Origin of the sequence: Pseudonocardia sp. EV170527-09 (assembly GCF_008369905.1) — a bacterium.
GTDB lineage: Bacteria > Actinomycetota > Actinomycetes > Mycobacteriales > Pseudonocardiaceae > Pseudonocardia.
In genome coordinates, this window is the sequence record NZ_VRMC01000004.1 from 57,157 (window position 1) to 109,897 (window position 52,741).

Annotated in this window: 51 protein-coding genes and 1 pseudogene (1 of these 52 cut by a window edge); 25 read left to right on the forward strand and 27 right to left on the reverse strand. The window is 73.5% G+C overall.

Annotated features, from left to right (window positions below; all coding sequences use genetic code 11):
* From gyrB to dnaA, 6 genes are all read right to left on the reverse strand, one after another.
* Nucleotides 1–614 carry the beginning of a DNA topoisomerase (ATP-hydrolyzing) subunit B gene (gene gyrB, locus FVA95_RS02035; RefSeq protein WP_149662686.1) on the reverse strand. It extends 1,453 nt beyond the left edge of the window, so the window shows 614 of its 2,067 coding nt (coding positions 1–614); it begins with the start codon at nt 612–614; its stop codon lies beyond the left edge, outside the window.
* Nucleotides 615–1,034: 420 nt separating this feature from the next.
* A complete protein-coding gene (locus FVA95_RS02040) occupies nt 1,035–1,751 on the reverse strand; it encodes a DciA family protein (protein WP_020628485.1) in 717 nt (238 codons plus the stop codon).
* A gap of 57 nt (nt 1,752–1,808) precedes the next feature.
* Entirely contained in the window at nt 1,809–2,996 is a 1,188-nt protein-coding gene (recF, locus tag FVA95_RS02045; protein WP_149662687.1) for a DNA replication/repair protein RecF, read from the reverse strand.
* Between the two features lie 36 nt (nt 2,997–3,032).
* Nucleotides 3,033–3,977, reverse strand: a complete 945-nt coding sequence (gnd, locus tag FVA95_RS02050) for a phosphogluconate dehydrogenase (NAD(+)-dependent, decarboxylating) (RefSeq protein WP_051050530.1) — start codon at nt 3,975–3,977, stop codon at nt 3,033–3,035.
* A 145-nt stretch (nt 3,978–4,122) separates the two neighbouring features.
* Nucleotides 4,123–5,277 (reverse strand): DNA polymerase III subunit beta, encoded by a 1,155-nt coding sequence (gene dnaN, locus FVA95_RS02055; protein WP_020628488.1) that lies wholly within the window; start codon nt 5,275–5,277, stop codon nt 4,123–4,125.
* Nucleotides 5,278–6,316: 1,039 nt separating this feature from the next.
* Complete coding sequence (dnaA, locus tag FVA95_RS02060) at nt 6,317–8,074, reverse strand: chromosomal replication initiator protein DnaA (RefSeq protein ID WP_149662688.1); 1,758 nt, start codon at nt 8,072–8,074, stop codon at nt 6,317–6,319.
* Between the two features lie 503 nt (nt 8,075–8,577).
* On the opposite strand from dnaA, the gene rpmH reads away from it, so the two are divergent.
* The 9 genes from rpmH (at nt 8,578) to FVA95_RS30660 (ending at nt 16,361) form a co-directional block, all read left to right on the forward strand.
* Complete coding sequence (rpmH, locus tag FVA95_RS02065) at nt 8,578–8,715, forward strand: 50S ribosomal protein L34 (protein WP_020622600.1); 138 nt, start codon at nt 8,578–8,580, stop codon at nt 8,713–8,715.
* Between the two features lie 27 nt (nt 8,716–8,742).
* Nucleotides 8,743–9,129, forward strand: coding sequence for a ribonuclease P protein component (gene rnpA, locus FVA95_RS02070; RefSeq protein ID WP_149662689.1), 387 nt, complete (start codon nt 8,743–8,745; stop codon nt 9,127–9,129).
* Between the two features lie 41 nt (nt 9,130–9,170).
* Complete coding sequence (gene yidD / locus FVA95_RS02075) at nt 9,171–9,536, forward strand: membrane protein insertion efficiency factor YidD (protein ID WP_020622602.1); 366 nt, start codon at nt 9,171–9,173, stop codon at nt 9,534–9,536.
* 40 nt (nt 9,537–9,576) lie between these two features.
* Entirely contained in the window at nt 9,577–10,698 is a 1,122-nt protein-coding gene (gene yidC / locus FVA95_RS02080; RefSeq protein WP_149662690.1) for a membrane protein insertase YidC, read from the forward strand.
* A 168-nt stretch (nt 10,699–10,866) separates the two neighbouring features.
* On the forward strand, nt 10,867–11,358 hold the full coding sequence (locus FVA95_RS02085; RefSeq protein ID WP_139319064.1) for a R3H domain-containing nucleic acid-binding protein: 492 nt from the start codon (nt 10,867–10,869) through the stop codon (nt 11,356–11,358).
* Nucleotides 11,355–12,029, forward strand: a complete 675-nt coding sequence (gene rsmG / locus FVA95_RS02090) for a 16S rRNA (guanine(527)-N(7))-methyltransferase RsmG (RefSeq protein WP_060713925.1) — start codon at nt 11,355–11,357, stop codon at nt 12,027–12,029. Before FVA95_RS02085 ends, rsmG begins: the two co-directional genes overlap by 4 nt.
* Before the next feature lie 70 nt (nt 12,030–12,099).
* The gene (locus FVA95_RS02095) at nt 12,100–12,993 is read left to right on the forward strand and encodes a ParA family protein (protein ID WP_149662691.1); all 894 of its coding nucleotides are present in this window, start codon (nt 12,100–12,102) and stop codon (nt 12,991–12,993) included.
* A gap of 1 nt (nt 12,994) precedes the next feature.
* Nucleotides 12,995–13,966 (forward strand): ParB/RepB/Spo0J family partition protein, encoded by a 972-nt coding sequence (locus tag FVA95_RS02100; protein WP_149662692.1) that lies wholly within the window; start codon nt 12,995–12,997, stop codon nt 13,964–13,966.
* A 2,245-nt stretch (nt 13,967–16,211) separates the two neighbouring features.
* Nucleotides 16,212–16,361, forward strand: a complete 150-nt coding sequence (locus FVA95_RS30660) for a hypothetical protein (RefSeq protein WP_161992163.1) — start codon at nt 16,212–16,214, stop codon at nt 16,359–16,361.
* 111 nt (nt 16,362–16,472) lie between these two features.
* Here the strand turns inward: FVA95_RS30660 and FVA95_RS02105 are convergent, their stop codons facing one another.
* A complete protein-coding gene (locus FVA95_RS02105; RefSeq protein WP_149662693.1) occupies nt 16,473–17,423 on the reverse strand; it encodes a D-alanine--D-alanine ligase in 951 nt (316 codons plus the stop codon).
* 89 nt (nt 17,424–17,512) lie between these two features.
* Nucleotides 17,513–18,874 carry a PLP-dependent aminotransferase family protein gene (locus tag FVA95_RS02110; protein WP_149662694.1) on the reverse strand — a complete coding sequence of 454 codons (1,362 nt, stop codon included), beginning with the start codon at nt 18,872–18,874 and terminating at the stop codon, nt 17,513–17,515.
* Between the two features lie 271 nt (nt 18,875–19,145).
* Between FVA95_RS02110 and FVA95_RS02115 the strand changes: the two genes are divergently transcribed.
* Complete coding sequence (locus FVA95_RS02115; RefSeq protein ID WP_020622610.1) at nt 19,146–19,835, forward strand: GNAT family N-acetyltransferase; 690 nt, start codon at nt 19,146–19,148, stop codon at nt 19,833–19,835.
* A gap of 86 nt (nt 19,836–19,921) precedes the next feature.
* On the opposite strand, the gene FVA95_RS02120 is transcribed toward FVA95_RS02115, so the two are convergent.
* The 8 genes from FVA95_RS02120 to FVA95_RS02155 form a co-directional block, all read right to left on the reverse strand.
* A complete protein-coding gene (locus tag FVA95_RS02120; protein ID WP_075309297.1) occupies nt 19,922–21,082 on the reverse strand; it encodes an N-acetylmuramoyl-L-alanine amidase in 1,161 nt (386 codons plus the stop codon).
* A 202-nt stretch (nt 21,083–21,284) separates the two neighbouring features.
* Entirely contained in the window at nt 21,285–21,611 is a 327-nt protein-coding gene (trxA, locus tag FVA95_RS02125) for a thioredoxin (protein WP_020622767.1), read from the reverse strand.
* 50 nt (nt 21,612–21,661) lie between these two features.
* On the reverse strand, nt 21,662–22,675 hold the full coding sequence (gene trxB, locus FVA95_RS02130) for a thioredoxin-disulfide reductase (protein WP_149662695.1): 1,014 nt from the start codon (nt 22,673–22,675) through the stop codon (nt 21,662–21,664).
* Nucleotides 22,676–22,867: 192 nt separating this feature from the next.
* Nucleotides 22,868–23,515: a hypothetical protein gene (locus FVA95_RS02135; protein ID WP_149662696.1), complete on the reverse strand. Its 648-nt coding sequence runs from the start codon at nt 23,513–23,515 to the stop codon at nt 22,868–22,870.
* Nucleotides 23,512–24,024 carry a sigma-70 family RNA polymerase sigma factor gene (locus FVA95_RS02140; RefSeq protein ID WP_020622546.1) on the reverse strand — a complete coding sequence of 171 codons (513 nt, stop codon included), beginning with the start codon at nt 24,022–24,024 and terminating at the stop codon, nt 23,512–23,514. Before FVA95_RS02140 ends, FVA95_RS02135 begins: the two co-directional genes overlap by 4 nt.
* Before the next feature lie 77 nt (nt 24,025–24,101).
* Nucleotides 24,102–25,865 carry a protein kinase family protein gene (locus FVA95_RS02145; RefSeq protein WP_149662697.1) on the reverse strand — a complete coding sequence of 588 codons (1,764 nt, stop codon included), beginning with the start codon at nt 25,863–25,865 and terminating at the stop codon, nt 24,102–24,104.
* A gap of 265 nt (nt 25,866–26,130) precedes the next feature.
* Nucleotides 26,131–28,425 (reverse strand): DUF6049 family protein, encoded by a 2,295-nt coding sequence (locus tag FVA95_RS02150; RefSeq protein WP_149662698.1) that lies wholly within the window; start codon nt 28,423–28,425, stop codon nt 26,131–26,133.
* A complete protein-coding gene (locus FVA95_RS02155; protein ID WP_043276193.1) occupies nt 28,422–28,970 on the reverse strand; it encodes an NUDIX hydrolase in 549 nt (182 codons plus the stop codon). The genes FVA95_RS02150 and FVA95_RS02155 overlap by 4 nt, the downstream gene beginning before the upstream one ends.
* Before the next feature lie 160 nt (nt 28,971–29,130).
* On the opposite strand from FVA95_RS02155, the gene FVA95_RS02160 reads away from it, so the two are divergent.
* Nucleotides 29,131–30,642 carry a CCA tRNA nucleotidyltransferase gene (locus tag FVA95_RS02160; RefSeq protein WP_193564274.1) on the forward strand — a complete coding sequence of 504 codons (1,512 nt, stop codon included), beginning with the start codon at nt 29,131–29,133 and terminating at the stop codon, nt 30,640–30,642.
* A gap of 141 nt (nt 30,643–30,783) precedes the next feature.
* On the forward strand, nt 30,784–31,380 hold the full coding sequence (locus FVA95_RS02165; protein WP_020621932.1) for a YqgE/AlgH family protein: 597 nt from the start codon (nt 30,784–30,786) through the stop codon (nt 31,378–31,380).
* Nucleotides 31,381–31,591: 211 nt separating this feature from the next.
* Here the strand turns inward: FVA95_RS02165 and FVA95_RS02170 are convergent, their stop codons facing one another.
* Nucleotides 31,592–32,077, reverse strand: a complete 486-nt coding sequence (locus FVA95_RS02170) for an SdpI family protein (RefSeq protein ID WP_020621930.1) — start codon at nt 32,075–32,077, stop codon at nt 31,592–31,594.
* 207 nt (nt 32,078–32,284) lie between these two features.
* Between FVA95_RS02170 and leuS the strand changes: the two genes are divergently transcribed.
* Nucleotides 32,285–35,128: a leucine--tRNA ligase gene (gene leuS, locus FVA95_RS02175; protein ID WP_149662699.1), complete on the forward strand. Its 2,844-nt coding sequence runs from the start codon at nt 32,285–32,287 to the stop codon at nt 35,126–35,128.
* A 47-nt stretch (nt 35,129–35,175) separates the two neighbouring features.
* Complete coding sequence (locus FVA95_RS02180; RefSeq protein WP_149662700.1) at nt 35,176–35,952, forward strand: hypothetical protein; 777 nt, start codon at nt 35,176–35,178, stop codon at nt 35,950–35,952.
* A 28-nt stretch (nt 35,953–35,980) separates the two neighbouring features.
* On the opposite strand, the gene FVA95_RS02185 is transcribed toward FVA95_RS02180, so the two are convergent.
* The 5 genes from FVA95_RS02185 to FVA95_RS30665 all read right to left on the reverse strand — a co-directional run bounded on the left by FVA95_RS02185 (nt 35,981) and on the right by FVA95_RS30665 (nt 38,858).
* Nucleotides 35,981–36,436 (reverse strand): HEPN domain-containing protein, encoded by a 456-nt coding sequence (locus FVA95_RS02185; RefSeq protein ID WP_149662701.1) that lies wholly within the window; start codon nt 36,434–36,436, stop codon nt 35,981–35,983.
* Nucleotides 36,433–37,188, reverse strand: coding sequence for a UPF0158 family protein (locus tag FVA95_RS02190; RefSeq protein WP_020621928.1), 756 nt, complete (start codon nt 37,186–37,188; stop codon nt 36,433–36,435). Before FVA95_RS02190 ends, FVA95_RS02185 begins: the two co-directional genes overlap by 4 nt.
* Before the next feature lie 74 nt (nt 37,189–37,262).
* Entirely contained in the window at nt 37,263–37,727 is a 465-nt protein-coding gene (locus FVA95_RS02195; RefSeq protein ID WP_149662702.1) for a DUF1707 domain-containing protein, read from the reverse strand.
* Nucleotides 37,666–38,688, reverse strand: a complete 1,023-nt coding sequence (locus FVA95_RS02200) for a DMT family transporter (RefSeq protein ID WP_149662703.1) — start codon at nt 38,686–38,688, stop codon at nt 37,666–37,668. The genes FVA95_RS02195 and FVA95_RS02200 overlap by 62 nt, the downstream gene beginning before the upstream one ends.
* A complete protein-coding gene (locus tag FVA95_RS30665) occupies nt 38,685–38,858 on the reverse strand; it encodes a hypothetical protein (RefSeq protein WP_161992164.1) in 174 nt (57 codons plus the stop codon). Before FVA95_RS30665 ends, FVA95_RS02200 begins: the two co-directional genes overlap by 4 nt.
* Before the next feature lie 39 nt (nt 38,859–38,897).
* On the opposite strand from FVA95_RS30665, the gene FVA95_RS02205 reads away from it, so the two are divergent.
* Nucleotides 38,898–39,803 carry a LysR family transcriptional regulator gene (locus FVA95_RS02205; RefSeq protein ID WP_149662704.1) on the forward strand — a complete coding sequence of 302 codons (906 nt, stop codon included), beginning with the start codon at nt 38,898–38,900 and terminating at the stop codon, nt 39,801–39,803.
* On the opposite strand, the gene FVA95_RS02210 is transcribed toward FVA95_RS02205, so the two are convergent.
* The 4 genes from FVA95_RS02210 to FVA95_RS02225 all read right to left on the reverse strand — a co-directional run bounded on the left by FVA95_RS02210 (nt 39,781) and on the right by FVA95_RS02225 (nt 43,318).
* Nucleotides 39,781–40,521 carry an SDR family oxidoreductase gene (locus tag FVA95_RS02210; protein WP_149662705.1) on the reverse strand — a complete coding sequence of 247 codons (741 nt, stop codon included), beginning with the start codon at nt 40,519–40,521 and terminating at the stop codon, nt 39,781–39,783. The genes FVA95_RS02205 and FVA95_RS02210 overlap by 23 nt on opposite strands.
* A 102-nt stretch (nt 40,522–40,623) precedes the next feature.
* Nucleotides 40,624–41,226, reverse strand: coding sequence for a C40 family peptidase (locus FVA95_RS32565; protein WP_240051210.1), 603 nt, complete (start codon nt 41,224–41,226; stop codon nt 40,624–40,626).
* Between the two features lie 366 nt (nt 41,227–41,592).
* Nucleotides 41,593–42,672 carry an inositol-3-phosphate synthase gene (locus tag FVA95_RS02220; RefSeq protein WP_149662707.1) on the reverse strand — a complete coding sequence of 360 codons (1,080 nt, stop codon included), beginning with the start codon at nt 42,670–42,672 and terminating at the stop codon, nt 41,593–41,595.
* Nucleotide 42,673: 1 nt separating this feature from the next.
* The gene (locus FVA95_RS02225) at nt 42,674–43,318 is read right to left on the reverse strand and encodes a PadR family transcriptional regulator (RefSeq protein WP_149662708.1); all 645 of its coding nucleotides are present in this window, start codon (nt 43,316–43,318) and stop codon (nt 42,674–42,676) included.
* A gap of 194 nt (nt 43,319–43,512) precedes the next feature.
* On the opposite strand from FVA95_RS02225, the gene FVA95_RS02230 reads away from it, so the two are divergent.
* The 5 genes from FVA95_RS02230 to FVA95_RS02245 all read left to right on the forward strand — a co-directional run bounded on the left by FVA95_RS02230 (nt 43,513) and on the right by FVA95_RS02245 (nt 49,195).
* Nucleotides 43,513–43,908, forward strand: coding sequence for a DUF5318 family protein (locus tag FVA95_RS02230; protein WP_060715022.1), 396 nt, complete (start codon nt 43,513–43,515; stop codon nt 43,906–43,908).
* Entirely contained in the window at nt 43,901–44,053 is a 153-nt protein-coding gene (locus FVA95_RS30670) for a hypothetical protein (RefSeq protein WP_158071549.1), read from the forward strand. Before FVA95_RS02230 ends, FVA95_RS30670 begins: the two co-directional genes overlap by 8 nt.
* 116 nt (nt 44,054–44,169) lie before the next feature.
* Nucleotides 44,170–46,617 carry a transglycosylase domain-containing protein gene (locus FVA95_RS02235; protein WP_205015741.1) on the forward strand — a complete coding sequence of 816 codons (2,448 nt, stop codon included), beginning with the start codon at nt 44,170–44,172 and terminating at the stop codon, nt 46,615–46,617.
* A gap of 95 nt (nt 46,618–46,712) precedes the next feature.
* Nucleotides 46,713–48,332 carry a glycosyltransferase family 87 protein gene (locus tag FVA95_RS02240; protein WP_370460817.1) on the forward strand — a complete coding sequence of 540 codons (1,620 nt, stop codon included), beginning with the start codon at nt 46,713–46,715 and terminating at the stop codon, nt 48,330–48,332.
* A 416-nt stretch (nt 48,333–48,748) separates the two neighbouring features.
* Nucleotides 48,749–49,195, forward strand: a complete 447-nt coding sequence (locus FVA95_RS02245) for a CoA pyrophosphatase (protein WP_368667288.1) — start codon at nt 48,749–48,751, stop codon at nt 49,193–49,195.
* 51 nt (nt 49,196–49,246) lie between these two features.
* Here FVA95_RS02245 and FVA95_RS02250 read toward each other — a convergent pair whose 3' ends face one another.
* On the reverse strand, nt 49,247–50,014 hold the full coding sequence (locus FVA95_RS02250; protein ID WP_149662710.1) for a deoxyribonuclease IV: 768 nt from the start codon (nt 50,012–50,014) through the stop codon (nt 49,247–49,249).
* Between the two features lie 306 nt (nt 50,015–50,320).
* Here FVA95_RS02250 and rpsF point away from each other — a divergent pair, with 306 nt between their 5' ends.
* From rpsF to FVA95_RS32570, 5 genes and pseudogenes are all read left to right on the forward strand, one after another.
* Nucleotides 50,321–50,635, forward strand: coding sequence for a 30S ribosomal protein S6 (rpsF, locus tag FVA95_RS02255; RefSeq protein WP_043277749.1), 315 nt, complete (start codon nt 50,321–50,323; stop codon nt 50,633–50,635).
* Nucleotides 50,636–50,646: 11 nt separating this feature from the next.
* Nucleotides 50,647–51,186, forward strand: coding sequence for a single-stranded DNA-binding protein (locus FVA95_RS02260; protein ID WP_020623470.1), 540 nt, complete (start codon nt 50,647–50,649; stop codon nt 51,184–51,186).
* Between the two features lie 54 nt (nt 51,187–51,240).
* A complete protein-coding gene (rpsR, locus tag FVA95_RS02265; RefSeq protein ID WP_020623471.1) occupies nt 51,241–51,477 on the forward strand; it encodes a 30S ribosomal protein S18 in 237 nt (78 codons plus the stop codon).
* A 14-nt stretch (nt 51,478–51,491) separates the two neighbouring features.
* Complete coding sequence (gene rplI, locus FVA95_RS02270) at nt 51,492–51,938, forward strand: 50S ribosomal protein L9 (protein ID WP_149662711.1); 447 nt, start codon at nt 51,492–51,494, stop codon at nt 51,936–51,938.
* A gap of 642 nt (nt 51,939–52,580) precedes the next feature.
* Nucleotides 52,581–52,741: pseudogene (locus FVA95_RS32570) on the forward strand (replicative DNA helicase); the annotation flags it as partial.

Consider the following 52,741-nt stretch of genomic DNA (forward strand, 5'->3'; position numbering starts at 1 on the left):
CCCTTGTTCAGGAACGTCTGCTCCTGCAGCCGGCGACGGATCGTCTCCAGCGTGTAGGTGGTCGTCTCGAAGATCTTCGGGTCGGCCCAGTAGGTGATCGTGGTGCCGGTGTCGGACTTCTTCGTGGCGCCGGCCTCGACGAGCTCGCCGGGCACGGCGTACTCGTAGTGCTGGCGCCAGATCTTGCCGTCGCGGCGGACCTCGACGTCGAGCGCGGTGGACAGGGCGTTCACGACCGAGACGCCGACGCCGTGCAGACCACCGGACACGGCGTAGGACTTGTCGTCGAACTTGCCGCCCGCGTGCAGGCTGGTGAGGACGACCTCGAGGGTCGGCTTCTTCTCCACCGGGTGCATCTCGACGGGGATGCCACGACCGTCGTCCTCGACGCGGATGCCGCCGTCGGCCTGCAGGGTCACGACGACCTTCGTGGCGTGACCGGCCATCGCCTCGTCGACCGAGTTGTCCACCACCTCCCAGATCAGGTGGTGCAGGCCCCGCTCACCGGTCGAGCCGATGTACATGCCGGGCCGCTTGCGGACCGCCTCCAGGCCCTTGAGGACCGTGATGGACGACGCGCCGTAGGCGTTGTTCGCTGCCTTGTCGGAAGCCACGGGTAGCTGCTTCTCCTCGCCACGTGAACCGCCCGCGCGACGCGCGCACCACCGGTGCGACGACGACGGAGCGGTTCCACCGACCGGGCGCTCTGGTCATGTCATTGGGGAGCCACCCGGGAAACACCTGTCGATCCTACCCGGCGGAACGCCCGGGAAGGCGGATAGGATCCACCCAGAAGCGCCACAGACGGGCGAACGGCGTCCGGTGCGGGGTCGAACGTGCCCCTGCGGGGCCGAACGGACCGGCGGCCGTGTCATCTCGCGCTCACCGCCGACGAGAGCGGCGCGTGCACTCCGGTGCAGCACCCCACCCGATCCGGGCCCCGTACGCGTCCCTGGCGTCATGACGCGTCCGCAACGTGAGCGACCGGGCTCGCACCACCCGGTCGGCGGTCCGTGTGCGGATGGTGCGGGAGATCAGCCGTAGGTGTCGCGGGGGCCGCGACCGCGGACGTGCCGCGGACCGTGCCGCCAGCTCGGGCCGCTCGGCCCGACCACCCGGATCCGGCGCACGACGTCCGGCCCGACCGCGGCCGCGAGCCGGGTCAGCAGCTGACGCTGCAGTGTCCGCAGCTGGGTGGCCCACGCGGTCGACTCGGCCTGCAGGGTCAGCTCGCCGTCGCGCAGCGAGACCGGTGTGCAGTGGTCGGCGACGTCCGGTCCGACCAGCTGCGGCCACCGGCCGAGCACGGTGGCGTCGGTCAGCCGGTTCGACCAGCCGCGGTCCACCGACACCCGCGACACCAGGCGTCCGAACGGCTGCGGGTCCCGGTCGTCGGGCCCCGCCCCCGACCAGCGACGGCGACGCCCCCGCCCGGAGACCACGCGCAGCTTGGGCCGGTCGGCCTGGGCCCGCTCCTCGGCCTTGCGGGCCGACGCCTCACGGGCCGCGCGCAACGCCTCGCGGGCGAGGTCGGCACCGCGCAGGTTCGCGCGGTCGCCGGCGAGCAGGTCCCCCTGCTCCCCCGGGACCCCCGCGCCCGGGACGTCCGCGCCCGTGACCGCGTCGTGACCCGGTCCGGTGTCGCGTCCGTCCCCAGGGGCGGTGCCATCGGTGCCCGTTCCCCGACGCCCTGTCCTCCGGTTTCCGGTTCCGGAACGGCGTCCGTCCCCCGGTTCGCCTGAGTTATCCACAGTATCCACAGCCTTGTCCCCAGAATGCCGTGACACGTTCGAGACCTGTCGGGGCGATCATGCTGGCACCTCGCCGTCGCGGCTCACCCTCCGGTCGCCGACGGCGAACCGGGCCCCGTCGAGCTCCGCGGGCACGTCCTCGGCCACCGCGGCGGTCACCAGTACCTGCTCCGCGTCGGCCACGAGGCCGGCCAGCGCGCGGCGGCGGGCCGAGTCCAGCTCGGCGAAGACGTCGTCCAGCACGAGGACCGGCTCGACGTCGTCGGCGTGCAGCAGGCGGTAGGACGCCAGCCGCAGCGCCAGCGCGAACGCCCAGGACTCGCCGTGGCTGGCGTAGCCCTTCGCCGGTCCCTCGCCCAGTGCGAGGTCCAGCTCGTCGCGGTGCGGGCCGACCAGGCAGACCCCGCGTTCGATCTCCTGGGACCGCACCTCGGCCAGCCGGTCGAGCAGCAGCGTCTCCAGTTCCCCGGTCGAGGACGGCAGCTCCGCCACCCCCGCCGTCCCGAGGCTGGACCGGTAGTCCAGGCCGATCGGGTCCGACGACGGCGCGATCGCCGCGAACGCCTCGCGGGCGTAGGGCGCCAGCGCGACGACGAGCTCGCGCCGCCCGGCGAGCAGTGCCGCGCCGGTACGGGCGAGGTGCCCGTCCCAGACCTCCAGCGTCGCCAGGTCGTCGGGCAGGTCCGGGTCCGCGGCGACCGGCGACCGGGACCGGCCGCGGGCCCCGCGCAGTGCGGGCTTCGCGGACTTCAGCAGGGCCGAGCGCTGGCGCAGGACCTTGTCGTAGTCGGCACGGACGCCGGCGTAGCGCGGGAACCGCGCGACGAGCAGCTCGTCGAGGAAGCGCCTGCGCTCCGACGGGTCGCCCCGCACGAGCGCCAGGTCCTCCGGTGCGAACAGCACGCTGCGCAGGATCCCCAGGACCTCGCGCGGCCGCGAGACCGGAGAGCGGTTGACCCGCGCCCGGTTCTGCTTCCCGTTGTTGATCTCCAGCTCGACGCCGAGCTTCCGGCCGTGGTGTTGTACCTCGCCGCGGACGACGGCCTGCTCGGCCCCGCGCCGGATCAGCGGCGCGTCGGAGGACACCCGGTGCGAGCCGAGGGTGGCGAGGTAGCCGATCCCCTCGACCAGGTTGGTCTTGCCGACGCCGTTGGCCCCGACCAGCACGGTCACACCGGGGTCGAGCTCCAGCTCGGCCTCCGGCCAGGACCGGAAGTCGGTGACCGAGAACCGCCTGAGGTACACCGCCTGGTCACCCTTCCCGTCCGGCTCGGCGCCGGGTCACTGCTGCGTCGAACCGCCGCCGGACGACGGTCCCGCCTTGTCACCCGGGGACCCGGCGGGCCCGGACTTCTTCACCGCGTGCCCGCCGAACTGCTGGCGCAGCGCGGCGACGGCCTTCATCGCCGGCGACTCGGCCTGCCGGGAGGAGAACCGGGCGAACAGGGCCGCGGAGATGACCGGCAGCGGCACCGCGTGCGCGATGGCCTCCTCGATCGTCCAACGACCCTCCCCGGAGTCGTCCACGTACCCCTCGAGCTGCTCGAGGCGCGGGTCGTCCTTGAGCGCGTCGACCAGCAGGTCGAGCAGCCAGGAGCGGACGACCGTGCCGCGCGACCAGGCCTGGATCACCCCGGGTACGTCGGTGATCAGCTCGCTGGCCTCCATGAGCTCGAAGCCCTCGGCGTAGGCCTGCATCAGGCCGTACTCGATCCCGTTGTGGACCATCTTCGCGAAGTGGCCCGCGCCGACCGGACCGGCGTGCGCGAAGCCCTCCTCACGCACGCCCTCCGGACGCAGCGCGTCGAAGATCGGCATGGCACGCGCGATGTGCTCCGGCTCGCCACCGGCCATCAGGCCGTAGCCGTTGTCCTTGCCCCAGATCCCGCCGGAGACGCCGCAGTCGATGTAGCCGATGCCGTGCGCGTCGAGCAGGGCGGCGTTGGGCTGGTCGTCGGTGTAGCGGGAGTTGCCGCCGTCGATGACCAGGTCACCGGCCTCGAGGGTCGTCGCCAGGGTGGCGACGGTGTTCCGGGTCGGCTCGCCGGAGGGAACCATGACCCACACGACGCGCGGTGCGGCCAGCGCACCCGCGAGTTCGGCGAGCGAGGCCACGTCGCTGACCTCCGGGCGGGGGTCGTAGCCGACCACCTCGTGCCCGGCGGCCCGCAGCCGCTCCCGCATGTTGCCGCCCATGCGGCCGAGTCCGATCATGCCGATCTGCACGGCAGAGGCCCCCTTCACGTCCGTGCCGCCGGCATGCCCCACAGGGCACCGGTGGCCCTCGTCGATCACACCGGGGAGGAGTCTTCCCCCTCGCCGGGACGTCCGCCCGGCGGGGGTCGCCCCCGGCGGGCCGACCCGGTCGGGGTCAGCCCGGCAGCCGCACCGGCATCAGCAGGTGCAGGTAGCCCGACTTCTCCGGCGACGGCGCCTCGCCCGCGTCGTCGGTGGCGGGCTTGGGCACCGGGCGGACCAGTGCGGGCCGGTTCGGTGTGGTGAACGTCAGCTGCGCGCGGTCGGTGTGCAGCGCGCCGAGCGCGTCGAGCAGGTAGCCCGGGTTGAACGCGATCGTCAGCGGACTGCCGTCGAGCGCGCAGGGCAGCTCCTCCTCGGCGGACCCGACGTCGTCGCCGCCGGCGGCCAGCCGCAGTCCGTCCTCGCCGAACTCCATCCGGATCTGGGCGACCCGGTCCGCGACGAGCGAGACACGCTTGATCGCCTCGACCAGCAGCGCGACGTCGAGCTCGACGGCGGTGGTGTGCTCGGCCGGGATCAGCTGGCGGAAGCGCGGGAACTCGGCGTCGAGCAGCCGGCTGGTGGAGCGACGGCCGCCTCCGGTGAGGCCGAGCATCCCGTCCCCGGCCGACAGCGCGATCTCCACGGTGCCGGACCCGGCGAGGGTCTTGGCGACCTCGGCGAGGGTCTTGGCCGGGATCAGCACCGCGGTCGAGATCGAGGCGTCCTCCGGGGACCACTCGAGCTCGCGGACGGCGAGCCGGAACCGGTCGGTGGCCGCGAGCGTCAGCTGCGAGCCCTCGATCTCGAGTCGGATGCCGGTCAGCATCGGCAGCGTGTCGTCCCGGCCGGACGCGACGGCGACCTGGGCGACGGCGGCGGCCAGCGCGTCGGCGGCGACCGACCCGGCACGCTGCGGCATGTCGGGCAGCTGCGGGTAGTCCTCGACCGGCATCGTCGGGAGGCTGAACCGGGAGTTGCCGCAGTTGATCGTGGCGCGGGAGCCATCGACGGTCAGGTCGACCGGCTTGGACGGCAGCGCGCGGGTGATGTCGGCCAGCAGCCGGCCGGAGACGAGCGTGCGGCCCGGCTCCCCGACCGTCGCGTCGAGCTCGACGCGGGCCGAGGTCTCGTAGTCGAAGCCGGAGACGGTCAGCTTCTCGCCGGACTCGCCATCGGACTGGATGAGGACCCCGCCGAGCACGGGCACCGGCGGACGAGCCGGGAGGCTGCGCGCCACCCAGGCAGCCGCATCCGCGAGGACGTCGCGTTCGACCCGGAACTTCATCTGGAGACCTTCCCCGGTAGCGCCCGACTCGGACCACGGCGCGGGGCCGGGTCGTCGACGGGACGGCGGTGCTGCGGCGGACCGGTTCGTCCTCCGGTCCGGCCGGCCCCGTGGCCCGGAGGGGCTGCGGAGCGGAATGGCCGGGACGGGATCGGAAGCCGGGGTTCGCCGGGACGCTCACGGTAGAGCCTCGCCCCGACAGTTTCCACGCCACCCCGGTGCCCATCGGGTGTCCCCGTCCGTGTCCCCGTCCGGGGGTCGGTCCACACAGGTGTTCTTGGGAAGAAGAAATAGAGAGAGAACAACCGCAGTAGTACTAAGTCCTGTGCACAGTGTGGATGGAGCGCATCCGTGCTGGTCAGCAGGCCACGTCGGCTGGGGACGCGGGGGTGGGGGCACCCGTTGACAGGTCCGTGGAGCGGTGGACCGACGGCGTCGACGTCCATCCGTCCCCGGTTCATCCCGGGTTCACCACAGAGTTGTCCACGGATCCCGGGCCATCCGTCCACGGGCCGGAGACGATCCATCCACAGAGTTGTCCCCAGATGTGGGTGAAAACGTGGTGGATCGTGGACCCAGGGTGACCGGGGGCACAGACAGTTCAGCACTCCCGCGTTGCGCGAAGAACCCACAGACGTCTCACCCGTCACAGTGTTGTCGACGGAGCGTGACCGGCGGGTGGGCGCAAGCGATCACCGGGGCGAGTGACGAAGCGCCGAGTGCCCACTACCGGACGACGAACGGGAGGAGTGGGACCGACACGCGCGTGGCGCCACGCCGGACCCGATCGGTATCGCGTCGAACGGGCCGGGCGTCCCGGACGTCGGCGGCGGCGGGGGTGCCGATCGCCCCGGGAGGGCGCCGAACGCGCCCCCACGGCGATCTGGGGGGCTGTGGCCCCTGTGGGTTGCACGGGATCGGTCCCGGTGCGCGCGGTGACCGCCGCGAACGCGTCCTGCCAGGTCACGGCGGAGCCCGTCGGGCTGTGGAGAAGCGGTGCGACCGGTGGACAACCCGCCTCGGCGGGCCCCGGCGGAGGTCAGTGCCGAGCGCGCAGCTTGATCCGCGCGGTCAGCTCCTGCACCTGCTCGAAGGTCTTCCGCCGGAGCGAGATCTCGTTGCGGATCTTCTTGTCGGCGTGCATGACGGTGGTGTGGTCCCGTCCGCCGAAGGTCTGCCCGATGCGCGGCAGCGACAGGTCGGTCAGCTCGCGGCACAGGTACATGGCGATCTGACGGGCCTGGGCGAGCGCCTTCGTCTTGCCCGGCCCGGACAGCTCGTCCAGCGTGAGGCCGAAGAACTCGGCGGTGACCGCCATGATCGTCGGGGCGGTGATCTCCGAGGCCGCGGAGTCCGGGATGAGGTCGCGCAGCACGATCTCGGCGAGCTGGGTGTCGACGGCCTGCCGGTTCAGCGACGCGAACGCCGTGACCCGGATCAGCGCGCCCTCGAGCTCGCGGATGTTGCGCTCGATCCGCTCCGCGATGAACTCCAGGACCTCACCGGGGACGGCGAGCCGGTCCTGCGCTGCCTTCTTCCGCAGGATCGCGATCCGCGTCTCCAGCTCGGGCGGCTGGATGTCGGTGATCAGTCCCCACTCGAACCGGGTCCGCATCCGGTCCTCGAGGGTCTCGAGGCGCTTGGGCGGCCGGTCGGAGGAGACGACGATCTGCTTGTTCGCGTTGTGGAGGGTGTTGAAGGTGTGGAAGAACTCCTCCTGCGTCCCCTCCTTGCCCTCCAGGAACTGGATGTCGTCGACCAGCAGCACGTCGACGTCGCGGTAGCGGCGCTGGAAGGCGACCTTGCGGTCGTCGCGCAGGGAGTTGATGAAGTCGTTCGTGAACTCCTCGGTACTGACGTACCGGACCCGCATCCCGGGGAACAGCCGTTGGGCGTAGTGCCCGACGGCGTGCAGCAGATGGGTCTTGCCCAGCCCGGACTCGCCCCAGATGAACAGCGGGTTGTAGGCGCGCGCCGGTGCCTCGGCCACCGCGACCGCGGCGGCGTGGCTGAACCGGTTCGACGCACCGATGACGAAGGTGTCGAAGGTGTAGCGCTCGTTGAGCCGGGTCTGCGACCGCGGCGCGACCGGGTCGCCCGCCTGCGGCGCGGTGTAGGCAGGCCACGAGGTCTGCCCGTCGCGTGAGCCCGGCTCGGGGCGACCGCCGGGCTGCGGCGCCCATCCCCCGGACGACGACGGCGGCTGCTCGGCCGACCAGCCGCGGTCGGTGCCGGAGGGGCCGGCGTCGTCGCGGCGGGACCCGCCGGCGAAGCCGTTGCCGTACCCGCCGTCGACGGCGGGCTGCGGCCCGGTGTCCGAGCCCGTGCCGTCGACGTGCTCGTGCGCGACGTGCTCGTGTACGGGACCGGCGCCGTGGTCCCCGGTGGTCACCGCGGCCGGGGCGTCGCCCGCGCGGTCGCCGGTGCCGGTGTCACGGACGCTGTCCCCGGCGGTGACGCCGCGGTGCATGCCGAACCCGGGCGGGTCGGGGACCTCGGTGCCGCCGGACGCCGCGGAGGCGTCGACGACGACCGCGAGGTTGACCGCCACGCCGAGGTGGCGGCCGAGGGCGTCGCTGATCGGTCTGCGCAGGATCCGCTCGATGGCGTCCTTCGCGAACTCGCTCGGTGCGGCGAGCAACGCCGTGCCGTCGAGCAGGCCGAGGGGGCGGGTCAGGCGCAGGAACGCGCGTTGCTGCGGGGAGAGGGTGGGCGTACCGGACTCGGCCGACGCGCCGGAGAGATCGGCGATGACCCGGTTCCAGACCGCGCCGAGGTCGCCCGGCTGGTCGGTCATCCGCGTTTCCCCCTCCCGATCGGCCGCCGTCGGCGGTCTGCTCCCCCCGGAGCACTGGCGGTGAGCCGTCCGGACGCGCGGACTCGACCTCTGAGGCGATGTATCCCCAGAGTTGTCCACACTTGTGCGTAAAGGTACGCAGCAGGCCTCGGCCGGCGCGCATCGGGGCGTCGGTCGTCGGCCGTGTGGAGGTCTCGGTCGGGGTGCGCGAGGTCGTTGGTCCCGCGCCGGTCCCGGGCGGGGTCGGCGACGCTAGCAGCAGCCGTCGCGGCGGCCGGCCGGCGGGGTCGCGGCGCCCGGTGGGGGTGGTGTGGCCCCTTCGAAACGCGCTGCGTACCCTTGACGACCGGACACCTGGTCGGATGGGCGTGTCACGCCCGTCGAACGCGACGTCCCGCATTCCTGCGGTGTGTCGTGTGGCCGGTGGCCCGCGAACCCGAGCCAGTGACCGTAGACATCTCGGCGTCGCAGGACGCCTGCGAACCGCCGACCAGGAGCCGACCGTGAGCAAGCGTACTTTCCAGCCGAACAACCGCCGCCGGGCCAAGACGCACGGCTTCCGGCTGCGCATGCGCACCCGCGCCGGCCGCGCGATCCTCGCCGCGCGCCGTCGCAAGGGGCGCGGCAACCTCTCGGCCTGACGGCCGGCGCCCCCACCGGCCCGCGCCGTGCTGCCGGCACACGCCCGGTTCACCCGCCGGCCCGAGTTCGCCTCGACGATCAGGCGCGGACGACGCGCCGGCCGGTCGAGGCTGGTGGTGCACCTCGACCTGACCCGCCCCGGCGGCGTGCCCGAGCACGCCTCGCCGAGGGCGGGTTTCGTCGTGAGCAAGGCCGTCGGCAACGCCGTGGTCCGGCACCGGGTCGCCCGGCGCCTGCGGCACCTGGTCGCGGACCGGCTGGAGGCGCTGCCCGCAGGCGCCGCGCTCGTCGTCCGTGCGTTGCCGCCCGCCGGTGACGCCTCGTCCGCCGAGCTGGCGGCCGACCTCGACTCCGCACTGCGGGCGGCGCAGCGACCGCGCCGTCCGCGCCCGGCCGCGGACGACGCGCGATGAGTACGGCACACGACGCGGCTCCGACGGGTGAGGAGGCTCCGATGGACGACGGAGGGCTCCCCGGCGCCCGTCCCGGCGTCGGCGCGCGGGCCGCGATGGCCGCGGTGCGCTGGTACCAGGTGTGGATCTCCCCCAACCTGATGCCGAGCTGCCGGTTCCACCCGAGCTGCAGCGCCTACTCGGTCGAGGCGTTCCGCGAGCACGGCTTCGTGCGCGGTCTCGGCCTCACCGTGTGGCGGTTGCTGAGGTGTGCCCCGTGGCACCCTGGCGGGTGGGACCCGGTCCCGCCGCGCCGGCGGCGCAGCGACGGGGTCCCGCGCAGCGGCACCGAACCCGATCCCGGGCCGGAGCAGACGTCCACCGACCCGCCCCGGACCGAAGGCCTCTCACGCGGTACGGACCGCTGACCCGCGGGCCCCGCCCGAGACCACGAGGAGCAACGCAGCAGTGCTGGACTTCATCTACTACCCCGTCAGCTGGATCATGTGGGTCTGGCACAAGGTCTTCGGCTTCGTCCTCGGTGACGACAACGGGTTCGCCTGGGCGCTGTCGGTCGTCTTCCTCGTCTTCACGCTGCGCGTGCTGCTCTACAAGCCGTTCGTGGTCCAGGTCCGCTCCATGCGCAAGATGCAGGAGATGGCCCCGGAGATGCAGAAGCTCCGGAAGAAGTACGCGAACGACCGCCAGAAGCTCGCCACGGAGATGCAGAAGCTCCAGCAGCAGAACGGCGCCAACCCGTTGATGGGCTGCCTGCCCATCCTGGTGCAGATCCCGGTCTTCATCGGTCTGTTCCACGTGCTGCGCGAGTTCAAGCCGGGCAAGACCGAGAACTACGTCTTCAACGCGGCGGAGAACGCCTCGTTCGTCGACTCCAGCCTGTTCGGCGCGAAGCTGGGCTCGGCCGTGTGGCCGCTGCAGAACACCGCGTCGGTCGCCGAGCTGGGCGGCAACCTCGTCTCGCAGTGGATCGTGATGATCCCGCTGATGATCGCGGCCGGCATCTTCACCCACATCACCGCGCGCCACTCGGTCGCCCGCCAGCAGGCGCAGATCGCCGCCGGCACCGTCGCGGCGAACCCGCAGGCCGAGATCATGCAGAAGCTGATGCTCTACGTGTTCCCGATCGGTGTCGTCGTCGGTGCGCCGTTCCTGCCGCTCGCGGTCCTCTTCTACTGGGTCGCCAACAACCTGTGGACCCTCGGCCAGCAGTACGTCGTCTACCGCAAGATCGACGCCGAGGAGTCGGACAAGGCCGAGAAGGCCACCGAGTCCGCGAAGGCCCGCGCCCCGCGCCCCGGCCAGAAGCCGATCCGCGGCGCCCGTCGTGGCACCGCGGAGGAGGTCCGCGAGATCGCCGACGAGCCGATCGACCCCGCCGAGGAGAAGGCCGCCGAGGCGGCGTCGCAGGCCCGCGCCACCGGATCCGACGGTGCCTCCGCGGACACCGGCACCACCTCCGACGGGCAGCGCAACGGCGCGGGCCGCAACGGGAACGGCCAGAAAAAGCCCGGGGCCAAGCCGGTGCAGAAGCGCCCGGGGGCCAAGGCCCGGCGCGGCAAGCGTCGCTGACGACCCCACCGCACGACCCACACCGCACGACCCCACAGACCCCGGCGCGCCCCGCCGGCCCCGGCGGACCCCACCGCCGCGCGGGCCCGGACGCGACGGACCGCGAACCGTTGACGAGAGGAGTAGCGCGTGCCCACCACCGCCAAGGAGCCCGCCGAGGGTCCGGACGTGCAGGACAAGCCGTCCGGCGAGAGCCTGCTGATCCAGGAGGGCGACGTCGCAGGTGACTACCTGGAGCGCCTGCTGGACATCCTGGACTACGACGGCGACATCGACCTCGACGTCGAGGGCGGCCGCGCCATCGTCAGCATCGAGGGCGCCGAGGACGACCCCGACCTGCAGAAGCTCGTCGGTGACAAGGGCTCGGTGCTGGAGAGCCTGCAGGAGCTGGCCCGCCTCGCCGTCCAGCAGCAGCTGGGCAGCCGCAGCCGGCTGATGCTCGACATCGCGGGCTGGCGACGGCACCGCCGCGACGAGCTGACAGCGCTCGGGCTGGAGACCGCCCAGGAGGTCAAGGCCAGCGGCGAGTCCGCGCGGCTGCGGCCGATGACGCCGTTCGAGCGCAAGGTCGTGCACGACGCCGTCGCCACCGTGAAGGGTGTCGTCTCCGAGAGCGAGGGCGAGGAGCCGCGGCGCCAGGTCGTGGTCCACAAGAAGTGACCACCTCCCCCATCCCGACCCCGGAGGTCGCGGAGAAGGTCTTCGGCGACCGGACCGGGCTGGCCGTCCGCTACGTCGAGCACCTCGCGACCTCCGGGATCGAGCGCGGGCTGATCGGCCCGCGCGAGCGGGACCGGTTGTGGGACCGGCACGTGCTGAACTGCGCGGTCCTCGGTGAGGTCGTGCCCGCCGACGCCCGGGTCGCCGACGTCGGCTCCGGGGCCGGGCTCCCCGGGATCCCGCTCGCCCTGGCCCGGCCGGACCTGCGGATCGTGCTGATCGAGCCGCTCGCCCGACGGGTGGAGTGGCTCGACGAGGTGCTGACCGATCTCGGCCTGGACATCGCCGTCGAACGGGGGCGTGCCGAGGAGCGGCCCGTTCTGCGACGATGGGAGGGGGCCGACGTCGTCACCGCCCGGGCCGTCGGACCGCTGGCCCGGCTCGCGGGCATCTGCCTGCCCCTGCTGCGGCAGGGGGGTGCGATGCTGGTGCTGAAGGGGGCCTCCGCCCCGGACGAGATCGCCCGCGACGCCGCGGCGGTCCGTGCGCTCGGAGGGGGTGAGCCCCGGATCCACGAGACCGGAGCCGGTGTGGTCGATCCGCTGACCACGGTGGTCGAGATCCCGCGGACCGGCGCGCCCCGCCGCATCCCGAGGAAGGAACGGCGATGATGGGTGCCGGAGCGCCGTTTCACGTGAAACACCGACCGGGTACGAACCGTCCAGGAAGCGAGGGTCGCGCATGAGTGCCGGATGGACCCCCATCGCGGACGAGGCCGAGCGGGCCGCACGCGTCCTGCACCCCGACCGGCACGGCATGCCCCGCCCGGCCGCGCGCCGCATCATGAGCGTCGCGAACCAGAAGGGCGGGGTCGGGAAGACGACGAGCACGGTCAACCTGGCCGCGGGGCTGGCCCTGCACGGCATCCGGGTGCTGGTGATCGATCTCGACCCGCAGGGCAACGCGTCCACCGCGCTCGGCGTCGAGCACCGCACCGGCACGCCGTCGGTGTACGAGGTGATGCTCGGCGAGATCCCGCTCGAGGAGGCCGTCGCGGTCAGCACCGCGTCGCCGAACCTGCTCTGCCTGCCCGCCACGATCGATCTGGCCGGCGCCGAGATCGAGCTCGTCAGCATGGTCGCCCGGGAGTCCCGGCTGGCCCAGGCGCTCAACGACGAGACACTGTCCCGGCTCGACGTCGACTACGTGCTCATCGACTGCCCGCCGTCGCTGGGGCTGCTGACGGTCAACGCGCTGGTCGCGGCGTCCGAGGTGCTCATCCCGATCCAGTGCGAGTACTACGCGCTGGAGGGGCTCGGACAGCTGCTGTCCAACATCGACCTCGTCCGCTCGCACCTGAACACCTCGCTGCACGTGTCGACCATCCTGCTGACCATGTACGACGGCCGCACCAAGCTCGCCGACCAGGTGACCTCCGAGGTCCGCCAGCACTTCGGCCCGACGGCCCTGCGGACGGTCATCCCGCGCAGCGTGAAGGTCTCCGAGGCCCCCGGCTACAGCCAGACCGTGCTGGCCTACGACCCCGGCTCGCGCGGCGCGATGAGCTACATCGACGCGGCCCGTGAGATCGCCGAGCACGGGGCGAGCGGCGCCTACCGCCCGGACGGTCGCTGAGATGGCCGAGCGCAAGGGTGGGCTGGGCCGCGGCCTCGCCGCGCTCATCCCCACCGGCCCGTCGGAGGCCGGTGACCGGCCCGGGGGCAACGGACCCGGTGCGCCCCCGCACCGCCCGGGCCCGGCCGTCCGACGCGACGACCACGATCCCGAGACGCCGGTCGTCGACGGCGGGGCGGAGTACCGCGAGATCCCGCTGCGGCGGATCGTCCCCAACCCCAAGCAGCCGCGGACCCAGTTCGACGAGGACCAGCTCGCCGAGCTGGAGCACTCGATCCGTGAGTTCGGGCTGCTGCAGCCGATCGTCGTCCGGCGGGCCGGTGTCGACTACGAGCTGATCATGGGTGAGCGCCGGTGGCGCGCCGCCCAGCGTGCCGGGCTGGAGACCTTGCCCGCGATCGTCCGGCACACCGCCGACGACGTGATGCTCCGCGACGCGCTCCTGGAGAACATCCACCGCGTCCAGCTCAACCCTCTCGAGGAGGCGGCCGCCTACGAGCAGCTGCTCGCCGAGTTCGGCGTGACGCACTCCGAGCTCGCCGACCGGCTCGGTCGCAGCCGGCCCGTCGTCACCAACATGATCCGGCTGCTGAAGCTGCCGGTGTCGGTGCAGCGCCGGGTCGCCGCCGGGGTGCTGTCGGCCGGGCACGCGCGCGCTCTGCTCGGCCTCGAGGACGCCGGGCAGCAGGAGGACCTCGCCACCCGGATCGTCGCCGAGGGCATGTCGGTCCGCGCGACCGAGGAGGCCGTCGTGCTCGCGCGGCAGGAGGGGCCCCCGCGGGAGCGCCGGGCCCGCCGTCGCGGCGAGCAGCGTCCGGAGTTCGTCGAGCGTGCCGACCGGCTGGCCGACATGTTCGACACCCGGGTGAAGGTCGAGATGGGTCAGCGCAAGGGCCGCATCGTCGTCGAGTTCGGGTCGGTCGAGGACCTGGACCGGATCACCGGGCTGATGGGCATCAGCGACCGCGACTGACCGGCACACCAGTCCCCTGCCCGACGGCCGTCGTCCTCGTGGACGGCGGCCGTCGGCGTTTCCGGGTTCCTGGTCGGACGCGAGGTGGTGCTCCGTGGAGCGGATCTGAGGGCGCCCTGAGGCGGCTTCTGGGGTGTCCTTCGGACATCCTGCTCATGGGGAGGCCGAGATGCGCTTCAGGAGACGTAGGGGGCCACTGAGGCGCGGATCATGTCCGATTCATCCGCTGTCCGGCCGTCTCGCTGTCGGCTGGGGACGGAACGGTCGCCATACGACTCGCTCTGTCGTACGTACGTCTACATCCGGTCATGTCGACGGTGGCTGCAGGCGGCTCGGTGCGTCACGGGGCGGCGATGACGGGGTCGGGTGGTGCCGGGACGGGATGGTGGTCGGGGCGGCCCCTGCCGTGAGCCCATGGCGCGAGCGGGGCGGCTCCCGGTGGCGCCGTTGAGCGTCGGTTCGAGGCATGACCCGGACCGCGCGTGGACCGATACGGTCGTTTCACGTGGAGCGTTGGTTTCACGTGGAACATCGACGGGGCATGGCCGCGTGTCGGTCTGCGGTGGGCCAGCGGCCGGGCCCTGCCCGGCGACGCACGGGCTCTCGCTCCTACCTGGAGTCGCGCTGGCGAGTCCGTCGCCGCTGCCGGGCTGATACGCCGTACGTACTCGGCGTCCGAGTGTTCTCTCGTTCGATTCCTACGGTGGCGTGACTGCGGTCCCCTGGTTCGCATGCCGTCTGGGGAGGCGTGGCCCGGAGTCGCTGCGGTCGGGCCTCGTGCGAGTCGTCGGCAGTTCGGTGCTCGGGACGGAGCTCCACGCCACGGGTCCGTCGTCGACTCCGGGCTGTGCGGTGGGCGCAGGCACGGCACCGATGCGTGGCCCTGCGGTTCGGTGTGGCTGTGTCTCGGAGCAGGCGTCTGCTGGGGCGTCGGCACCGCTGCGGCCCCGGGTTCGTGCCGACGATCGGCGGCGGTGTCGGACACGCCTCCCGGTGTCCGTCGACCCGGGGTGTGGTGTTCCGGGGTCGTTCTGCGCTGGGCCCGCATGCAGCTCGACCGCCGGCCTGGCCTAGGGGTGCGGGACTGTTCGACGCGGCATCGACTGCTTCTGGACCGGGTGGCGTTCAGGAGGCAGGTGACGTGTGTGGAGCCGGGTGCTGTGGGAGTGGATGCGGTGGGAGTGGATGCGGTGGGACCGGGCCGCCGTGAGGCGGGGGCTGGGGCTGGGGCTGCGGGGATCGGGGATCGGGTGGCGCTGCGGGATCGAGTGGGGCTGCGGGAGCGGATCCGGCTGGCCCGGGCAGTGCGGGACCTGGCGGTGCCGAACCCCGGGGTGCCGAACCCCGGTGCCGCCGAGCCGCGGGGCGCTGAGCCCCGGGTTGTCGAGCCGCGTAGCGCTGAACCGGGGAGCGCTGAACCCCAGGGCCTCCGAACCCGGGGCCGCCGGAACCAGGGCGCTGAACCGCGGGGCACCGAACCTACGACACCGTGGCCGGCGCCAGCGCGGGCGGCGCTGTCATGCCCGAACCCCGGCGACACCGAACTTGTCAGCGCGGAACGCCGGCGATGCAGAACCCGGCGAGGTAGAACCTCGCGAGGCGGGCCCAGCCTGCGTGTGGACGGGCCCGGCGGGGCAGGACGGGTCCGTGGTGGGAACGAGCCGGTGCGCCGCGGCAGAAGTCCAGCCGCGCCCCCGAGCGAGGCCCGGTCAGATCGACCGGCACCCGGCTCCGCGCACGCGTGTTTCACGTGGAACACCGTGCCGACGGTCGGGTGCCCACCGGCGCCCCACCGACCGCCCGCGACGCGCAGCCGTCGCCCCCGCGGTGTCGGCTGTGCGTGACCTCGGTGACCGCCCGGACGCGCCTGCGTCCCACGAGACCGGTTCTCGGTCGTCGTCCTTCTGGAGCGGAACCGGTCGTGGTGCGCATCTGAACCGGTCCTCCCCCGGTCCCGACGCGCCGGCATAGAGGGAACTGCAGCGGTGTGAGATGGCGGTCTGCCGGTGAGCGTCGGACACCGGCGCTCAGGCGGTGCGCCTCGCGCGTCCGACGTCGCCCGAGACCTGTCCTCCCCCGGGATCGCTCGCCGGTTCTCCGGGGATGCCCTCCCGACACCGGCGCGACGGCCCCTGCGGTAAGCCGGCCTCGGCCGTGGCCGGGTGGGCGGGACGGATGCACCCGCTGGGCGACTCCGTCACGATGATGCGTGCCGCCTGGCAGGTCGACGCCCACGTCTCCCCCGGTGACCGCGATCGAGCCCCGCGGCGAGTGGACGACGATCCTTCCGGTGCACGGCGAGAAGGTGGGCCGTGCTGCTCGGTTCCCGGGTGTGCCCGACCCGGAGCTCGTCGGCGTCGGGCCGGTGGAGCCCCGAGCGTCGACGCGACGGTGACCGACGCCTCCGTCATGCGGGTCCCGCTCCGGGTGACCGGTCCCGTCGCCGGCGTGCTCAGCCGATGTTCCACGTGAAACCACACGGCCGTGGTTCCACGTGGAACATCGCTCAGCCCTGGCGGGCCGCCGCGCGCTCGACGAGCGACAGGTAGACCGTCGCGAGATCGGAACCGTCCGCGGCCACCGCGGTCGGGAGCAGCGAGGTGTCGGTCAGGCCCGGTGACACGTTCATCTCCAGGACGTGCACGTGACCGTCGGCGTCGACGATCGCATCGGTGCGCGACACGTCGCGCATGCCCAGCAGTCGATGTGCGGCCAGGGCAGTGTCGGCCAGCGTGTCGAGGATGTCCGACGGCAGCCGTGCCGGGCAGTGGAACGTGGCCGCACCGGGTGTGTAGCGGGACGTGTAGTCGTAGAACCCGGACCGCACCTCCACCTCCACCGGGGGCAGCGCGCGGGGTTCCTCGCGGTCGTGGACGACCGACACCGCGACCTCGGTCCCGGCGACGAACTGCTCCACGAGCACCGTCTCGGCGTAGGCGAAACAGCTGACCATCGCGGCCGGGAGGTCCGCCGCGTTCCGGACCACCTGTACGCCGAGCGCCGAGCCGCCCTGGTCCGGCTTCAGCACCAGCGGCAGCCCCAGCCGGTCGACGATCGCGCCGAGCACACCCTGGGCGCCCAGCTCGCGGAAGGTCGAGTGCGGCAGCGCGACCCAGTCCGGCGTGGACAGGCCCGCGCGAACGAGCTCGGCCTTCACACTCGGCTTGTCCCACGCCCGCCGGCACGCCCCGGACGGAGTCCCGACGAACGGGATGCCCAGCAGTTCCAGCACCTGCTGCACGGCGCCGTTCTCCCCCTCGCCCCCGTGCAGTGCGACGGCGACCGCGTCCGGCCGGTCGGTCGACAACCGCTCCAGCAGGCGTGCGTCGACGTCCCACTCGCGGACGTCGACACCGTTCGCGCGCAGCGCGCCCGCCAGTCGACGACCGGATCGCAGGGACACCTCACGCTCGTGGGACAGGCCTCCGGCCAGCACGGCCACCGTTCGATCGCTCACGCGGGCATTCTGCGCCATCAACGGGAACGCCCCGGACCGGGAGCCGGTCCGGGGCGTTCCACGTGAAACATCGCCGTCGTGCGACGGCGTCAGGTGGTGTCCGGCGACGGGCTCTGGGTGCCCCGGCTCAGCTCGGGGCGGACCGGCGTCCCGAAGGTCCGCACGACCTCCATCTCGGCCTCCAGCACCGCCGCCAGCCGCCGCACGCCCTCGGTGATGCGCTCGGGCGTCGGGAAGCAGAACGACAGCCGCAGCTGCCGGCTGCCGAACCCATCGGCGTAGAAGCCGGTGCCGGACGCGTACGCGACCCGTGCGGTCACCGCGCGGGGCAGCATCGCCTTCGTGTCGACGCCCTCCGGCACGGTCAGCCACACGAAGAACCCGCCGTCGGGGACGTTCCAGGTGCAGCCCTCGGGCAGGTACGTCTCCAGCGCGGCCAGCATCGCGTCGCGGCGCTCGCGGTAGTTCTCGCTGAACGTCTTGATCTGGCTGCGCCAGTCGTGGTGCGACAGGTAGCGCGACACCAGCATCTGCGTGAACGACGGCGGGCACAGCGTCGCCGACTCCGCGGCCAGCACCAGCCGGTCCCGCACCAGTGGCGGCACCAGCGCCCAGCCGACGCGCAGTCCGGACGCGAACGTCTTCGAGAACGACCCCAGGTACAGCACGTCCGGGTCGTAGGAACGCAGCGCCGGGTGCACCTTGCCGTCGAAGCCGAGCATCCCGTACGGGTTGTCCTCGACGACCATGACGCCGTAGCGGCGGCACAGCTCCAGGATCTGCGGCCGGCGCTCGTGCGCGAGCGTCACGCCGGCCGGGTTGTGGAAGTTCGGGATCGTGTAGAGGAACTTCGGGACGACGCCCTGCCGGGCCAGGGACTCCAGCGCCTCGTGCAGCAGCTCCGGGACCAGTCCGTGCTCGTCCATGGCGACGTGCACGACCCGCGCCTGGTAGGCGGCGACGCTGCCCAGCGCGCCGACGTAGGACGGCCCCTCGGCCAGGACGACGTCACCCGGGTCGACGAAGATCCGGGTCAGCAGGTCGAGGGCCATCTGCGAGCCGACGGTGACGACGACGTCGTTCGGGTCGGCCTCGATGCCCTCCTCGCGCATGACCTCGCAGATCTGCTCGCGCAGCTGCGGGACGCCCTGGGCGGAGCCGTACTGCAGCGCGGACATGCCGTCCACGTCGACCAGCTCGGCCACCTCACGGGCGAGGGACTGCAGGGGCAGCGCCGCCAGGTTCGGCATGCCGCCGGCCAGCGAGACGACCTCCGGGCGGCTCGCGACGGCGAACAGCGCCCGGATCTCCGACGCCGTCATCCCGGCAGTGCGGGTCGCGAAACGCTCGGTGGGGGCGAGCGGGACCACGGCCCCCTCCCCTGCCGCCGCTGCTGCCGCGGCCGCGGGACGGCGGACGTCGGGCTGCTGCGGGCGGTCGGGCAGGGTCATCGCGTGCTCCTCTGCGAAGGGAAGGACTCGCCGAGTGTAACCGCGACGGGTGATCGGCCCGCCCTTCGTCGTGACGTTCGTACCGGTGAGCACTCTCGGGGTGACGGGATCGCGGATATCCACCTAGTCTCGGGCTGCGCGGGTCGCCGGACCCGGGGGTGGCCAGGGGGGACGGCCGCTCCGGCGCCGGGGTCGGGACCACGCCCCGGACGGGCCGGACCGCGCAGCAGCGCGTGCAGCGCGTGACGACGACATCCGGAGGTCGGTTTCCGTGTCCTGGCATGTTGCCGCGCTCAACCTCGACAACCTCGGCGATCTGCCGAAGCGGTGTCGGAACTGCGTCTACTGGGAGCTCTCGCCCCAGCTGGCGGAGCAGGCCGAGGGGTACGGCACGACCGACCTGGAGAAGGAGGCCTGGCTGTCCGAGGTGCTCCTCGAGTGGGGTTCCTGCGGCCGGGTCGTCTACGTCGGCGGTGCCCCGGCGGGGTACGTGCTGTTCGCGCCGCCGGCGTCGGTCCCCCGCGCCACCGAGATGCCGACCGGCCCGGTCAGCGCCGACGCCGTCCTGCTCACCACGATGCAGGTGGCTCCGGAGTTCTCCGGCGAGGGACTGGGCCGGGCGCTCGCCCAGGCCGTCGTGAAGGATCTGACCCGGCGCGGGGTGAAGGCCGTGGAGGCGTTCGGCGACGCCCGCCCCGGCACCGAGTCCGACTGCGTCGTCCCCGCGGACTTCCTGCGCTCGGTCGGTTTCAAGACCGTCCGCCCGCACCACCGCTGGCCGCGGCTGCGGATGGAGCTGCGCTCGGGGCTGGAGTGGAAGTCCGACGTCGAGGCCGCGCTCGAACAGCTGTTCAACACGGTGACCATCCCGATGCAGAGCGCGGCGCCGCGCCCGACGGCGACACCGGCCCGCGCGGGGTCCTGCCGACTGTCGTTCGCGCCGCCCACAGGGACGATCTGAGGGCGCTCTGAGCGGGCCGTGAGCGGCCTGCTGGGCTCGGCCCCGAGTGACGGGGCCGAGCCGGGTTCTGCAGGTCGTGGCGGGCCTCAGACGGCCCGGATCTCGTCCCGGGTGTACTCGCGGGCCAGCACGTCGTTGAAGGTGAACGTGCCGGTGGGCTGGTCGTCCTGCCCGAGCAGGTAGAGCCGCTTGACGGCGACGAGGATGCCCTCGGCGACGACGTCACGGAAGCCGGGGTCGAGCAGCTTGCGGCGGTCCCCGAGATGCGTCAGGTACCCGACCTCGACGCGGACGGCCGGCATCCGGGTCCGGCGCACCAGCTCCCAGGTGCACGTCTGGCTACGGCAGTCGAGCATCGAGGTCCGGGTGAGCAGCTCGCGCTGGATCAGCCCGGCGAGCGCCTCACCGACATTGGACGTGGTGCCCGACCCGTTGCCGAAGTAGTAGGTCGCCAGACCCTGCGCGTGCGGGCTGAAGCTCGCGTCGGTGTGCAGCGACACGACCAGGTCCGCGCCGACGTCGTTGGCGAACTGCGCGCGCTCGCTGTCCGGCGGGTTGCCGTTCTCCGGGCGGGAGAGCAGGGCCTCCATCCCGGTGGCCGACATGCGGCCGACGACCCGGCGGGCGAGGTCCCACATCAGGTCGGCCTCGGTGACCCCGCCGACGTCGACGCCGCGGTCGTGTCCGCCGTGGCCCGGGTCGATGACGATGCGCTTGCCACGCATCCGCGGCCCGGCACGGCGCAGCAGCTCCTGCTCACGCAGCAGGTGCGGACGACCGCCGGTGACCTTGCGGCCGAGCTGGCGCAGTGCACGCAGCGTCTCCGGACCGCAGACACCGTCGGGCGTCATGCCGTAGTCCCGCTGGAAGCGGATCAGGGCCTGCTCGGTCTGCTGGTCGAACAGCCCGCTCGGCCGGCCCGGGTTGTACCCGAGCTCGAGCAGGCGTTCCTGCAGATGGGCGACGTCGTCGCCGGTGGTCGGGGTGGAGAGCGTGAACGACAGCATCCGGTCGCCCAGGCTCCATCCCGCCTCCCGCAGCGCGCGGGCGGTGTCCGGGCCGACGATGCCGTCGGTGATCAGGCCACGGCCCTGCTGGAACATGCGGACGGCGCGGTCCACGCCGTCGTCGAACATGTCCTGGGCGCGCGAGCCCGGCGGCACCGCCGGGAGCAGACCGAGCTGTCCCAGCGTCGTCCGGATCTCGCGTACGGCCGGACCGCAGTCCCCGCGCCGGAGCAGCTGCATGCACCCCTCGCTCGCAGTCGTGAGGCGCCGTGGGACGCCCGTGATGGGTCGGTTTCGCCCGGTGACCGGACGCGTGCCGGACTCATTGTGCCCTGCCCGACCCCCGGAGGAGTGCAGCGGGGCGGATACGCGCGTGTCCCGGTTGTGATCAACCGGGACACGCAGCGTGATGTCTGTGCGCTATACGGCGCACGGAGTGTCATCAGATGTGGTCGGCGAGATCGGCGAGCAGCGCCGCCTTCGGCTTCGCGCCCACGATCTGCTTCACCGGCTTGCCGCCGGAGAACAGGATCATCGTCGGGACCGACATGACCTGGTAGTCGCGAGCGACCTCCGGGTTGGCGTCGATGTCGAGCTTGGCGACGGTCAGCTTCTCGGAGTTCTCGCCGGCGATCTCGTCCAGCACCGGGGCGACCATCTTGCACGGGCCGCACCAGGTGGCCCAGAAGTCGACCAGGACGGGCTTGTCGCTCTTCAGGACGTCCTGGTCGAACGAGCTGCTGGTGACGTCGACGGTGTTGTTGCCCATGGGGTTCTCCTTCGGTCGCGGATGCGGGTCTGGTGGGTGCCGGTGGGCGGTCAGTGCGCTGCGTCGGCGACGGCGGCCGCCGGGGCGGTCTCCTCCGAGCCGTAGCTGCCACCGACCAGCTCGGAGCTGATCTCGTGGCCGGCCAGCCAGCGCTCGGCGTCGATCGCGGCCGAGCAGCCGGAGCCGGCGGCGGTGATCGCCTGGCGGTAGGTGTGGTCGACGAGGTCGCCACAGGCGAAGACGCCCGGGACGTTCGTGTAGGTGGTACGTCCGTCCACCTTCACGTACCCCTCGTCGTCGACGTCGACCTGGCCCGCGACCAGCGCGCTGCGCGGATCGTGGCCGATCGCGACGAACATGCCGGTGACGTCGAGCGTGCTGGTCTCACCGGTCACGGTGTCGCGCAGCTGCAGCTGCTTGACCGAGCCCTCGCCGGTCACCGCGGTGACCTCGGAGTTGGTCCGCCAGCGCATCTTCGGGTCGTTCTTCGCGCGCTCGTACATGATCTTCGAGGCACGGAACTCGTCGCGCCGGTGGATGACCGTGACGGTCTCGGCGAAGCGGGTCAGGAAGGTGGCCTCCTCCATCGCCGAGTCGCCACCGCCGATGACGGCGATGTTCTGGTCGCGGAAGAAGAAGCCGTCGCAGGTGGCACACGAGCTGACACCGCGGCCGAGGAGCTCCTGCTCGCCGGGGACGTGCAGGTAGCGCGGGGCGGCACCCATCGCGAGGATCACCGCACGGGCCCGGAAGGTCTCCTTCCCGACCCGCACCTCCTTGACGTCGCCGTCGAGACGGACCTCGTCGACGTCCTGCGGGCGCAGGTCGGCGCCGAAGCGCTCCGCCTGGCCGCGCATCTGCTGCATGAGCTCGGGGCCCATGATCCCCTCGGTGAAGCCCGGGTAGTTCTCCACCTCGGTCGTGGTCATCAGGGCGCCGCCGAACTGGCTGCCCTCGAACACGAGCGGGGCGAGCTGGGCCCGCGCGGCGTACACCGCGGCGGTGTAGCCGGCCGGCCCGGACCCGATGATGATCAGGTTGTGCACCGTGTCGTCGGTGGTCACCGGTACCGATCCCTCCTGGCACGCCCGGGAGACGGGCGCGATGACGGGGCCTGCGGGGGCCGGCCCTGCTGGCCGGCTCCTGCGTCGTGGCTGCCGTATGGCTCGAACGCGATCCTAGACAGGGGCATTCCCGCCCGTCGGCGCCGCCGAACGTGGCCAGGGTGACGCGGGCGTCGCCGGTGCCCGGCCGGGTCAGCCGGTGGTGGTCCCGGTGGTGGTCTCGGCGAGCACCCGTGCGGAGCCCGGCCCGCAGTCCGGCGGTACGACGACGAGCCGGTAGCGGCCCCGTTCCGGTGCGCCGAGGACCAGCAGGACCGCCGGACGGCCGTCCACGGTGTGCGGGCGGGCCGCCAGGAACGCTGCGTCCGGCCGGGCGGCGCCGGCAGCGGTGAGGCAGGCGCGGACCCGGGCGGGGTCGTCGAGCGCACCGACGGGTGCCGCCGCGCCCGCGGCGGCGGACCGGAGCTCCTCCGGCGAGGTCCCGGCGACCGGGACGACGGTCGGTGCGGTGGGCAGGAGGGCGGCGAGCCCGACCCCGGCGACGACGAGTGCCGCGGCGGCGAGGACGAGCGTGCGCCACGGGGCGCGGCGAGCGCCCGCCGTCGCCTCGGCCCGGGCCGGCACGCGAGCCTCCCGTGACAGCTCCAGGACGAGTCGCGCCCGCATCCGCGCCGCCACGTCGTCCGGCATCGCCACCGGGCCGAGCTCCCGGGCCACCCGGGCTCCGACCTCGGCGAAACCTTCCTCGTCGACATGACATGAAGCAGGTGCGGCGGCGTTGTCGTCGTTCTGACGATTGACACCGCTCTTATTATTGTCGAACCGGTGAGAACTGCTCATCCCTCGTCCTCCCGCAGCACAGGTGCCAGCCGGGCCCGTGCGCGGGCCCGGCGGCTCTTCACCGTCCCGGGCGCCACGGCCAGCATCTCCGCCGCCTCCGCGACGCCGTAGCCGAGGCCGTCCACGAGCACCAGGGCGGCCCGCTGGTCCGCCGGCAGCAGGGCCAGCGCGTCGGAGACGGCGAGCCGCACCACGAGCCCGCCCGCGTGGTCCCGGGCCGCGACGACGGCCTCCAGCGTCCGCAGCCGGTCCCGTCGCCGCCCGGCCGCGCGGAGCCGGTCGACGCAGTCGTTCACGAGGATCCGGTGCAGCCACGTCCCCGTCGCCGCGTCACCGCGGAACCCGGGCGAGCGGAGCGCGGACAGGAACGCCTCCTGGACCGCGTCCTCGGCCTCGGCCCGGTCGCCGAGCATCCGCAGGGCCACCGACCAGAGCCGGTCGGCGTACCTCCGGAACATCTCGTCCAGGTCGGGCTGGGCCCGGTCCGGGATCCGGTCGACGGTCGTCACCCGCGCACGGTAGGCAGCGCGACGGAGTGCCCACGGGCGTTGCCGGGCCGGTCCGTCGCGATCGCGAACGGGTCGGCTCAGGGAGCGGTGCGGCGGAAGGTGATGTCGTCGATCTGGGTCTGGTTGTTCGGACCCAGGTTCGTGATCCACAGCAGCACGTGCTGGGTGGGTCGGCCCGGGTCGAGCCCGACCGTCGTCCGTCCCGCGGACAGGGTGACGGTGTCGAGCAGCGTCGTGTCCGCCAGCGTCGGCGCGGCGGAGGGGGCCGAGCGGACCTGCACGACCGCACCCGCGGTCGGCGAGTCGATGGTGAGCCCGGTGAGCGGTTCGGCGGCGCCGAACGAGGCCAGCACGCCGATCCCGGGCTTGAGCGCCGGGAAGGGCTGGAAGTAGCGGCTCGTGCTCCACACGGTGGAGGGGTCGCCGTCGACGACGTTGCCGACGGTGCCGGCGTTGTCCGCGTCGCCGACCGGGTCGAACACCGTCGCCGACACGCCCTGCACCGCGACGCCGGTCCCCGACGGTGCGGCCGGGTCCTGCGGGGCGGGCACCTGCTGCTGCACCGGTGCGCTCGCCGCGGGCGGGATCACGACCGGCGGGGTGCCACCGCCACCGAACAGCATGCCCAGCTGCACGGCGACCCACCCGAGCAGGGCCAGCACGCCGACGGCGAGCACTCCGAGACCGATCCGCAGGTTGCGGCGGCGCCGGGGGTCGTTGCGGGTGTCGGGCAGCCGGTCGGAGTCCTGCCACACGTCGTCCGGCTCGGCGGGGGCGCCGTCGTGCACCGGCGGGAAGAACGCCTGGTCGGCGTCCTCCGCGACGACGTCCGCCAGCATCCGGTGCATCGCCGCCGCGGTGTGCACCCGGCTGACGCCGTCGCCCTGGCCGAGCGCTCCGCTGCACAACGTGTCCAGCTCCAGCGGCACCCCGGGGCGCAGCTGCGACGCCGGGCGCAGCCGGCCCGCGGGCGTGCGGTCGGCGGCGACGAGACCGGCCCGGGCGGCGTCGGACACCGACAGCGGCCAGCGCCGGGTGAGCAGGCAGTAGAGGATCCCGCCGAGCCCGCGGACGTCGTCGGCGGCGGACACCGACGGGCGCGGGAGCAGGAAGGCCAGCATGGCGCGGCCGTCCGGAGTGATCCGGACCCGCTGCGGGTGGTCGCAGCCGAGGACCAGGCCCTGCTGGTGGGCCTCGGTGGCGGCGGCCGACAGGGTCTCGACGGCCTTCGCGGCCCGCTGCGCGCGGACCGGGCCCTCGGCCACGGTCTCGGCCAGCGATCGCCCGGGCACCCACTCGGCGACGGCGGCGCCCAGGACATCGGCCGGCAGGCCGTGCGTGCCCGGGGCCAGGACGTCGAGCAGCCGGGCACTGCCGGAGTGCTCGAAGCAGCCCGAGCGCAGGGCGCGCACGATCATCTCGCCGGCGCGGGCGGTGCCCTCGGGGTCGTCGGAACGGTCGTCGGCGGGCAGCCTGCGCAGCAGCGTGACGCCGACGGGACGGCGCAGCACGGTGTCCTCGGCGCGCCAGAACTCCGCCCCGGCGGCCGGGTCGGACCCGATCCGCTGGCGGAGCACGTAGCGCTCGGGGAGCGGCGAGCCCGCCGTCGTGCTCGCGGTCTCGCGGACGGCCGGGATGCGCTCGGTGGGCCGGGCCTGGGCCGGAACGGCGGGAACGGCGGCCGTCGGCTGTTGGTCGGCGGGCGCCCCGGCGGTCCCGGGCGCGTCGGCGGTCGCCGCGGCGTCGACGGGGTCGAGCGACGGGTGCGGACGAGGTGCCGCGTCGTCCTCGACGGGGTGGGGGCCGGTCCGGGCAGTGCGCTCGCCGATCTGCCCGCTCAACGGCCTCGCCCTCCCCTGGCGCTCGGTGTCGTGTCCGGCGTCAGCCTACGGCACTCGGTCGGATGCGGACGAGCCGAGAACACGCCCCCGGACCCATCTCCCCTGTCTTCGGCGACGGGCGCCGATCGGTTTGCCTACCAATCCTCGCGATTCGCCCGGAAGCAGCGGTGATGCGACGAGCGGTCAATACCGTACGGCGAACGACGTCGGTGTTCCTTGTCTCCCCCGATGTCTCCCCGATGCCTCCCCGACGTCTGTCCCGGGCTCAGGAGCGGTGGGCGCGTCCGGACGGCGCCGGCCCCGGTGGCACGGGGGCGTCGGGGGGCGGGCCCGGTGCGGGGCCGGGTCCCGGGCCACCGGACGGACCGGGTGCGGCGGCCGGACGCAGCCTGCGCAGCACCCGTCGGACCACCAGGACCACGAGGACGCCGCCCGCGATCGCGGTCAGCCAGACGGTGACCGTCCCGTAGACGGTCGACCGGACCCGCAGCCGGGTGTCCGGCCCGAGCGCGACGCCGTCCGGGGTGAGCAGACCGGCGTCCACGCTGAACACCCCGGAGCGGGTGACCTGGGCGCTGACCCGCACCTGGACGCGGCCGCGCGGCGGTACCGCCTGCACCTCGATCGGGGCGACCCGCAGACCGGTGGTGCTCGACAGCACCACGCGTACGTTCATCGTCACCGGCAGCCCGTTGGCGACGGTGATCAGCAGCGGTGCGTCGCTGGTCCCGAGCGAGTACGGGCTGGGCGGCTCGACCACCCGCACCGATGCGCGGATCTGCGCCACCCGGTCGGCGACGACGGTCTGCTCCTGCTCGGCGCGCGCCGGGTCGCCCCGCCACCACGACGACACCGCCCGCAGGGTGCCGGTCACCAGCGGGTCGAACACGTCGGCGGGGCTCGCCCCGACCCCGGTGCGGGCCTCGGCCGCGGCACGCAGCGCCTCGATCGTCCTGACCTGGTCGGCCACCCCGGACACGACGCTCCCCGGGATCTCCGCGCCGCCGGCCTGCGGTGGGTAGAACAGCTGTGTCCCGCCGGTGCGGATCTCGCCCCCGGTGAGGGTGGGCAGGCCGGTCGGGGCGATCCGGCCGTCCTCGATCAGCGAGGTCAGGGCGGTCAGCACCCCGGCGGCGGCCGGTCCGTCCGCGGCCCAGCGGTGCGGCGGCGCGACGATCAGCGGCCCGTCGGCCTCCCCGGCGCGCAGCGCGAGCGCCCCGGCGAGGTCCTGGCCGGCGAGCCCACCCGCGGCCCCCTGCTGCACCTCGACACCGGAGGGTCCGGTCGCGGCCTCGGTGAGCAGCGGGTCGGTGAGCAGCGCGGACTCGTCGCCGTCCCGGCCGGTGCCGTCGGAGCCGCCCACCCGCACCCGGCCCGACGCCGTCGCGCCGGTCACCCCGTCGGCGGAGAGCAGCAGCCGGGTCCCACCGCCGAGCGCGTCCAGCGTCGCCTCGTCGACGACGCCGTCGACGGGCCACACGACGCCGTCGAGGACCGTGGTCCCGAGGTCGGCGGACAGGGTCCGGCGGCCGCTGTCCAGCGCGGTCCGGGCGAGGTCGGCCTGGCCGCCGCGGACCAGGGCGACCAGGTCGGCGTCCGACGGCGGCAGGGCGATCACGCAGGTCCCGCGCGCGGCCGCGGTCAGCGCCGCGAGCCACTGGCCCGCCGCCTCCGCGCCGCGCCCCGGCTCGGACTCGTCGGGGCCGGTGACGACGTCGTAGCCGTCGCGCATGGCGACCGCGGTGGCGACGAGCTCGGGGTCGATCGCCAGGCAGAGCGCGGACCGGGTCGGGGACCCGGCGGGCGCCGCGGAGCCCAGCGCCTCGACCAGGCCGCGCAGCCGCCCGCCCTCGGCGAAGGAGACCGCGAGGTCGTCGTCGGTCAGCAGCGGCGGTTCGCCGGGCAGCGGCGGGACCCGGCGCGGGGGGTCGGTGATCGGGTACAGCATCGTCACCGGCGCGGCGGCCCCCGGCGCCGGCGGCGACGCGGCCCCCGGGAGCGACGACACCGGCAGCAACGTGCGGACCCCGGCCAGCCGCGACGGCGCGCCGTCGACGGTCCCGTTGAGGTTCACCAGTAGCGGGTAGGTGCCCGGGCCGGGCAGCGCCAGCGTCGACTGCGGGGGCCCGGTGAGCGGGACGGCGTAGCGGAACGGGACCGACGCACCCGACGGGAGCGGGCCGAGGTCGGCGAACGGCGGTGTCGCGTCGTCGACCGCGGCCTCCCCGGCCAGCGCGGTCCGCAGCGCCGCCTCACCGGTGAGCGCCGGCCCGCGCTGCACCCGGACGGCCAGGTCGTCGACGGCACCCGGGCCGGTGTTGGTGACGGTGCCGGTGACCACGAGCTCGCCCGGTCCCGCCGACGTCACCACCCGCGGGGTCATCGTGGCGACGTCGAGCCGGACCGGGGCGGCGGGCTGCTGGGCCGGTTGCCGCACCGGTTGCTGCATCGGACGGTCCCGGGCGGCGGCCTGCGGGGCGCCCGCCGGGAACGCCGCAGGGAGGAACAGCGCCACCACCGCGGTGAGCACGATCGCGACCAGGGCCGCGACCCGGCTCACGCCGTCTCCTCCAGCAGGTCGGCCGCATGCCGGATCAGCCGGCGCTCGTCGGCGTAGGCGAGACGGCCCTCGAGCTCGTCGAGCGGAACCCAGGCCACCTCGGAGACCTCGACGTCCTCGTCGCAGAGCTCGCCACCGAGGGCGCGCATCAGGTAGTGGTGGACCGTCTTGTGGACGCGCCGGTCCTCGGCGACGAACCAGAAGTCGATGGTGCCCAGGGGAGCCAGCACCTCACCGATGATGCCGGTCTCCTCCTGCACCTCGCGCACCGCGGCCTGCTCCGCGGTCTCACCGGCCTCGATGTGGCCCTTGGGCAGCGACCACAGCAACCGGCCCCGGCGGTCCAGCCGGCCGATCAGCGCGGCGGCGCCGGTCTCGGGATGCACGACGAGCCCACCGGCGGACGTCTCGTCCACCGTGCGCAGCCGGCGACGACCGTCCGGGGACCGGTCGGAGCGCCCGGCACGGCCGGCGCGTGCGCTCCGGCTCTCACGGCCGGGTTCCGCGCCGCGCCCTGCCGAGGAGCGGCCGCGGGAGGGGGACATGTGGCGATGGTAACGAGGAGGTGGCCCGAAGGGGGGTCGACGAGCCGCCCTCGGCCGTGGCGTCACCCGGTCGCCCCGTCGTCGATCACCGGTCGAACGGTGCGGGACGACCGGAGGACCCGTGTCCGGCGCCCGGGCGCGTTGCCTAGACTGGCCCGTCGTGTCCTCGTCGTCCCCGTCCTCCACCGCCCGACAGGTGACCCGGCCCCCGGCCGGATCCGCCTCGGACCCGGACGAGTTGCAGCGAGCACAGGAGAACGCCGTGGTCGCACTGCTCGACGTCCCGGCCGTCGCCGACGAGCTGGCCGCCCGGTTCGCCGCCCGTGGGCACCTGCTCTACCTCGTCGGCGGCAGCGTCCGCGACGCCGTGCTGCGCGGCACCGGCGCATCGACCCGGGACTCCGGCGACCTCGACTTCACCACCGACGCCCGCCCCGAGCAGATCCTCGCGATCGTGCGCGGCTGGGCCGAGGCGGTCTGGGACACCGGGATCGCGTTCGGGACCGTCGGACTGCGCCGCGACGGGCAGACCCTCGAGGTGACGACCTTCCGCGCCGACACCTACGACGGCACCTCCCGCAACCCCGAGGTCCGCTTCGGCGACACCGTCGAGGGCGACCTCGTGCGCCGCGACTTCACGGTCAACGCCATGGCGGTCGAGCTGACCGGGCCGCAGCGCCGCTTCGTCGACCCGCACGGCGGGTTCGCCGCGCTCGCGCAGGGCGTCCTGGACACCCCGGACACCCCGGAGCGCTCCTTCTCCGACGACCCGCTGCGGATGCTGCGCGCCGCCCGGTTCGTCTCCCAGCTCGGCTTCTCCCCCGCCGCGCGGGTCACCACCGCGATGACGGCGATGGCCGACGAGCTGACCCGGATCACCGCCGAGCGAGTGCAGGCCGAGTTCACCAAGCTGATGCTCGGCGAGCACCCCCGGCGGGGTCTGGAGCTGCTCTGCGACACCGGTCTGGCCCGGCACGTCGTCCCCGAGGTCCCGGCGATGCAGCTGGAGACCGACGAGCACATGCAGCACAAGGACGTCTACACCCACTCGCTCGTCGTGATGGAGCAGGCGATCGAGCGCGAGACCGACGGGCCGGACCTCACGCTGCGCCTGGCCGCGCTGCTGCACGACATCGGCAAGCCGGCGACCCGGCGCAAGGAGCCGGACGGGCGGGTCTCGTTCCATCACCACGAGGTGGTGGGGGCGAAGATGGCCCGCAAGCGACTGCGGGCGCTCAAGTACCCGAAGGCCCTGGTCGACGACGTGTGTCAGCTCGTCTACCTGCACCTGCGGTTCCACGGCTACGGCAAGGGCGAGTGGACCGACTCGGCCGTGCGCCGCTACGTCGCCGACGCCGGGCCGCTGCTGGAGCGGCTGCACCAGCTGGTCCGCTCGGACTGCACCACGCGGAACCGGCGCCGGGCCGCGGCCCTGCAGCGCAACTACGACGGCCTGGAGAACCGGATCGCCGAGCTGCGCAAGCAGGAGGAACTCGACGCGATCCGCCCCGACCTCGACGGCAACCGGATCATGGAGCTGCTGGGCATCCCGCCGGGGCCTGCCGTCGGGAAGGCCTACCGGCACATGCTGGCGCTCCGGATGGAGCAGGGTCCGATGGACGCCGAGCAGGCCGAGGCCGCGCTGCGGGCGTGGGCGGCCGAGAACCTCTGACCCGGACGTACGTCCTGTACGGACGTGCACATCGGTGGACGTTCGTACTGTACGAACGTATGAATGATCATGTCCGGAGTACGACGCTACGGCGAACGGGTGGCAGAACCGCGTCCGCGTCGTAGGTGCGAACATGGACCCGTGCGGGAACACCGCGCCACGCGAGGCGCCGCTCTTCCCCCGGTCACGCCGGGGAGTCTGCTCGTCGCCGCCCCCGGACTGGGCGATCCGAACTTCTCCCGGACGGTCGTCTACATGATCGAGCACCGTCCGCAGGGCAGCCTCGGGGTCGTGCTCAACCGGCCGGGCCAGGCTGCCGTGCGGGACGTGCTCCCGCGCTGGGCCGGGCTCACCAGCGACCCCGGGACCATGTTCGTCGGCGGGCCGGTGGAGGCGCGCACCGCGCTCTGCCTGGCCGCCCTGCGGACCGGGGAGACCGGCAGCGGGATCGGTGGGCTGATGCCGGTCCGGCCGCCGGTGCAGCTGGTCGACCTCGACTCGGACCCGGCCCCGCTCGCGCGGCGGCTGCGCGGCCTGCGGATCTTCGCCGGCTACTCCGGCTGGGACGCGGGTCAGTTGGGCGGCGAGATCGCCCGAGGTGACTGGTACGTCGTCCCCGGCCTGCCCGACGACCTGCTGACCACCGTCTACGACCAGCTGTGGGAACGGGTGCTGCGCCGCCAGGGCGTCCCGCTGGCGCTGCTCGCCACGTTCCCGCGGGATCCGGCCTGGAACTGACGCGGTCGACGACGTCAGGGCCGCCTCGGACGATCAGGTCGCGCTACCCGGAGCCGACCGACCGCGTCGCGGTCCACGTGGCGCCGTTCGAGCGGATCACCCTCGACGGGGAGACGGTCCGCCCGCAGCCGGCGGGTTCCACGGGGGCCGGGTCACCGGAGGTCGTCGGCCCGTTCACGGGCGGGCGGGCTCGCGCGGCTGGTACGCCCGGTCAGGCCTCGTGGGACAGGCCGGTGCGGGCCCCGGGCTCCGAGCCGGGCTCGGTGCCGGTCGCGTCGCGGCAACCGGCCACCAGGTCGCAGCCGGCGCAGACCCCGCCGCAGCTCGGGGCCGCGGCCTGCGCGGCGATCGCCGCGGCGGCGGCCCGCGCCCCGACCGCGCCACCGAGACCGGCGAGCACGACCGTCCCGACCAGCGCGATCGCGCCGAGCACCCACGGGGCGGCGCCGGGGCGGTCCAGGGCCAGCAGCACCGTCCCGCCGACCAGGGCGATCACCCCGGCGGCCCCGACCGGCGGCGCGGCCACCCGGTTGGCGACCGCGAACGCGTCGGCGGTCCGCAGGCTGTCCGCGGTGCGGACACCGACGAAGCGGTTGCGCGGCAGCCGGCCGGTCGCCCCCAGTACGGCGAGGACGACGAGGACCACCCCGGCCAGCAGGAGCAGGGCGGCGAGGAGCAGGCGGAGCGTCGTGGGCACGTGACCAGGGTAGAACCCGGAGGAACGGGGGCGCCCGCCCCGGCTACCCTGGTCACATGTGCACGGCCCGCCGACTTCCCGGCGCGGCGTCGTAGCCACAACACGGCGCCGCGACGGCCCCTCCTGCGTGATGCGCACGAGGGGCCGCGACGTGTTCCGGGCCCCGAGTCGGGCCGTCACGACAGGCATCCCCGAGGTGAGACGGACATGAGCACCGAGACCACGACCGCGTCCGAGCAGCGTGCGGACCGCCCGGCGTACCGCTACGACGCCGAGATGGCCGCCCGCATCGAGCGGAAGTGGCAGGACTTCTGGGAGACCGAGCAGACCTTCCACGCCCCCGACCCGGGGCAGCCCGGCTCGGAGAAGCCGAAGGTCTACCTGATGGACATGTTCCCCTACCCCTCCGGGGCGGGGCTGCACGTCGGGCACCCGCTGGGCTTCATCGGCACCGACGTGCTGGGCCGCTACCTGCGGATGAACGGCCACAACGTGCTGCACCCGATGGGCTTCGACGCCTTCGGGCTGCCCGCCGAGCAGTACGCCGTGCAGACCGGGACGCACCCGCGGACGACGACCGAGACCAACATCGCCCGCTACCGGCAGCAGCTGCGTCAGCTGGGCCTGGGCCACGACCCGCGTCGCTCGGTGTCCACCACCGACATCGAGTTCTACCGGTGGACCCAGTGGATCTTCCGCGAGATCTTCGAGTCCTGGTACGACACCGACGCCGACCGCGCCCGCCCGATCTCCGAGCTGCGAGCCGAGCTCGAGGCCGGCACCCGCCCGACCCCGGACGGCCGTCCGTGGGCCGAGCTGTCCGAGGGCGAGCGGCGCGCGGCGATCGACGGCCACCGGCTGGCCTACATCTCCGAGGCTCCGGTCAACTGGTGCCCCGGCCTGGGCACCGTGCTGGCGAACGAGGAGGTCACCCCCGACGGCCGTTCCGAGCGCGGCAACTTCCCCGTCTTCCGCCGCAACCTGAAGCAGTGGATGATGCGGATCACCGCCTACGCCGACCGGCTGGCCGACGACCTGGACCGGGTCGACTGGCCGGAGTCGGTCAAGGCGATGCAGCGCAACTGGATCGGCCGCTCGGAGGGGGCCCGCGTCCGGTTCCCCGTCGTCGGTTCCGACGACGCCGTCGAGGTCTTCACGACCCGCCCGGACACCCTGTTCGGCGCCACCTACATGGTGCTGGCGCCCGAGCACCCGCTGGTGTTCTCGCTGGTCCCGGCGCAGTGGCCGGACGGCACCGACCCCCGCTGGACCGGTGGCGCCGCGACGCCCGCCGAGGCCGTCGCCGCGTACCGGGCCGAGGCCGCGCGCAAGTCGGAGCTGGACCGGCAGGAGAACAAGGACAAGACCGGTGTGTTCACCGGCGCGTACGCCACCAACCCGGTGAACGGCGCGGCCGTGCCGGTGTTCGTCGCCGACTACGTGCTGATGGGCTACGGCACCGGCGCGATCATGGCGGTCCCCGCCGAGGACACCCGCGACTGGGACTTCGCCGCCGCGTTCGGGCTGCCGCACGTGCGCACGGTGGCGCCGCCGTCGGACTGGGACGGTGGCGCCTACACCGGCGACGGCCCGACCATCAACTCCGCGAACGACGAGATCAGCCTGAACGGGCTGGGCGTCGACGAGGCCAAGCGCACGATCATCGACTGGCTGGCCGCGAAGGGCGCGGGCGAGGGCGTCGTGCAGTACAAGCTGCGCGACTGGCTGTTCTCCCGGCAGCGCTACTGGGGCGAGCCGTTCCCGGTCATCTGGGACGAGCACGGTCCGATCGCGCTGCCCGAGGACCAGCTGCCCGTCGTCCTGCCCGACGTCGACGACTACTCGCCCAAGACCTACGCCCCGGACGACGCGAACTCCGAGCCGGAGCCGCCGCTGTCCCGGGCGCACGAGTGGGTGGCCGTCGAGCTGGACCTGGGCGACGGCCCGAAGCAGTACCGCCGCGAGACGAACACGATGCCGCAGTGGGCCGGGTCGTGCTGGTACTACCTGCGCTACCTGGATCCGGAGAACACCGAGCGGTTCGTCTCCGCGGAGGCCGAGAAGTACTGGATCGGCAAGAACACGGCGCGGTCGGTCGCCGACCCGGGCGGCGTCGACCTGTACGTCGGCGGGGTCGAGCACGCCGTGCTGCACCTGCTGTACTCGCGGTTCTGGCACAAGGTCCTGTTCGACCTGGGCCACGTGAGCAGCGAGGAGCCGTTCCGGAAGCTGTTCAACCAGGGCTACATCCAGGCCTGGGCCTACACCGACGCCCGCGGCACCTACGTGCCGGCCGAGGAGGTCGTGGAGTCCGACAGCGGTTTCACGTGGAACGGGCAGCCCGTCACCCGGGAGTACGGGAAGATGGGCAAGTCGCTGAAGAACGTCGTGACGCCCGACGACATGTGCGACCGCTACGGCGCGGACACCTTCCGGCTGTACGAGATGTACACCGGTCCGATGGACGCCTCCCGCCCGTGGTCGACGCGTGACGTCGTCGGCCCGCAGCGGTTCCTGCAGCGGGTGTGGCGCAACCTGGTCGACGAGACGACCGGTGAGGTCACCGTCGTCGACACGGCGCCGTCGGAGGAGATCCTGCGGTCCGTGCACAAGGCGATCGCCGGCGTCCGCGCCGACTACCCCGCGCTGCACTACAACACCGCCGCCGCGAAGCTGATCGAGCTGAACAACGCCCTGACCAAGCGGGGCACGCCGGTCGAGCGCGAGGTCGCGGAGGCGCTGGTGCTGATGCTGGCACCGCTGGCCCCGCACATCGCCGAGGAGCTGTGGCAGAAGCTGGGCCACGACGACACGCTGGCCTACGCCCCGTTCCCGGTCGCCGACGAGCGCTACCTGGTCGCGGACACCGTCGAGTACCCGATCCAGGTCAACGGCAAGGTCCGCTCCCGGGTCGTCGTCGCCGCCGACGCAGGCCAGGACGACATCCGGGCGGCCGCGCTGGCCGACGAGAAGGTCGTCGCCGCGCTGGACGGGGCCGAGCCGAAGAAGGTCATCGTCGTCCCGGGGCGCCTGGTCAACGTCGTCCGGTAGGGAACGCAGGCGACCTCCTGCCCGTTGAGGCGGGCAGGAGGTCCGCCATGAGCTCACTGCTGACCCTGATCGTCGTCCTCGCCGTGGTCGCGGCCGTCGTCTGGCTGGTGCGACGGCACAATGCCGACAAGGCAGCGGCGCTCGCCGACGCCCAGGCCGAGTCCCGGCGCTGGGTGGAACGGCTCGGCGGTCAGGTCCTGGCCCTGACCGGGACCGACGAGGCGAGCCGCCAGGCGCTGGCCGACGCGGCCGAGCGCTACACCGCGGCGGGCTCGCAGATGGAGCAGGCGCGGACCCCCGCGCAGTGCCGGCAGGTCACCGAGACCGCCTACGAGGGCCTCTACTACGTCCGGGCCGCACGCACCGCGATGGGCATGGACCCCGGACCCGAGCTGCCGCCGTTGCCCGGCCAGTCCCGCGCCGGTGAGGTCACCGAGGACCGCGAGGTCGAGGTGGAGGGGCGCAGCCTGGGCGCGTCGCCGCGACCGACCGACCGCAACAGCCACTACTACCCCGGCGGGACCGTCGCCGGGCGCCCGGTGCCGCGCGGCTGGTACTCCGAGCCCTGGTGGAAGCCCGCACTCGTCGCCGGGGCCTGGGGCGTCGGCTCGGCGCTGCTGTTCACCTCGCTGTTCAGCGGGATGGCCGGCGCCGACCAGGCCGCCTACGCCGACGGGTTCGCCGACGGCGCCGCGCTCGACGACCCGGGCTTCGACGGCGGGGTCGACGGCGGGGTCGACGGAGCTGCCCCGGGCTTCGACGGCGGCTTCGACGGCGGGGGCCTGTTCGACAACGACTCCGACTTCGGCGGGGACTTCTTCTGACCCGCGCGGTCATCGCCGCTGCGGCCGGTCAGGCCCGGAACCCGCGCCGGACCGGCTTCTCCGGCCGCCGGGTCGCCCCGTTCTCCGGGGCCGGCGGCGTGGAGAGGGCGGGCTCGGCGAGCCAGGCCTCCACGGCGTCGAGGACGAACGCGGCGTCGTCGAGAGCGGCGTGCGCCTCGGCGGCGGGGGCGGTCGCGTCGGAGTGGTCGGCCAGCGCCCGCCGGTTGTAGAGCGACCGCAGCAGTCGACCGGCGCGCGGGTCCAGCGAGCGTTCCCGCACGACCCGGCGCACGAACGCGCTGACCACCTCGGAGTGCTCGGCGCGGGTCTCCCCCAGCACCAGCAGCGCGGTCTCGGCGGCGCGGAACGCGGCGTGGAACGCGCGGGAGACCGCGGCGTCGCCGAAGCCGTTCTCCGCCAGCACCCGGGCCCCGCCCAGCTCGACCCGGGCCCGGGCGAGCCCGCCGTTCACCCGCCGGGTCACCGGACCCGCACCGCCTCGGCGCGGGCCCGCACGACCGTCGGGTCGGCGGCGCGGACGAGCTCGCCCTGCCCGACCGGCAGCACGCTGATCGTCAGCCCGGTCCGCCGGGTGTGCTGCCACAGCACGTCGTCCATCGCGCGGACCTCCTCCCAGGGCAGGATCGGGACCCCGTCGTCGTCGAGCACCACGAGCAGGTCGATCGCGGACTCGACCGAGCCCTCCCCACTGGCCCAGGACCCGAACAGCAGCACCTGGCGCAGCCGGGGGCCGTAGAGCAGGGCCAGGTCGTCGGCGACGGCGGCGGGCACGTCGTCGTTGGACGGGTCCGGATCGGGGTGGCGGGCCTTGATCCGCTCGCCGTCCTCGGCGCCGATCAGGCCGGCCGCCACCAGCCAGTCCGCCGCCCGGCGCCGGGCACGGGCGTCGCGGAAGCGGTACCACTGGTCACGGACCTCGGGGAACTCGAACAGCGTGTTCTTGAACCGGCGGAACGCGCCCCGGCCGTCGATCGCGCGGTCCAGCAGCGCCGCGGCCCGGCGGTGCTGCACGCCCGCGGTGAAGTCGGACATGTCCCGGTAGGACTCCCGGCTGGTCACCGGCCGGATCTCCACCCAGTCCGGATCGGGCCGGGTGCCGCCGGACACGCCGTGCACCTCGGCGTCGGCCGGATCGAGGTACCAGGTGACCTCCGGCGTGCGGTCCTCGAGCGCGTCCGCGAGCGCGGACAGATCGAGGCGGGCGGGGTCGAGCACGGAGCGACTCTATGCCCGGTCCGGGGCGCGTGGCAGCCGTCGCGGGGCCTCGGTCCTCGGGTCGGTCCTCGTCGTCAGTCCTCGTCGTCGTCCTCGTCCTCGGAGCCGAAGAAGAACTGTGCGACGAGGACCGCGGCCCAGATCCCCATCGGCACCATCGGCCAGAAGAACGGGAGCCCCTCCCCGTCGGAGGCCGCGGAGACCGCGGTCACCACCCAGATGCCGGTCAGGATGACCGCGGTGCCGGCCCACGACCGCCACTCGGTGAGGTGCTCACGCCGCGCCTCGGCCTTCTCCACCTCCGCGGTCTCGGCGCGCACCGACGGCAGGGCCGTGCGCTCCACCGCGGGCAGGTCGGCGACCAGCCGGTCGAGATCCGCGCGGACGGTCGCCGCGTAGGCCTGCTGCAACCGCTCGTCGTACTCGGTCAGGGACAGCCGGCCTTCGTCGTGCGCCAGCGTCAGCCGCTCCGCGACCTCATTCCGTTCGGGGTCCGACACCCGCAGCACGGACCGCTCGTCGTCCCTGGACTCCCCCATGCCCGTCGAGCGTAGTGACCGAGCTGGCCACCGGGGTCGGTCGTTCGGAGGATCCCCGCCCCCGGGACCCGGCCGGACGGGTGGCGACGGCGACGCCGACCAGGCAGAGCAGGCCGCCGGCGAGCGCGGCCGGTGCGGGCACCTCCCCGAGCAGCGCCCAGGACGGCCCGACCACCAGCGGCGGGATCGCGTACGTGGTCGCGGCCAGCTTGCCCGCCGTGGTGCGGGTCAGGGCGTACCCCCAGGTCAGGAACGCGATGCCGGTCGGGAACACCCCCAGGTAGACGACGCCGGCGACGGCCGTCGCCGGCGCGGTGCCGAGCTCGGTCACCAGCGACGGCAGGAACGGCAGCAGCGCGACGGCCCCGGCGACGGCGCCGGTCCAGGTCATCGTCAGGGCGTCCACCCGGGGCAGCAGCCGCTTCTGCGCGACGGCCGCGCCCGCGTAGACCAGCGCGGCGAGCAGTCCCAGCAGCACCCCGGACAGGTCGACGCCCCCGGCGGAGGAGGCGGCCGCGATCAGCGCCACCCCGGCGAACGCGACGCCCATCCCGGCCAGCAGCCGCGCGGGGAAGCCCTCCCCGAGCAGCAGCCCGGCCAGCACGGCGACGACCACCGGCGCCACGTTCACCAGCAGCGCGGTGGTGCCGGCGTCGAGGTGCCGCTCGGCCGCGTTCAGCGCGAGGTTGTAGACGCCGAACCAGGCCGCACCCCAGATCGCCACCGCGGCCAGCAGACGTCCGCGGGGCAGGGGTGGGCCGGAGGTGCGTCTCCGGGCGCGGACGACGGTCAGGATCGCGGTCAGGGTCAGGGCCCCGAGCAGCATCCGCCCCAGGGCCAGCGCACCCGGGGACAGGTCGTGGCCGATGGCGCGGATGGCCACGAACGCCGACGCCCAGAGCACGACGGTGGTGGCCGCGGCAGCGAGCGGCAGCAGCCGGGACCGGGTCGCGGCGTTCACAGGGTGGGCCGGCGGGTGTCGTAGCCGGTGCGGACGGGCAACCGTCGCGGTCGGTCCCGGAACGACCGGTACAGCGCGGCGAGGGCGGGCGTGGTGAGGGCGAGCCGCCCCAGGTGCACGGTGGTCATGAGGACATCGTCGGACCGCTCACGGTTCAGCACCAGCGACATGTTCTGTTCCTGGATTCAGTTCTACTGTACGGTCGGGCCGTGCTCGACACCCATCGTCTGATGATCTTCCGGTCGGTCGTGGCCGGTGGGTCGGTGCAGTCCGCCGCCGCCAACCTGGGGTACACGCCGTCGGCGGTGAGCCAGCACGTCACCGCGCTGGCCCGGGAGACCGGTCTGGTGCTGTTCGAGCGGGTGGGCCGCGGGCTGCGGCCGACGGCGGCCGGGCTGCTGCTGGCCGAACAGGCCGACGCGGTGCTGGCCCGGCTCGGGGAGGCCCAGGTGCTCGTCGAGGACCTGCGCACCGGGCGCACCGGGTCGCTGTCGCTGGCCTACTTCGCCTCCGTCGGGTCCGCCTGGATGCCGCGGGTCGTGCGCAGGCTGACCGGCGGCTTCCCGGGTGTCCGGCTCGACCTGGCCCTGCGCGAGTGGCTGCCCGACGACCCGGCGGATCGCTCGGACCTGCAGATCGCCGTCGAACGACCGGATTTCGAGGCCTGGCCCGGGTTCTCGGTGCACCACCTGCTCGACGACCCCTACGTCGTCGTGCTGCCCGACGATCACCCGTTGGCCGGGGCGGAGCAGGTCGACCTGGGGGATCTGGCCGGGCAGCGGTGGGTGGACAACGACTTCGCCCGCGGGTGGTGCCGGCGCAACCTGGTCGAGGCCTGCGCCGCCGCCGGGTTCCGCCCGCCGTTCCACGTCGAGGCCCACGACTACCGCACGGCGCTGGCCTTCGTCGCCGCCGGCATCGGGATCACCGTGCTCCCCCGGCTCGGGGCCGTCGACCTGCCGGCCGGGACCTGCGCGGTGCCGGTCGTGCGCCCCACGCCGGTGCGGACGATCCTCGCGGTGGTCCGGGACGCCGCCGCTGCCGCGCCACCGTTGCTGGCGGCGCTCGACGAGCTGCGCGCGCAGTCCGCCCTCAGCCCTGCGGGCGCACCATGATCTCGGTGAGGTGGGCGTCGCGGGTCGCGGTCAGCGCGGCCAGGATCGCGGCGCCGACCGACTCGGGGCGCAGGAACTTCGAGCCGTCGTACCCGCCGCCCGCCGTCCCGGCTGCGGCGGCCTCCTGGGCCACGACCCGCTCCTGCATCGCGGTGTCCACCCGGCCCGGGTGCACGGAGGTGACCCGGATGCCGTTGCCGGACTCCTCGGCGCGCAGCGCCTCGCCGAAGGCGCGCAGTGCGAACTTGCTGGCCGCGTAGGAACCCCAGCCGGCGCGGGCGGTGAGCCCGGCGCCGGAGTTGACGAGCACGACGTCGGCCCCGGTGTCCGTCCCGGCCGCGCGCAGCGCGGGCAGCAGCAGCCGGGTCGTCTCGGCGACCGCGACGACGTTGACGTCGAACTGGTGGCGCCAGGTCTGCGCGGTGGTCTCCTCGACGGTGCCCAGCTCCCCGACCCCGGCCGAGTGGACCAGCGCGTCGAGCCGGTCGATGCCGTCGAGGGCGGTGGCCAGCGCGTCGTCGTCGGTGAGCTCGACGGCCATGGTCCGGACCGCGACCGGGCCCGCCTCGGTCAGCTCGTCGGCGAGGGCCTCCAGCCGCTTCTCGTCCCGTCCGCCGAGGACCAGGTCGTAGCGCGGCGCGAGCAGCCGGGCGGTGGCGGCGCCGATGCCCTGGGAGGCACCGGTGATCAGGGCGAGCGGGCGGCGGGGAGCGGTCACCCGGTGAACCTACGACGACCGGCCCCGTCCTGCGCGCGGACGGGGCCGGTCGTACCGGGGAGCGGGTGCGTTCAGAGCTGAGCTTCGTTCCGCAAACTTCTCTCAGACCCGGCGGGCCGAGTTGAACGGCATCCGGTCGACGTCGGAGATCTTCACCGGCTGACCGCTCGTGGAGGCGTGCACGATCTGGCCGCCGCCGATGTAGATGCCGACGTGGCTGACCGGGCTGCAGAAGAAGACCAGGTCACCGGGCTTGAGGTTCGACTTCGACACCGGGGTGCCCACCTGGGCCTGGGCACGGCTCGTGCGGGGCAGGTCCTTGCCCGCCTTGGCGAAGGCGTAGCGGACCAGGCCGGAGCAATCGAACGCGCTCGGGCCGGTGGCGCCCCAGCGGTAGGGCTTGCCGATCTGGGCCAGCGCGGTCGACATCGCGCCGCTGCGTGCGGCGGCGGCCTGCGCGGCCGGGGCCGCGGCCTGCGCCGCGGAGGAGACCGAGAGCGCGGCCGGGTTCGCGCCGCGCGTCGGCAGCACGTTCGCGGCCGGGGCGACGGCACGGGTCACGGTCTCCGCGGTGGGTGCCGCGGCGGCGGTGGTGCCCGTGGGGGCTGCGGTGGCGGCGGGGAGCACGGACAGAACTGCGGCCGCGGCGGCAGTGGTGGCCACGACGGCGACGCGGAGCGCCGGAGCGGAATGACGCTGGGGCACGGTGGGGTCCTCGGGATGTTGCACCACCGGAGGAGCGGTCGGGGCGGGATCCGTGGACGCCGGTACGAAGGGGGAGTTCCGGTGGGGAGACCGGACAGCGCTCACGACCCGCCCGCGTCGTCGCCCGGCGGTGACCCTGCACCCCTCACCCCGGATGGGCGGTGGTCGCGCAAGGCCGGACCGCACATTACGAACAGATATCGCTCGATTAAATGACGCAGAGCACATTCATTGCATGACTGCGATCACGGCGAATAACGAGAAGATTCCGGATCGGTAATTTCAGATTCCGGAACGTCTCCGGTACGGGAACGGCCCGGGGATGACCTGCGCGGTCGTCCCCGGGCCGTTGTAGCGAGAAATCGATCAGTTGTCGATCTCGCCCCGGATGAACGCCTCGACCTTGTCGCGCGCCTCGGAGTCGCGGTACTGCTCCGGCGGCGACTTCATGAAGTAGCTCGACGCCGACAGGATCGGTCCGCCGATGCCGCGGTCCTTGGCGATCTTGGCCGCCCGCACCGCGTCGATGATGATGCCCGCGGAGTTCGGGGAGTCCCAGACCTCGAGCTTGTACTCCAGGTTCAGCGGGACGTCACCGAACGCGCGGCCCTCGAGCCGGACGTAGGCCCACTTGCGGTCGTCCAGCCAGGACACGTAGTCCGACGGGCCGATGTGCACGTTGCCCTTGCCCATGTCCCGGTCCACCTGCGAGGTGACGGCCTGGGTCTTGGAGACCTTCTTGGACTCCAGCCGCTCGAGCTCCTTCATGTTCAGGAAGTCCATGTTCCCGCCCACGTTGAGCTGCATCGTGCGGTCCAGCTGCACGCCGCGGTCCTCGAACAGCTTCGCCAGCACCCGGTGGGTGATGGTCGCGCCGACCTGGGACTTGATGTCGTCGCCCACGATCGGGACACCGGCCGCGCGGAACTTCTCCGCCCACTCCGGGTCCGAGGCGATGAACACCGGCAGCGCGTTGACGAAGGCGACGCCCGCATCCAGCGCCGCCTGTGCGTAGAACCGGTCGGCATCCTCGCTGCCCACCGGCAGGTAGGACACCAGCACGTCGGCCTCGGTGTCGCGCAGCACCTGCACGACGTCGACGGGCTCGCCGTCGGCCTCGGTGATGGTCTCCCGGTAGAAGCGGCCGAGACCGTCGAGGGTCGGCCCGCGCTGCACGGTCACCCCGAGCGGCGGCACGTCCGCGATCTTGACCGTGTTGTTCTCACTGGCCGAGATCGCGTCGGCGAGATCCTGACCGACCTTCTTCGCGTCGACGTCGAACGCGGCCACGAAGGTCACGTCCCGGACGTGGTACCCGCCGAAGTCGACGTGCATCAGGCCGGGGACCTGGGTCGACGGATCGGCGTCCGCGTAGTAGTGAACCCCCTGGACCAGCGATGCCGCGCAGTTGCCCACGCCGACGACCGCCACCCGAACCTGGCTCATGTCAGGCTCCTCCTGTTGTCTCGTCCTGTCGTATCCCGCCGGTCGCGGGCCGGGATGGCCCGCCACCGGGGAAGGTCCTCTCGTCACGGCCGTCCGTGGCGCCCTGCTCGGCCCGTTCGGTCGCGATCAGCTCGTTCAGCCAGCACACCTCGCGCTCGGAGCACTCCAGCCCGAGCCGGTGCAGCTCGCGGGTGTAGCGGTCGACGCCCTCGCAGGGTCTGCCGAGTGCGGTGCGCAGGCCGTCCCGGCGTTCCTCGACGGCCCGTCTGCGGCCCTCCAGGATCCGGATCCTGGTCTCCGCCGGTGTCCGCGCGAAGAACGCCAGGTGCACGTCGAAGCTTCCGTCCTCCCAGGCCTGGGGGCCGGCCTCGGCGAGCATGGCAGCGAACCGGTCCCGGCCCGCCGGGGTGATGCGGTAGACCCGCCTGCCCCGTCGCAGCCGTCCCGGAGTGCGTCCGTACTGATCACCCGCCTCGTCGGTGGTCTCGGTGATCGACCCGGCCCGGAGCAGCCGGCGCAGGGCCGGGTACAACGAGCCGTAGGAGAACGCGCGGAAGCCGCCGAGCCGGCGACCGAGCTGCTTGCGCAGCTCGTACCCGTGCAGCGGACCGTCCTGGAGCAGGCCGAGGACCGCGAAGTCCAGCATCGCGACCTCCTCCGTGCGGACCGCCGACCGGTCACCCTATCGGTCCGATACATCGATCCGCCCGTGTGATGATCGTGATCACAGGCGAGCGCGGACCGGACGAGTCCCCCGACCAGGGACGGAACGGTCGTGCCCGCAGGGCCCCGTGCGGGACGGCGATGGGTCCGCGGGTCCGTCCCGCGTACCCTGGACGGGTGCTCAGCCCGCGACAGGTGGTGGACTACGCCCTGCAGCGCCGTGCTCTGCTGGCCGACGTCCGGGCCGGTCGGGTCGGCCGTGAGGAGGTGTGTGATGCGGGTGCCTACCTGCTCCGCGCCGCGCGCTTCCACGGCGCCCCCGCCGATCGGGCCTGTCCGGTCTGCCGGCACGACGAGCTCGCCCAGGTCTCCTGGGTGTTCGGCGAGAGTCTGCGTCACGTCTCCGGCTCGGCCCGCTCCGCGGCGGACCTCGAGCAGCTCGCGGCGCAGGTCGCCGACTTCTCGGTGCACGTCGTCGAGGTGTGCACCGAGTGCCGCTGGAACCACCTGGTCCGCTCGTTCGTCCTCGGCACCGGCCGCCCCCGCCGTGGCCGGCGGAGTGCGGGTGGCTGAGTCCGATGGCGCCCTGCCCGACGAGCACGACCACCCGGACCGCGTGCACCGCGCCGGTCCGACGCCGGATCCCCTCGGCCCCGGGCACCCCCGGCCCGGGTTGCTGCGGATCCGGTCCACCGCATCCCACGGAGCCGCCCGGTGAACGACGAGCGTGACCCCCGGCGCACCCCGCCGCCGCCCCCGCCCCCCGGTCCCCCGCGGTCCCGCCCCCCGATGCCCCCACCGCCACCCCGGCCGGGCGCGGGCCCCCGTCCTCCGATGCCCCCCCCGCCCCCCGGCCGTCCGCCGGTGGGTGGCCGTCCCGCGCCCGCGGGACCGCCGCCGCGCCCGGTCCCCCAGCCCCCGCCGCCGCTGCTGACCCACGACGACTCGGGGGTCGGCCACTTCGACCCGGTCGTCCGGCCGGCCCAGGCCGGTCCGCGCACGGCCACCCCGCAGCGCACCGGCCCTCCGCCGGCCGGTGCGGCGGCGGCCGCGGCGGCACCGGCCACGGCCCCCCGTCGAGGGGCCGGGGGCGGCAGGCCGCCCGGCCCGCCCGGTCGTTCCGACGGTCGCGGTCCCGGCGACGGCGGCGACGGGAAGAAGAAGCCCGGCCGTCGTCGCCGGCTCCGGCGCTGGCTCATCGGGCTCGCCGCGGTAGCGGTGATCGGCCCGCTTGTCGCCTTCGCGATCGGCTGGCTGGTCTTCCCGGTCCCCGCGGCCGACGACATCGCGGTCACCCAGGTCGCGACCTTCACCTACGCCGACGGCGCCCCGCTGGCCACCGTTCGGCCGGACAACGTCAACCGGACCAGTGTCGACCTGTCCCAGGTCCCGGTGCCGGTCCAGCAGGCCGTGCTGTCCGCCGAGGACCGCACGTTCTTCTCCAACCCCGGCTTCGACATCACCGGCATCGCGCGGGCGGTGATCAACCAGCTCTCCGGCGGGATCGGCGGCGGCTCGACGATCACCCAGCAGTACATCAAGGTGACCACCGGCAACGACCAGTACTCGCTGTTCCGCAAGTTCCGCGAGGTCGTGCTGGCCGCGAAGATGTCCAAGGAGATGACCAAGGAGCAGATCCTCGGCAACTACCTGAACGCGATCTACCTGGGTCGCGGCGCCTACGGCATCCAGGCCGCCAGCCAGGCGTACTTCGGGAAGAACGTCCAGGACCTGAACGCCTCCGAGGGCGCGATGATCGCCGGGCTGATCCAGTCGCCGTCGCGCTGGGACCCGGCGAAGAACCTCGAGATGTCCCAGCAGCGGTGGAACTTCGTGCTCGACGGCATGGTCGCCCAGGGCTGGATGAGCCCGGCCGAGCGGGCGCAGCAGAGGTTCCCGCAGTGGAGGGAGGCCTCCGCGGCCGAGGGCGGGGGCATCCCCGGTGACGACAAGGGCCACATCTACAACGCGGCCCGCGCCGAGCTGGAGAAGCTCGGGATCTCCGAGACCGAGATCAACACCCAGGGCCTGACGGTCACCACGACGATCGACCCGAAGGCCCAGGAGGACGCGGCGAAGGCCGTCCAGAAGGTGATGGAGGGCCAGCCCGCCAACCTGCGGTCCTCGCTGGTGTCGGTGAACCCGAAGACCGGCGCGGTCATCGCCTACTTCGGCGGGGAGAACGGCGTCGGTCTCGACTACGCCTCGGTGCTCAAGCAGCCCGGCTCGTCGTTCAAGCCGTTCGTGCTCGCGGCGGCGCTGCAGGCGAACCCGCCGGTCGGCCTCGGCACGATCTACGACGGCTCCTCCCCCCAGGAGCTCGCCGGCACCACGGTCACCAACTCGGAGGGCGTGAGCTGTGGCCAGTGCTCGGTGAAGGAGGCCATGACCAAGTCGATCAACACGGTCTTCTACCGGATGGGCCTCGACGTCGGCCCGCAGCGGGTCGCCGACGCCGCGCACCAGGCCGGCATCCCCGCCGACCTGCTGCCGAACCCCACCGGCGGCATCTCGCTGGGTGACCGCGAGGTCCACCCCGAGGACATGGCCGCGGCCTACGCCACGTTCGCGGCCGACGGCATGCGGCGCGACCCGTTCCTGGTCGCGAAGGTCACCGCCAGCGACGGCCGGGTCATCTACGACCGCGGCAGCACCGACAACGGCCAGCAGGTCATGCCGGCCGAGGTCGCCCGCAACGTCACCGAGTCCATGACCGACGTCGCGAGCTCGTCGCGGATCGGGCTGGACGGGCGTCCGGTCGCCGCGAAGACCGGCACCGTGCAGAGCAGCGTCGAGGGTCAGAACAACGACGCCTGGACCGTCGGCTACACCCCGTCGGTGTCCACCGCCGTGTGGGTCGGCACCGACGACAACTCCCCGATCAAGAACTCCGCGGGACGTCCGGTCTACGGGCGGATGCTGCCCGGCTCGATCTGGCAGTCGTTCATGACCGACGTGCTGCGGGGGACCCCGGTGGAGCAGTTCTCCGACTTCGAGCCGATCGGCCAGGCCCCGGCGCGGGCCGTCTCGAACGACTCGGGGCAGGGCGACGAGCAGCAGACCACCACCACCCAGGAGCCCGGCGACGGCCGCGACAACGGCGACAACGGCGACCGGGGTGACCGCGCGGACCGGGGTGACTCCTCGGGCGACGGCTCGGGCGACGCGTCCGGCGACGGCAACAGCGGCGACGGCGGCAACGGCGACGGCAGCGGTGACGGCGACGGTCAGCCAGGCTCCGACGCGGGCCGGGACCGTCCGGGCCGTGGGGGCGACAACTGACCGCAGGCGCCCGGCCCGGAGCCGCACCCCCCGTTCCCCACGAGGCGTCGGGGGCGGGCGTCCGGGACCGGGACATCCCGACCTGGACCGAGCCGTTGGCGCGCGCCGCCAGCCGGGTCGTCGGCGGCCCGATGGGCCGGCACGCACTCGTCGGGCGGTCCCGGTGGTGGACGCCGCTGCGGGTGGTGCTGCTGTTCGCCGTCGTCGTGCTGGCGCTGGGCTGGCTGGGCAAGGCGGCCTGCCTGCAGGAGTACCGCACCCCGGACGGTGCGCTCGCGCTGGACTGGCGCAACGACCGTCAGTACGTCGCGATGTGCTACTCCGACACCGTCCCGCTCTACGGGCTGGAGGGTCTCGCCGACGACGCCGTGCCCTACCGCGACGCCTGGTTCGAGACCGCCGCCGACGGCTCCCGCACCGCCCGGTACATGGAGTACCCGGTCGTCACCGGGATGTTCCAGTACCTCAACGCGCAGCTGACCGACGGCTGGCAGTGGCTGGCCGAGCGGCTGCCGCTGCCGTCCGCGCTCGACGTCGTCGTCTACTTCGACGTCACCGCGATCTGGCTGGCCATGGCCTGGCTGGTGGTCGTGTGGGCGGTGCTGATGCTCCGCCCGGAACGCCCGTGGGACGCCGCGCTGGTCGCGCTGTCGCCGCTGGTGGTGGTGCACGCGTTCACCAACTTCGACACGCTCACCGTCGCGCTCGCGACCGGCGCGCTGCTCGCGCTGCGCCGGGACCGGCCCGTCTGGGCCGGGCTGCTGCTCGGGATCGGCGGCGCGGCGAAGCTCTACCCGCTGCTGCTCCTGCTGCCGGTGCTGCTCGTCGGCTGGCGACGCCGCGACGACGGCGGCCTCCCGCGTGCCGCCTGGACGATCGGCGCCGCGGTCCTCGCCTGGGTGGCGGTGAACCTCCCGGTCGCGCTGGCCTGGCCCCGCGGCTGGGCCGAGTTCTTCCTGCTCAACCGCACGCGCCCGGCCGACCCGGACTCGGTCTGGTACTCGCTGTACTGGTTCACCGGCTGGTCCGGCTTCGACGGCCCGCTCGGTGACGGGCAGTCCCCCACCGTGCTCAACACCGTCACCGCGGTGCTCATGGTGCTGGCGTTCGTCGCGATCGCCGCTCTGGCGCTGCGCGCTCCGCGGCCGCCCGCGGTCGCCGAGCTGGCCTTCCTGACGGTCGCGGCGTTCCTGCTGCTGAACAAGGTGTGGAGCCCGCAGTACTCGCTGTGGCTGGTCCCGCTCGCGGTGCTCGCCCTGCCGCGCTGGCGGCTCCTGCTGGCGTGGATGACCGTCGACGCGCTGGTGTGGGTACCGCGGATGTACCAGTACCTCGGCGTCGCGAACAAGGGGCTGCCCCCCGAGCCGTTCCTGGTGACGGTGCTGGTCCGCGACGCCGTGGTCGTCGCCCTGTGCGTGCTCGTCGTCCGGCAGATCCTGCGGCCCGGCACCGACCCGGGCCGGGACCCGGAGCCGGTGTGGCCGGTCGGCCCACGTTCCTCCCGGGCTGCCGTGCCCCCAGTGCCCGCCGGCGCGTCCGCCGGGGCCGTGCCCGCACGGAGCGGGCGGCGCCGGAGCGGGGACGGCGGCGGACCCGGCGCCACCGGTCCGGACGGCGCGACCCGGTCCACCGGCTCCGGCCGGGCCACCCGCGCGGCCGCACCCCAGCCGTGGCCGTCCCGGGCGGCCCGCCCCCGGCGCGACCCCGCGGACTGACCCCGCGGACCGACTCGCTGCTGCTCCGTCCGTCGACGGCCGGCGGCGCGGCCGCCCGGGCGGTCCGGCCCCGGGCCCGTGCGCGCCGGGCTCGGCACGGCGCGGGGTGGCGCCGCACGGGGTGTGACGTGCGCGGCGGCGACGGAGACCGGTGCGGCGCCCGGCCGGGTGCGACGATCGGGACATGGCCGACGACGTGGTGGTCCCGGAACCGGTGCAGCAGCGGCTGCGGGAGCGTGTCGAGGCGGCGCTGACGACGCTCCCCCCCGGCCGAGCGCCGGGCCGCGTCGGAGGCGGACCGGGCGGGGAAACGGGCCGCCGCCGTCACCCTGACGCTGCTGCCGGTCCCCGGTGCCACCGGCGACGGCCGTCTCGCCGACGAGGTCGCGTTCGTCCTGACCCGGCGCGCCCGGTCGCTGCGGGCGCACTCCGGGCAGTGGGCCCTACCGGGCGGGCGGCTCGACCCGGGTGAGACCGCCGAGGAGGCGGGGCGCCGCGAGGTGTCCGAGGAGATCGGGCTCGAACTCGGTCCGGACCGCGTGCTCGGCCTGCTCGACGACTACCCGACCCGATCCGGCTACGTCATCACCCCGGTCGTGCTGTGGGCCGGCGGTGCGGGCGAGCCGACGCCGAACCCGGACGAGGTCGCCGAGCTGTACCGCCCGCCGCTGGCCGAGATCGACCACGAGCCGCGGTTCCTCACGATCCCCGAGTCCGACGCCCCGGTGATCCAGGTGCCGCTGTTCGACCGCTTCGTCCACGCCCCCACCGGGGCGGTGCTCCACCAGTTCCGCGAGGTCGTCCTGCACGGGCGCCCCACCCGGGTCGCGCACCTGGAGCAGCCGGTCTTCGCCTGGCGCTGAGGGACCCCGGGGCTCACGCCGTCCGGCCGGCTCGCCTGCACCGCCCGAGCCTCAGGTGTGCTCCCGCAGGAACGCGATGTCGCGGGCCTGCCCCTCGGCCGGGGTCTCCACCACGACCGGCGCCCCCGCCGCCGCGACGACGGCGGCCAGCTCGTCCGGCGGGATCGTGCCGTCGTCGATGTTGGCGTGCCGGTCGCGGGCCGAGTCGAACGCGTCGCGCGAGTTGTTCAGGTGGATCAGGTCGATCCGCCCGGTGATCCCCCGGACCCGCTCGACGATCCCGGCCAGCTCCTCGCCGCCGGCGAAGGCGTGGCAGGTGTCCAGGCAGAACCCGACGCCGAACTCGCCCACGGCGTCCCACAGCCGGCCCAGCGCGTCGAACCGGCGGGCCATCGCGTTGTCCCCACCTGCGGTGTTCTCGATCAGGACGGGCACGTCGAAGCCGTGCTCACCGGCCTGGCGCTCGACGAACTTGCGCCAGTTGTCGACGCCGACCGCCGGGTCGTCGTCCTTCGTGACGTGGCCGCCGTGCACGACCAGCCCGAACGCGCCGACCTCGGCGGCCCCGGCCAGGTGGTGCTGGACGATCGTGCGGCTGGGGATGCGGATCCGGTTGTTCGTGGACGCGACGTTCGCGGTGTAGGGCGCGTGCACCACCACCGCGACGTCCGAGGCGGCCAGCTCCGCGGCCCGCGGGTGCGGCGGCGGCTTCTTCCAGCCCTGCGGGTCGGACAGGAAGAGCTGGATCACCTCGGCCCCGACCTCGGCGGCCGCGGCCAGGGGGTCCTCGGCGTCGCGGACGTGTGCTCCGATCTGCATGCGGGCACGGTAGCGAGGACCCCCGACAGTCCTCGGCCGCCGGTGGCGTCCGCCGCGGCGCGGCCCCCGCGGGAGGCCGCGGACCGGGCACCCGTACGGCGACGGGTGTCCCCGCGGGCCCGACCGGACCCGTCGCGGCGATCCACGTACCCGCAGGTCGGGGCCGGACCGGGCGTTGCTAGCCTGTACCGGCATCCCCGCAGGTCCCGTGCATTCCGCCGGAAACCGTCGGGGTGCACTGAGAACCTCCTGTCACGGCCGTCCGGGCCGTGACCGTTTCGAGTCCATAGGAGGTGAGTGGTTCTCATGCGTCATTACGAGGTCATGGTCATCCTCGACGGCGGCCTGGACGAGCGCACTGTGCAGCCGTCCCTGGAGCAGTTCCTCACCGTCGTGAAGAACGACGGCGGATCGGTCGAGAAGATCGAGGTCTGGGGCAAGCGCCGCCTGGCCTACGAGATCAAGAAGCAGGGCGAGGCCATCTACGCGGTCCTCGACATCACCGCGGAGCCCGCCACCGTCGCCGAGCTGGACCGCCAGCTGGGTCTGAACGAGTCCGTGCTGCGCACCAAGGTCCTGCGCAAGGACGTCACCCGCACGCCGGCGCCCGCCGCCGGCTGATTGGAGCCGTCATGGCCGGCGAGACCGTCATCACCGTCGTGGGCAACCTGACGGCGGATCCCGAGCTGCGGTTCACCCCGTCCGGCGCCGCGGTCGCCAACTTCACCGTGGCGTCCACCCCGCGCACCTTCGACCGCCAGTCCGGCGAGTGGAAGGACGGCGAGGCGCTCTTCCTGCGCTGCAACATCTGGCGCCAGGCGGCGGAGAACGTCGCCGAGTCCCTGACCCGCGGCGCGCGCGTCGTGGTCCAGGGTCGTCTGCGCCAGCGGTCGTTCGAGACCAAGGAAGGCGAGAAGCGGACCGTCGTGGAGATGGAGGTCGACGAGGTCGGCCCGTCCCTGCGCTACGCGACCGCCAAGGTCAACAAGGTCAACCGGGGCGGAGGCTCCGGTGGCTTCGGTGGCGGCGGCGGTGGCTACGACGGCGGTGGCGCCCGACAGGGTGGCGGTTCCGGCGGTGGAGGCAACTCCGGCGGCGGTTATGACGACCCCTGGGGTTCGGCCCCGCCCGCGGGCAGTGGCGCCGCGTCCGACGACGAGCCCCCCTTCTGATCCACGTACCTCTCCGCCCGTGACGGGCGGAGGACGATCTCCAGGAGCACCACCATGGCCAAGGCCATCGTGCGCAAGCCGAAGAAGAAGGTCTGCGCTTTCTGCAAGGACAAGGCCCAGCTGATCGACTACAAGGACACCGGTCTGCTGCGGAAGTTCATCTCCGACCGCGGGAAGATCCGTGCCCGTCGGGTCTCCGGCAACTGCCGGCAGCACCAGCGGGACGTCGCCGTCGCGGTCAAGAACTCCCGCGAGGTGGCCCTGCTGCCGTACACCTCGACCGCTCGCTGAGGAAGGGGAGACACATGAAGCTCATCCTCAACGCCGACGTCCCGAACCTGGGTGCCCCGGGTGACATCGTCGAGGTCAAGGACGGCTACGGCCGCAACTACCTGCTGCCGCGCAAGCTCGCGGTCGTCGCCACCCGTGGCGCCGAGAAGCAGGTCGAGCAGATCCGCCGGGCCCAGAAGTCCCGCGAGATCCGCGACCTGGGCCGCGCCCAGCAGGTCGACTCGCAGCTGCGCAACATCAACGTGACCGTCTCGGCCAAGGCCGGGGACACGGGCCGCCTGTTCGGCTCGATCACCCCCGCCCAGGTCGTCGACGCCGTCAAGGCGGCCGGCGGTCCGCTGCTGGACAAGCGCAGCATCGACGTCCCGGGTCACCTCAAGACCCTGGGCAAGCACCAGGTGCAGGTCCGCCTGCACCCGGAGGTCACCACCGAGCTGCCGATCGCGGTCGTCGCGAGCTGAGCGGTTCGGTGGTCGTACGACCACCGAGCGTGATCAGGGCGGGGTTCGGAGCCATGTGCTCCGGACCCCGCCCTTTCGCGTGTCCGGAGCCGGCCGTACGGGCGCCACGGACACGGTGTGCAGTCCCGGGTGGACGATCGACACCGATCGAATGACCCCGCACCGGGATGCCTTGTCACGCAGCCGACACGCCGCCCGGTGACGATCCACTCGTCGGGCGGGCCTGTGGACGCGCCGGGCGGTGAACGGCCCGCCGGGCGCTCCGACACGCCCGTACGCGGCGTGCGACGACACGCCAGAGCAAAGTTGTCCACAGCTGTGAGTATGCCTCTGACCTGTGGATACGGCCCGTTCCAGGATGCTGTCCCCAGGTTGTCCCCAGCACGGTCCCGGGACGGGCGGCATCCGTGCACAGTTCATCCCCAGTTCGATCACCAGGCCGGTTCGCCACGGGCCCTGCGGCCGACCTACTGTCGGTCGTGCCGGCACGCGAGCGCCGTGCTCCCCGGGTCGCGCCCGCCGCGGTCCGTCGGGCACCACGCCGGCCGGCAGATCACCGACGACGGTCGTGGGTGGGCGGTACGCATCACTCGCGCGTCGAACGTGCGTTCGGTACTGTGTCCACCGGGGGTGACGCTGCGTATGGCTCTGACGGACGATCGTCCCGGCAACAAGCCCCGTGCGGTCCGTGACGGCGAGAAGGCGTCCGGATCCGGCGAGAGCGCGACGTTCGACCGTCAGCCGCCGCAGGACCTCACGGCCGAACAGTCGGTGCTCGGCGGCATGCTGCTGAGCAAGGACGC

Coding starts and splice junctions, on each gene's coding strand:
- FVA95_RS02225 (WP_149662708.1), bottom strand. CDS start 43,318: ATGCTGGACTTCGCGGTCCTCGGCCTGCTCCAGGACGGTCCGCTGCAC.
- dnaA (WP_149662688.1), bottom strand. CDS start 8,074: ATGACCGACCAGCCGGGCGACCTCGGCGCGGTCTGGAACCGGGTCATC.
- FVA95_RS02235 (WP_205015741.1), top strand. CDS start 44,170: ATGCCCCCCCCGCCCCCCGGCCGTCCGCCGGTGGGTGGCCGTCCCGCG.
- FVA95_RS02195 (WP_149662702.1), bottom strand. CDS start 37,727: ATGGGGGAGTCCAGGGACGACGAGCGGTCCGTGCTGCGGGTGTCGGAC.
- FVA95_RS02180 (WP_149662700.1), top strand. CDS start 35,176: ATGAGCTCACTGCTGACCCTGATCGTCGTCCTCGCCGTGGTCGCGGCC.
- FVA95_RS30665 (WP_161992164.1), bottom strand. CDS start 38,858: ATGTCGCTGGTGCTGAACCGTGAGCGGTCCGACGATGTCCTCATGACC.
- rplI (WP_149662711.1), top strand. CDS start 51,492: ATGAAGCTCATCCTCAACGCCGACGTCCCGAACCTGGGTGCCCCGGGT.
- dnaN (WP_020628488.1), bottom strand. CDS start 5,277: ATGAAGTTCCGGGTCGAACGCGACGTCCTCGCGGATGCGGCTGCCTGG.
- rpsF (WP_043277749.1), top strand. CDS start 50,321: ATGCGTCATTACGAGGTCATGGTCATCCTCGACGGCGGCCTGGACGAG.
- FVA95_RS02220 (WP_149662707.1), bottom strand. CDS start 42,672: ATGAGCCAGGTTCGGGTGGCGGTCGTCGGCGTGGGCAACTGCGCGGCA.
- FVA95_RS02100 (WP_149662692.1), top strand. CDS start 12,995: ATGGCCGAGCGCAAGGGTGGGCTGGGCCGCGGCCTCGCCGCGCTCATC.
- FVA95_RS02250 (WP_149662710.1), bottom strand. CDS start 50,014: ATGCAGATCGGAGCACACGTCCGCGACGCCGAGGACCCCCTGGCCGCG.
- FVA95_RS02260 (WP_020623470.1), top strand. CDS start 50,647: ATGGCCGGCGAGACCGTCATCACCGTCGTGGGCAACCTGACGGCGGAT.
- FVA95_RS02095 (WP_149662691.1), top strand. CDS start 12,100: ATGAGTGCCGGATGGACCCCCATCGCGGACGAGGCCGAGCGGGCCGCA.
- yidD (WP_020622602.1), top strand. CDS start 9,171: ATGGACGACGGAGGGCTCCCCGGCGCCCGTCCCGGCGTCGGCGCGCGG.
- trxA (WP_020622767.1), bottom strand. CDS start 21,611: ATGGGCAACAACACCGTCGACGTCACCAGCAGCTCGTTCGACCAGGAC.
- leuS (WP_149662699.1), top strand. CDS start 32,285: ATGAGCACCGAGACCACGACCGCGTCCGAGCAGCGTGCGGACCGCCCG.
- FVA95_RS02155 (WP_043276193.1), bottom strand. CDS start 28,970: ATGTCCCCCTCCCGCGGCCGCTCCTCGGCAGGGCGCGGCGCGGAACCC.
- FVA95_RS02120 (WP_075309297.1), bottom strand. CDS start 21,082: ATGCAGCTGCTCCGGCGCGGGGACTGCGGTCCGGCCGTACGCGAGATC.
- FVA95_RS02110 (WP_149662694.1), bottom strand. CDS start 18,874: ATGACCCTGCCCGACCGCCCGCAGCAGCCCGACGTCCGCCGTCCCGCG.
- FVA95_RS02135 (WP_149662696.1), bottom strand. CDS start 23,515: ATGAGCAGTTCTCACCGGTTCGACAATAATAAGAGCGGTGTCAATCGT.
- rpsR (WP_020623471.1), top strand. CDS start 51,241: ATGGCCAAGGCCATCGTGCGCAAGCCGAAGAAGAAGGTCTGCGCTTTC.